The 57671-nt window shown below is 53.0% G+C and carries 44 protein-coding genes, 1 tRNA gene, 3 rRNA genes and 1 pseudogene (1 of these 49 running past the window's edge); 21 read left to right on the forward strand and 28 right to left on the reverse strand.

Going from position 1 to position 57671, the window contains the following annotated elements; translation table 11 throughout:
- The 3 genes from rbsB to rbsR form a co-directional block, all read left to right on the forward strand.
- On the forward strand, window positions 1–783 hold the 3' portion of the coding sequence (gene rbsB / locus LK04_RS19115) for a ribose ABC transporter substrate-binding protein RbsB (RefSeq protein ID WP_039332952.1). It extends 93 nt beyond the left edge of the window; the window shows 783 of its 876 coding nt (coding positions 94–876); the start codon falls outside the window, past its left edge; its stop codon occupies window positions 781–783.
- 65 nt (window positions 784–848) lie between these two features.
- Window positions 849–1778: a ribokinase gene (gene rbsK, locus LK04_RS19120; protein WP_039332951.1), complete on the forward strand. Its 930-nt coding sequence runs from the start codon at window positions 849–851 to the stop codon at window positions 1776–1778.
- Window positions 1779–1791: 13 nt separating this feature from the next.
- Window positions 1792–2775, forward strand: a complete 984-nt coding sequence (rbsR, locus tag LK04_RS19125) for a ribose operon transcriptional repressor RbsR (RefSeq protein ID WP_039332949.1) — start codon at window positions 1792–1794, stop codon at window positions 2773–2775.
- Here the strand turns inward: rbsR and mdtD are convergent.
- Complete coding sequence (gene mdtD, locus LK04_RS19130; protein ID WP_039332948.1) at window positions 2772–4175, reverse strand: multidrug transporter subunit MdtD; 1404 nt, start codon at window positions 4173–4175, stop codon at window positions 2772–2774. The two genes, rbsR and mdtD, sit on opposite strands and share 4 nt — an antisense overlap.
- A 555-nt stretch (window positions 4176–4730) precedes the next feature.
- On the opposite strand from mdtD, the gene LK04_RS19135 reads away from it, so the two are divergent.
- The 4 genes from LK04_RS19135 to rrf all read left to right on the forward strand — a co-directional run bounded on the left by LK04_RS19135 (window position 4731) and on the right by rrf (window position 9896).
- A 16S ribosomal RNA gene (locus tag LK04_RS19135) occupies window positions 4731–6270 on the forward strand.
- A gap of 87 nt (window positions 6271–6357) precedes the next feature.
- A tRNA-Glu gene (locus LK04_RS19140) sits at window positions 6358–6433 on the forward strand.
- A gap of 214 nt (window positions 6434–6647) precedes the next feature.
- Window positions 6648–9553 (forward strand): 23S ribosomal RNA (locus LK04_RS19145).
- Between the two features lie 227 nt (window positions 9554–9780).
- Window positions 9781–9896: ribosomal RNA gene (gene rrf / locus LK04_RS19150) — 5S ribosomal RNA — on the forward strand.
- The 16S, 23S and 5S rRNA genes sit together here with 1 tRNA gene alongside, the layout of an rRNA operon.
- Window positions 9897–9980: 84 nt before the next feature.
- Here rrf and mobB read toward each other — a convergent pair.
- Window positions 9981–10487, reverse strand: a complete 507-nt coding sequence (gene mobB / locus LK04_RS19155) for a molybdopterin-guanine dinucleotide biosynthesis protein MobB (RefSeq protein ID WP_039328033.1) — start codon at window positions 10485–10487, stop codon at window positions 9981–9983.
- The gene (gene mobA, locus LK04_RS19160; RefSeq protein WP_039328036.1) at window positions 10484–11059 is read right to left on the reverse strand and encodes a molybdenum cofactor guanylyltransferase MobA; all 576 of its coding nucleotides are present in this window, start codon (window positions 11057–11059) and stop codon (window positions 10484–10486) included. The genes mobB and mobA overlap by 4 nt, the downstream gene beginning before the upstream one ends.
- Window positions 11060–11130: 71 nt before the next feature.
- Here mobA and LK04_RS19165 point away from each other — a divergent pair, with 71 nt between their 5' ends.
- The 4 genes from LK04_RS19165 to polA all read left to right on the forward strand — a co-directional run bounded on the left by LK04_RS19165 (window position 11131) and on the right by polA (window position 16251).
- Window positions 11131–11406, forward strand: a complete 276-nt coding sequence (locus tag LK04_RS19165) for a YihD family protein (protein ID WP_039328039.1) — start codon at window positions 11131–11133, stop codon at window positions 11404–11406.
- A gap of 46 nt (window positions 11407–11452) precedes the next feature.
- Window positions 11453–12439 (forward strand): serine/threonine protein kinase, encoded by a 987-nt coding sequence (locus tag LK04_RS19170; RefSeq protein WP_039328041.1) that lies wholly within the window; start codon window positions 11453–11455, stop codon window positions 12437–12439.
- Window positions 12440–12465: 26 nt separating this feature from the next.
- Window positions 12466–13095: a thiol:disulfide interchange protein DsbA gene (gene dsbA, locus LK04_RS19175; RefSeq protein WP_038644001.1), complete on the forward strand. Its 630-nt coding sequence runs from the start codon at window positions 12466–12468 to the stop codon at window positions 13093–13095.
- 366 nt (window positions 13096–13461) lie between these two features.
- The gene (polA, locus tag LK04_RS19180; protein ID WP_039328048.1) at window positions 13462–16251 is read left to right on the forward strand and encodes a DNA polymerase I; all 2790 of its coding nucleotides are present in this window, start codon (window positions 13462–13464) and stop codon (window positions 16249–16251) included.
- Between the two features lie 409 nt (window positions 16252–16660).
- Here polA and yihA read toward each other — a convergent pair whose 3' ends face one another.
- Window positions 16661–17302: a ribosome biogenesis GTP-binding protein YihA/YsxC gene (gene yihA, locus LK04_RS19185; protein WP_039328050.1), complete on the reverse strand. Its 642-nt coding sequence runs from the start codon at window positions 17300–17302 to the stop codon at window positions 16661–16663.
- A 554-nt stretch (window positions 17303–17856) separates the two neighbouring features.
- On the opposite strand from yihA, the gene yihI reads away from it, so the two are divergent.
- Both yihI and hemN read left to right on the forward strand, forming a co-directional pair.
- Window positions 17857–18378: a Der GTPase-activating protein YihI gene (gene yihI / locus LK04_RS19190; protein WP_039328053.1), complete on the forward strand. Its 522-nt coding sequence runs from the start codon at window positions 17857–17859 to the stop codon at window positions 18376–18378.
- A 236-nt stretch (window positions 18379–18614) separates the two neighbouring features.
- On the forward strand, window positions 18615–19988 hold the full coding sequence (hemN, locus tag LK04_RS19195) for an oxygen-independent coproporphyrinogen III oxidase (RefSeq protein ID WP_039328057.1): 1374 nt from the start codon (window positions 18615–18617) through the stop codon (window positions 19986–19988).
- A 49-nt stretch (window positions 19989–20037) separates the two neighbouring features.
- On the opposite strand, the gene glnG is transcribed toward hemN, so the two are convergent.
- The 3 genes from glnG to glnA all read right to left on the reverse strand — a co-directional run bounded on the left by glnG (window position 20038) and on the right by glnA (window position 24099).
- Complete coding sequence (gene glnG / locus LK04_RS19200) at window positions 20038–21447, reverse strand: nitrogen regulation protein NR(I) (RefSeq protein ID WP_039328060.1); 1410 nt, start codon at window positions 21445–21447, stop codon at window positions 20038–20040.
- 7 nt (window positions 21448–21454) lie between these two features.
- Window positions 21455–22504 (reverse strand): nitrogen regulation protein NR(II), encoded by a 1050-nt coding sequence (glnL, locus tag LK04_RS19205; protein ID WP_039328063.1) that lies wholly within the window; start codon window positions 22502–22504, stop codon window positions 21455–21457.
- A gap of 185 nt (window positions 22505–22689) precedes the next feature.
- Window positions 22690–24099, reverse strand: coding sequence for a glutamate--ammonia ligase (glnA, locus tag LK04_RS19210; RefSeq protein ID WP_007885243.1), 1410 nt, complete (start codon window positions 24097–24099; stop codon window positions 22690–22692).
- Window positions 24100–24538: 439 nt separating this feature from the next.
- Here glnA and typA point away from each other — a divergent pair, with 439 nt between their 5' ends.
- The 5 genes from typA (at window position 24539) to fabY (ending at window position 29454) form a co-directional block, all read left to right on the forward strand.
- Window positions 24539–26359 carry a ribosome-dependent GTPase TypA gene (gene typA / locus LK04_RS19215; protein WP_039328069.1) on the forward strand — a complete coding sequence of 607 codons (1821 nt, stop codon included), beginning with the start codon at window positions 24539–24541 and terminating at the stop codon, window positions 26357–26359.
- Between the two features lie 184 nt (window positions 26360–26543).
- On the forward strand, window positions 26544–27140 hold the full coding sequence (yihX, locus tag LK04_RS19220) for a glucose-1-phosphatase (protein WP_039328071.1): 597 nt from the start codon (window positions 26544–26546) through the stop codon (window positions 27138–27140).
- Between the two features lie 3 nt (window positions 27141–27143).
- Window positions 27144–28013 (forward strand): virulence factor BrkB family protein, encoded by an 870-nt coding sequence (locus LK04_RS19225; RefSeq protein WP_418903624.1) that lies wholly within the window; start codon window positions 27144–27146, stop codon window positions 28011–28013.
- Entirely contained in the window at window positions 28010–28447 is a 438-nt protein-coding gene (dtd, locus tag LK04_RS19230) for a D-aminoacyl-tRNA deacylase (protein ID WP_039328077.1), read from the forward strand. The genes LK04_RS19225 and dtd overlap by 4 nt, the downstream gene beginning before the upstream one ends.
- A 59-nt stretch (window positions 28448–28506) precedes the next feature.
- Window positions 28507–29454 carry a fatty acid biosynthesis protein FabY gene (gene fabY, locus LK04_RS19235; RefSeq protein WP_039328080.1) on the forward strand — a complete coding sequence of 316 codons (948 nt, stop codon included), beginning with the start codon at window positions 28507–28509 and terminating at the stop codon, window positions 29452–29454.
- A 103-nt stretch (window positions 29455–29557) separates the two neighbouring features.
- On the opposite strand, the gene LK04_RS19240 is transcribed toward fabY, so the two are convergent.
- From LK04_RS19240 to LK04_RS19250, 3 genes are all read right to left on the reverse strand, one after another.
- Window positions 29558–31237: an AsmA family protein gene (locus LK04_RS19240; protein ID WP_039328306.1), complete on the reverse strand. Its 1680-nt coding sequence runs from the start codon at window positions 31235–31237 to the stop codon at window positions 29558–29560.
- 122 nt (window positions 31238–31359) lie between these two features.
- Window positions 31360–32736, reverse strand: coding sequence for a nucleobase:cation symporter-2 family protein (locus LK04_RS19245; RefSeq protein WP_039328082.1), 1377 nt, complete (start codon window positions 32734–32736; stop codon window positions 31360–31362).
- 92 nt (window positions 32737–32828) lie between these two features.
- Window positions 32829–33764 carry a quinone oxidoreductase family protein gene (locus LK04_RS19250; protein ID WP_039328085.1) on the reverse strand — a complete coding sequence of 312 codons (936 nt, stop codon included), beginning with the start codon at window positions 33762–33764 and terminating at the stop codon, window positions 32829–32831.
- Between the two features lie 62 nt (window positions 33765–33826).
- On the opposite strand from LK04_RS19250, the gene LK04_RS19255 reads away from it, so the two are divergent.
- Entirely contained in the window at window positions 33827–34303 is a 477-nt protein-coding gene (locus LK04_RS19255) for a MarR family winged helix-turn-helix transcriptional regulator (RefSeq protein WP_039328088.1), read from the forward strand.
- Window positions 34304–34317: 14 nt separating this feature from the next.
- On the opposite strand, the gene recG is transcribed toward LK04_RS19255, so the two are convergent.
- Genes recG through gmk form a run of 5 tightly spaced genes read right to left on the reverse strand, consistent with a single transcriptional unit; the run spans window position 34318 to window position 40176 of the window.
- The gene (recG, locus tag LK04_RS19260) at window positions 34318–36396 is read right to left on the reverse strand and encodes an ATP-dependent DNA helicase RecG (protein WP_039328092.1); all 2079 of its coding nucleotides are present in this window, start codon (window positions 36394–36396) and stop codon (window positions 34318–34320) included.
- The gene (gene trmH, locus LK04_RS19265) at window positions 36393–37088 is read right to left on the reverse strand and encodes a tRNA (guanosine(18)-2'-O)-methyltransferase TrmH (protein ID WP_039328096.1); all 696 of its coding nucleotides are present in this window, start codon (window positions 37086–37088) and stop codon (window positions 36393–36395) included. The genes recG and trmH overlap by 4 nt, the downstream gene beginning before the upstream one ends.
- Window positions 37089–37090: 2 nt before the next feature.
- On the reverse strand, window positions 37091–39199 hold the full coding sequence (gene spoT, locus LK04_RS19270) for a bifunctional GTP diphosphokinase/guanosine-3',5'-bis pyrophosphate 3'-pyrophosphohydrolase (RefSeq protein WP_039328100.1): 2109 nt from the start codon (window positions 39197–39199) through the stop codon (window positions 37091–37093).
- A gap of 20 nt (window positions 39200–39219) precedes the next feature.
- Window positions 39220–39495 carry a DNA-directed RNA polymerase subunit omega gene (gene rpoZ, locus LK04_RS19275; RefSeq protein ID WP_034823855.1) on the reverse strand — a complete coding sequence of 92 codons (276 nt, stop codon included), beginning with the start codon at window positions 39493–39495 and terminating at the stop codon, window positions 39220–39222.
- Between the two features lie 57 nt (window positions 39496–39552).
- Complete coding sequence (gene gmk, locus LK04_RS19280; RefSeq protein ID WP_039328105.1) at window positions 39553–40176, reverse strand: guanylate kinase; 624 nt, start codon at window positions 40174–40176, stop codon at window positions 39553–39555.
- Between the two features lie 239 nt (window positions 40177–40415).
- Here gmk and ligB point away from each other — a divergent pair.
- Window positions 40416–42158: pseudogene (gene ligB / locus LK04_RS19285) on the forward strand (NAD-dependent DNA ligase LigB); the annotation flags it as partial.
- Here ligB and LK04_RS20905 read toward each other — a convergent pair.
- The 12 genes from LK04_RS20905 to LK04_RS19340 all read right to left on the reverse strand — a co-directional run bounded on the left by LK04_RS20905 (window position 42099) and on the right by LK04_RS19340 (window position 55781).
- Window positions 42099–42716: a trimeric intracellular cation channel family protein gene (locus LK04_RS20905; protein WP_071885761.1), complete on the reverse strand. Its 618-nt coding sequence runs from the start codon at window positions 42714–42716 to the stop codon at window positions 42099–42101. The pseudogene ligB and the gene LK04_RS20905 overlap by 60 nt on opposite strands.
- 296 nt (window positions 42717–43012) lie before the next feature.
- Window positions 43013–43657 carry an oligosaccharide flippase family protein gene (locus tag LK04_RS19290; RefSeq protein ID WP_039328108.1) on the reverse strand — a complete coding sequence of 215 codons (645 nt, stop codon included), beginning with the start codon at window positions 43655–43657 and terminating at the stop codon, window positions 43013–43015.
- Window positions 43658–43847: 190 nt separating this feature from the next.
- Window positions 43848–44114 carry a hypothetical protein gene (locus tag LK04_RS19295; RefSeq protein WP_039328111.1) on the reverse strand — a complete coding sequence of 89 codons (267 nt, stop codon included), beginning with the start codon at window positions 44112–44114 and terminating at the stop codon, window positions 43848–43850.
- Between the two features lie 438 nt (window positions 44115–44552).
- Window positions 44553–44948 carry a hypothetical protein gene (locus LK04_RS19300; protein WP_039328114.1) on the reverse strand — a complete coding sequence of 132 codons (396 nt, stop codon included), beginning with the start codon at window positions 44946–44948 and terminating at the stop codon, window positions 44553–44555.
- 168 nt (window positions 44949–45116) lie between these two features.
- The gene (locus LK04_RS19305; protein ID WP_039328117.1) at window positions 45117–46262 is read right to left on the reverse strand and encodes an alanine racemase; all 1146 of its coding nucleotides are present in this window, start codon (window positions 46260–46262) and stop codon (window positions 45117–45119) included.
- A gap of 67 nt (window positions 46263–46329) precedes the next feature.
- Window positions 46330–47775 carry an efflux transporter outer membrane subunit gene (locus tag LK04_RS19310; protein ID WP_039328120.1) on the reverse strand — a complete coding sequence of 482 codons (1446 nt, stop codon included), beginning with the start codon at window positions 47773–47775 and terminating at the stop codon, window positions 46330–46332.
- A 138-nt stretch (window positions 47776–47913) separates the two neighbouring features.
- Window positions 47914–48837: a kdo(2)-lipid IV(A) palmitoleoyltransferase gene (gene lpxP / locus LK04_RS19315; protein WP_039328123.1), complete on the reverse strand. Its 924-nt coding sequence runs from the start codon at window positions 48835–48837 to the stop codon at window positions 47914–47916.
- Between the two features lie 404 nt (window positions 48838–49241).
- Window positions 49242–50531 (reverse strand): maltoporin, encoded by a 1290-nt coding sequence (locus LK04_RS19320; RefSeq protein ID WP_039328127.1) that lies wholly within the window; start codon window positions 50529–50531, stop codon window positions 49242–49244.
- 25 nt (window positions 50532–50556) lie between these two features.
- Entirely contained in the window at window positions 50557–52206 is a 1650-nt protein-coding gene (treC, locus tag LK04_RS19325; protein ID WP_039328130.1) for an alpha,alpha-phosphotrehalase, read from the reverse strand.
- Window positions 52190–53641, reverse strand: coding sequence for a PTS trehalose transporter subunit IIBC (gene treB, locus LK04_RS19330; RefSeq protein ID WP_081998048.1), 1452 nt, complete (start codon window positions 53639–53641; stop codon window positions 52190–52192). The genes treC and treB overlap by 17 nt, the downstream gene beginning before the upstream one ends.
- A gap of 196 nt (window positions 53642–53837) precedes the next feature.
- On the reverse strand, window positions 53838–54794 hold the full coding sequence (gene treR, locus LK04_RS19335) for a trehalose operon repressor TreR (RefSeq protein WP_039328132.1): 957 nt from the start codon (window positions 54792–54794) through the stop codon (window positions 53838–53840).
- A gap of 123 nt (window positions 54795–54917) precedes the next feature.
- Complete coding sequence (locus tag LK04_RS19340; RefSeq protein ID WP_039328135.1) at window positions 54918–55781, reverse strand: YicC/YloC family endoribonuclease; 864 nt, start codon at window positions 55779–55781, stop codon at window positions 54918–54920.
- A gap of 173 nt (window positions 55782–55954) precedes the next feature.
- Between LK04_RS19340 and LK04_RS19345 the strand changes: the two genes are divergently transcribed.
- Entirely contained in the window at window positions 55955–56398 is a 444-nt protein-coding gene (locus LK04_RS19345; RefSeq protein WP_039328138.1) for a DUF3574 domain-containing protein, read from the forward strand.
- A 42-nt stretch (window positions 56399–56440) separates the two neighbouring features.
- Here LK04_RS19345 and LK04_RS19350 read toward each other — a convergent pair whose 3' ends face one another.
- On the reverse strand, window positions 56441–57625 hold the full coding sequence (locus LK04_RS19350) for a NupC/NupG family nucleoside CNT transporter (RefSeq protein ID WP_039328314.1): 1185 nt from the start codon (window positions 57623–57625) through the stop codon (window positions 56441–56443).
- Between the last annotated feature and the right edge of the window lie 46 nt (window positions 57626–57671).

The raw sequence follows: 57671 nt of genomic DNA on the forward strand, positions 1-57671 counted from the left end.
CTGAATAATCCGTTCTTTGTGTCACTGAAAGATGGCGCACAGAAAGAAGCCGACAAACTGGGTTATAACCTGGTGGTGTTGGATTCACAGAACAACCCGGCAAAAGAGCTGGCGAACGTGCAGGATCTGACTGTGCGCGGCACCAAGCTGATGCTGATCAACCCAACGGACTCTGATGCCGTGGGTAACGCCGTGAAAATGGCAAACCAGGCGAACATTCCGGTGATCACCCTGGACCGTGTGGCTGCTCAAGGTACCGTGGTGAGCCACGTGGCGTCTGACAACCGCTTCGGCGGCAAAATGGCCGGTGACTTCATCGCGAAGAAACTGGGCGATGGCGCCAAAATCATCGAACTGCAGGGCATTGCCGGTACTTCCGCGGCGCGTGAGCGTGGTGAAGGTTTCAAACAGGCCGCTGATGCACACAAATTTAATATCCTGGCGAGCCAGCCTGCAGACTTCGACCGTACTAAAGGTCTGAACGTGATGCAGAACCTGCTGCAAGCGCATCCAGACGTGCAGGCGGTATTTGCGCAGAACGATGAGATGGCACTGGGCGCACTGCGTGCACTGCAGACCGCAGGTAAAACCGATGTGCTGGTGGTCGGCTTCGACGGCACCGCTGACGGTGTGAAAGCAGTAGAATCCGGTAAACTGACCGCTACTGTCGCGCAGATGCCTGATAAAATTGGCGTGATTGGCGTTGATACTGCAGATAAAGTGCTGAAAGGCGAGAAAGTGCAGGCGGTTAACCCAGTAGACCTGAAGCTGGTTACCAAATAAAAAAGCAAAGAAAAGCATGGCAACGCGCCACCTTCCCGGTGGCGCAATTTTCTGGATCAAACCCGATGAACACAAACGCAAAACTGGCGGTACTTGGCAGCATTAATGCTGACCACATCCTTAACCTCACCCATTTTCCTCGTCCCGGTGAAACGGTGATCGGAAAACAGTATCAGATTGCTTTTGGGGGGAAAGGGGCGAACCAGGCTGTGGCAGCCGGTCGTGCCGGTGCTGACATTGCTTTTATTGCCTGTGTTGGCGCTGATGATATCGGCGAACGTATCCGCCAGCAGTTGCAGCAGGACCGCATTGATACGGCACCGGTTGAAACCGTTGCCGATGAAGCCACCGGTGTGGCGATGATCTTCGTGAATGGCGAAGGTGAAAATAATATCGGCATCTATTCTGGTGCCAACGCAGCACTCACTCCAGAGTGTGTAGATCGTCATCAGCAGGTGATTGCCCAGGCAAAAGCGCTGTTGATGCAGCTGGAGTCTCCGCTGGAAAGCGTATTCGCAGCGGCAAAAATTGCGCGTGCCAACGCCACGCAGGTCATTTTGAATCCCGCACCGGCAACGCATTTGTCTGATGAGTTGCTGGCGTTGATTGACATCATTACACCGAATGAAACCGAGGCCGAAATTTTGACCGGTATCGCGGTGAAGAGTGATGAAGACGCGGCGCGTGCCGCGCAGGCGTTGCATGACAAAGGAATTCACACGGTACTGCTCACCTTGGGTCGCCGTGGTGTGTGGCTGAGTGAGCAAGGCAAGGGTGTACGCATTCCGGGCTTTAGCGTGCAGGCGATTGATACCATTGCCGCTGGCGATACCTTCAACGGTGCCTTTATTACCGCGCGTCTGGAAGGGGTTGCGATGCATGATGCAGTGCGTTTTGCCCATGCCGCTGCCGCCATTGCGGTAACGCGTCCGGGTGCGCAGCCCTCAGTGCCGTGGCGCACTGAGATCGATACCTTCCTGCAACAACAGGGTTAAGCCTTTGGCGACCATGAAAGATGTCGCCCGCCTGGCGGGCGTCTCTACCTCCACCGTTTCCCACGTCATTAATAACAATCGCTTTGTCAGCGAACAGGTGCGGGAAAAGGTCGAACAGGCGATTCGTGAACTGAACTACGCCCCGTCGGCACTGGCACGTAGCCTGAAGATCAATCAAACCCGCACCATTGGCATGCTTCTGACAGCCAGCAGTAACCCGTTCTACTCCGAAGTGGTACGCGGCGTGGAGAATAGCTGCTACGAACGCGGTTATAGCCTGATTCTGTGCAATACCGAAGGTGACGAGGAGCGTATGAATCGCAGCCTCGAAACGCTGATGCAAAAGCGCGTCGATGGCTTGCTGATGATGTGTACTGAAACGCATCTTCCCTCTGCCGAGATCCTCAATCGTTATCCCTCGGTACCGATGGTGATGATGGACTGGGCTCCGTTTGAAGGGCGTGGCGACATTATTCAGGACAATGCGCTGCTGGGAGGGGAACTGGCGACACAGCATCTTATCGATCGTGGCTACACGCGGATTGCCTGTATTGCTGGACCACAAGATAAAACCCCGGCGCGTTTGCGTCTGGAGGGTTTCCACAAAGCGATGGCCAGCAGTGGATTGCCGGTATTGCCGGGTTATGTGGTTGACGGTGATTTCGAGTTTCAGGGTGGTTTCAACGCGATGAATCAGTTACTGACATTAGATTCGCTGCCAGATGCAGTCTTCACCAGCAACGATGCCATGGCGGTGGGGGTTTACCATGCGCTATTTCAGGCGGGATTACGTGTGCCGCAAGATATTGCCGTGATGGGTTATGACAATATCGAACTGGCTCGTTATCTCACGCCACCGCTCAGCACCATTCATCAACCGAAAGATGAATTAGGCGAACTGGCGATTGATACGCTGATTCATCGCATGCGTGACCCCGACGCCAGCCAGCAAACGCTGGTATTGACGCCGGAGCTGGTGGATCGCGGTTCGGTTTAAGCGGTTTTCTTCTTTTTCTCGCGATTGGCAATCAGATTGCGGCCATCGCCAGGACGCAACATCAAGAAGGCAAACGCAGACAGCACCGTGATCACTCCCATAGTCAGGAAGGTGGCGTGGAATTGTTGCACGGTGGTGCTCTCAATATCCTGCCAGAAGCGCAGCACGGCGGCGCTCACGGCCACCCCAAAACTGATCGACACCTGTTGGGTCACTGCCAGCACGCTGTTTCCGCCGCTGGCATTCTCATCATTCAAGTCGGCCAACGTGATGGTATTCATCGCGGTGAACTGCGTCGACATCGCCATCCCCAGTACAAACAAAGCCGCCAGCAGCATCAATACACTCTCACCAGGCGTTTGCAGCGAGAAGCTGGCCACCAAAATCCCAATGATGATGGTGATGCCAACCAACGTTTTGCGATAGCCGAAACGACGTAACACTTGCGTCACGGTAGATTTGGCCAGCAGCGATCCAATTGCCGTCGGCCCCATCATGCAACCCGCTATAAGCGCGGGATAGCCAAAGCCGACCTGCAACATCAACGGCATCAGGAACGGAATACAACCGGTGCCGAGACGAGCCGCGATATTCCCGATGATGCCCACCGAGAAGGTGCGGGTTTTAAACATCGGCAAGTTAATGAGTGGTGCAGGGTGACGGCGCGCATGCACTATATAAAGAAGCAGTAACGCGACACCGGTCATCAGCACCAGCACAGCCTGCCACGGCGACACAATGCGTTCGCCGAAAAGCTCAATGCCGATAGATATCAGTACCAGGCCCAATCCAAACAGAATGAAGCCGCCAAAATCAAAGCGGCGCTTGGGCGTGGTGAAATCAGGCATGAACTTACGTGCATAGAAGATACCCGCGATACCAATGGGAATGTTGATGAGGAATATCCAGTGCCAGCTGGCGTACGTCACCAGCAAGCCACCCAGCATCGGTCCAAGAATCGGCCCCACCAATCCCGGCATAGTGACAAAATTGAGCACGGGCAGTAATTCACTGCGCGGATAAGCGCGTAATAGTGCCAGACGTGCCACTGGCATCATCATCGCGCCACCCACACCTTGTATCACGCGTGAGACAACCAACATGCTCAATGAGCCGGACAGGGCGCAGGCCAGCGAGCCTAAGGTAAACAGGGAAACCGCCACAATGAACACTTTACGCGTGCCAAAGCGATCGGCCAGCCAGCCGCTGACGGGGATCAGCATCGCCACCGTCAGCGTATAGCTGATAACGGCAGACTGCATAGCAAGGGGGGAACGTTCAAGGCTGGTGGCGATAGCAGGGAGCGCAGTATTCAGGATGGTGGCGTCGAGGGCTTGCATGAAAAACGCCATGGCGGCGATCCAGGGCAAGCCGGCCATACTGCGCGCGGAGCGAATCATTGAAAGTCCTTCTTTAATAATTTGTTCAGTCTGCAACAAAGAGAGCGGCGTTTAGCCAACAGAATAGCATTGCTGTTTAAGTCGGTGACGCTGATTTGTGCCGCCAAAGCGGCGCTTTTGACTGATTATTGATCGAGAAATGTCTGTTTTTAGCCTGTTCGTATAAAAAAGTAGCGCTCAGTCAATTTTTTGCAATAAACCCTTGTCAGCCAGAATTAACTCCCTATAATGCGCCACCACTGAGACGGCAAAGCGGCAACGCAGACGGCTCAGCAGGGAGTGAAGTGATTCACCCCGCCGGAGAAAAACGCTGAAAAAAGTGTTTGACTCTGAAGGAGGAAAGCGTAATATACGCCACCTCGCAACAGCAGCTTAAGGCGCTGATTGCACCGCTCTTTAACAATTTATCAGACAATCTGTGTGGGCACTCGCAGGATTGATATCAACGTCTCCGGACGTAAAAAATATCAAGTCTCACGAGTGAACACATAATGAAATTCATTATGACGTTTTACAGATGAGCATCGCTGAACTGGTTTCAGCAAATCAAACTTTAAATTGAAGAGTTTGATCATGGCTCAGATTGAACGCTGGCGGCAGGCCTAACACATGCAAGTCGAACGGTAGCACAGAGAGCTTGCTCTCGGGTGACGAGTGGCGGACGGGTGAGTAATGCCTGGGAAACTGCCCGATGGAGGGGGATAACTACTGGAAACGGTAGCTAATACCGCATAACGTCTTCGGACCAAAGTGGGGGACCTTCGGGCCTCACACCATCGGATGTGCCCAGGTGGGATTAGCTAGTAGGTGGGGTAATGGCTCACCTAGGCGACGATCCCTAGCTGGTCTGAGAGGATGACCAGCCACACTGGAACTGAGACACGGTCCAGACTCCTACGGGAGGCAGCAGTGGGGAATATTGCACAATGGGCGCAAGCCTGATGCAGCCATGCCGCGTGTATGAAGAAGGCCTTCGGGTTGTAAAGTACTTTCAGCGGGGAGGAAGGCGGTGAAGTTAATAGCTTCATCGATTGACGTTACCCGCAGAAGAAGCACCGGCTAACTCCGTGCCAGCAGCCGCGGTAATACGGAGGGTGCAAGCGTTAATCGGAATTACTGGGCGTAAAGCGCACGCAGGCGGTCTGTCAAGTCGGATGTGAAATCCCCGGGCTTAACCTGGGAACTGCATTCGAAACTGGCAGGCTAGAGTCTTGTAGAGGGGGGTAGAATTCCAGGTGTAGCGGTGAAATGCGTAGAGATCTGGAGGAATACCGGTGGCGAAGGCGGCCCCCTGGACAAAGACTGACGCTCAGGTGCGAAAGCGTGGGGAGCAAACAGGATTAGATACCCTGGTAGTCCACGCCGTAAACGATGTCGACTTGGAGGTTGTTCCCTTGAGGAGTGGCTTCCGGAGCTAACGCGTTAAGTCGACCGCCTGGGGAGTACGGCCGCAAGGTTAAAACTCAAATGAATTGACGGGGGCCCGCACAAGCGGTGGAGCATGTGGTTTAATTCGATGCAACGCGAAGAACCTTACCTACTCTTGACATCCAGAGAACTTAGCAGAGATGCTTTGGTGCCTTCGGGAACTCTGAGACAGGTGCTGCATGGCTGTCGTCAGCTCGTGTTGTGAAATGTTGGGTTAAGTCCCGCAACGAGCGCAACCCTTATCCTTTGTTGCCAGCGGTTCGGCCGGGAACTCAAAGGAGACTGCCAGTGATAAACTGGAGGAAGGTGGGGATGACGTCAAGTCATCATGGCCCTTACGAGTAGGGCTACACACGTGCTACAATGGCGCATACAAAGAGAAGCGACCTCGCGAGAGCAAGCGGACCTCATAAAGTGCGTCGTAGTCCGGATTGGAGTCTGCAACTCGACTCCATGAAGTCGGAATCGCTAGTAATCGTAGATCAGAATGCTACGGTGAATACGTTCCCGGGCCTTGTACACACCGCCCGTCACACCATGGGAGTGGGTTGCAAAAGAAGTAGGTAGCTTAACCTTCGGGAGGGCGCTTACCACTTTGTGATTCATGACTGGGGTGAAGTCGTAACAAGGTAACCGTAGGGGAACCTGCGGTTGGATCACCTCCTTACCTGAAGATACTTTCCCGCGAAGTGCTCACACAGATTGTCTGATAGAAAAGTAAAGAAGCAAAGCGTCTTACGAACGAGACTTTAGTGTCCCCTTCGTCTAGAGGCCTAGGACACCGCCCTTTCACGGCGGTAACAGGGGTTCGAATCCCCTAGGGGACGCCACTTGCTGGTATGTGAGTGAAAGTCGCCAACCAAACTATCTTAAAGATGACTTACGAGTCATGTTTAAGATATTGCTCTTTAACAATCCGGAACAAGCTGAAAATTGAAACGACGTGTCGGTTCATTTCTCCGTAATAAGAAATGAATGATGACATGTTCGAGTCTCTCAAATGCTTGCAGCTTGCATGCGTTGAAAAACGCCTGTGGGTTGTGAGGTTAAGCGACTAAGCGTACACGGTGGATGCCCTGGCAGTCAGAGGCGATGAAGGACGTGCTAATCTGCGTAAAGCGTCGGTAAGGTGATATGAACCGCTACAGCCGACGATGTCCGAATGGGGAAACCCGGTGCACTCTGTGCATCATCGTAACATGAATACATAGTGTTACGAGGCGAACCTGGGGAACTGAAACATCTAAGTACCCAGAGGAAAAGAAATCAACCGAGATTCCCCCAGTAGCGGCGAGCGAACGGGGAGCAGCCCAGAACCTGAATCAGCTGGTGTGTTAGTGGAAGCGTCTGGAAAGTCGCAGGGTACAGGGTGATACTCCCGTACACAAAAGCACACCTTCTGTGAGTTCGAAGAGTAGGGCGGGACACGTGGTATCCTGTCTGAATATGGGGGGACCATCCTCCAAGGCTAAATACTCCTGACTGACCGATAGTGAACCAGTACCGTGAGGGAAAGGCGAAAAGAACCCCGGCGAGGGGAGTGAAACAGAACCTGAAACCGTGTACGTACAAGCAGTGGGAGCCTACTTGTTAGGTGACTGCGTACCTTTTGTATAATGGGTCAGCGACTTATATTCTGTAGCAAGGTTAACCGTATAGGGGAGCCGCAGGGAAACCGAGTCTTAACTGGGCGTTAAGTTGCAGGGTATAGACCCGAAACCCGGTGATCTAGCCATGGGCAGGTTGAAGGTTGGGTAACACTAACTGGAGGACCGAACCGACTAATGTTGAAAAATTAGCGGATGACTTGTGGCTGGGGGTGAAAGGCCAATCAAACCGGGAGATAGCTGGTTCTCCCCGAAAGCTATTTAGGTAGCGCCTCGTGAACTCATCTTCGGGGGTAGAGCACTGTTTCGGCTAGGGGGCCATCCCGGCTTACCAACCCGATGCAAACTGCGAATACCGAAGAATGTTATCACGGGAGACACACGGCGGGTGCTAACGTCCGTCGTGAAGAGGGAAACAACCCAGACCGCCAGCTAAGGTCCCAAAGTCATGGTTAAGTGGGAAACGATGTGGGAAGGCACAGACAGCCAGGATGTTGGCTTAGAAGCAGCCATCATTTAAAGAAAGCGTAATAGCTCACTGGTCGAGTCGGCCTGCGCGGAAGATGTAACGGGGCTAAACCATGCACCGAAGCTGCGGCAGCGACGCTTAGGCGTTGTTGGGTAGGGGAGCGTTCTGTAAGCCGTTGAAGGTGGCCTGTGAGGGCTGCTGGAGGTATCAGAAGTGCGAATGCTGACATAAGTAACGATAAAGCGGGTGAAAAGCCCGCTCGCCGGAAGACCAAGGGTTCCTGTTCAACGTTAATCGGAGCAGGGTGAGTCGACCCCTAAGGCGAGGCTGAAAAGCGTAGTCGATGGGAAGCAGGTTAATATTCCTGCACTTGGTGTTACTGCGAAGGGGGGACGGAGAAGGCTAGGTTATCCGGGCGACGGTTGTCCCGGTTTAAGCATGTAGGCGGGAGTTTTAGGTAAATCCGGAACTCTTTTAACGCTGAGGTGTGATGACGAGTCACTACGGTGATGAAGTAACTGATGCCCTGCTTCCAGGAAAAGCCTCTAAGCTCCAGGTAACACGAAATCGTACCCCAAACCGACACAGGTGGTCAGGTAGAGAATACCAAGGCGCTTGAGAGAACTCGGGTGAAGGAACTAGGCAAAATGGTGCCGTAACTTCGGGAGAAGGCACGCTGTCGGTAGGTGAAGTCCCTCGCGGACGGAGCTGAAGGCAGTCGAAGATACCAGCTGGCTGCAACTGTTTATTAAAAACACAGCACTGTGCAAACACGAAAGTGGACGTATACGGTGTGACGCCTGCCCGGTGCCGGAAGGTTAATTGATGGGGTTATCCGCAAGGAGAAGCTCTTGATCGAAGCCCCGGTAAACGGCGGCCGTAACTATAACGGTCCTAAGGTAGCGAAATTCCTTGTCGGGTAAGTTCCGACCTGCACGAATGGCGTAATGATGGCCAGGCTGTCTCCACCCGAGACTCAGTGAAATTGAAATCGCTGTGAAGATGCAGTGTACCCGCGGCAAGACGGAAAGACCCCGTGAACCTTTACTATAGCTTGACACTGAACATTGAGCCTTGATGTGTAGGATAGGTGGGAGGCTTTGAAGCGTGGACGCCAGTCTGCGTGGAGCCATCCTTGAAATACCACCCTTTAATGTTTGATGTTCTAACGTAGACCCGTAATCCGGGTTGCGGACAGTGTCTGGTGGGTAGTTTGACTGGGGCGGTCTCCTCCCAAAGAGTAACGGAGGAGCACGAAGGTTGGCTAATCCTGGTCGGACATCAGGAGGTTAGTGCAATGGCATAAGCCAGCTTGACTGCGAGAGTGACGGCTCGAGCAGGTGCGAAAGCAGGTCATAGTGATCCGGTGGTTCTGAATGGAAGGGCCATCGCTCAACGGATAAAAGGTACTCCGGGGATAACAGGCTGATACCGCCCAAGAGTTCATATCGACGGCGGTGTTTGGCACCTCGATGTCGGCTCATCACATCCTGGGGCTGAAGTAGGTCCCAAGGGTACGGCTGTTCGCCGTTTAAAGTGGTACGCGAGCTGGGTTTAGAACGTCGTGAGACAGTTCGGTCCCTATCTGCCGTGGGCGCTGGAGAATTGAGGGGGGTTGCTCCTAGTACGAGAGGACCGGAGTGAACGCACCACTGGTGTTCGGGTTGTCATGCCAATGGCATTGCCCGGTAGCTAAGTGCGGAAAAGATAAGTGCTGAAAGCATCTAAGCACGAAACTTGCCCCAAGATGAGTTCTCCCTGGGCACTTGATGCCCCTGAAGGGACGTTGAAGACGACGACGTTGATAGGCCGGATGTGTAAGTGCAGCGATGCATTGAGCTAACCGGTACTAATGACCCGTGAGGCTTAACCTTACAACGCCAGAGGCGTTTTTGAAGAGACGCAAAGTAGATTTTCAGCTTAGTTCACCGGATTAAAGATTTAGTTTTGTTCTGCGGACATGAGTCCGAAGGATTTTGCGCTGAGGCAAGGCGGCAAGCGAGACGATGTGAAGGAGCATACATCAGTATGTGACTGAGCAGCACGAACGCAGCCAACGCAGCAGCAGTGCAAAAGACACAGGACAGAACACCAAGATTTGCCTGGCGGCTTTAGCGCGGTGGTCCCACCTGACCCCATGCCGAACTCAGAAGTGAAACGCCGTAGCGCCGATGGTAGTGTGGGGCCTCCCCATGCGAGAGTAGGGAACTGCCAGGCATCAAACAAGTGAAGAAGCCCTGAACGAAAGTTCAGGGCTTTTTTACGTCTAAAATTCAGCCACCTCATCCAAAAAATCTCTGTTTATTGGCCTCTTTTCAGCCACTCTTCAATAAAATCAGCCACCTTAACTGTCTGATTAATATCAAGGAGAGGAAGGTTGATTGCCAATTTCTCATCGCTTGCCACAGCAATCACGTATTCATCCAATAAATCGGTCACCCCACCTTTAACACCGTGCCGCCAGAGGGCAATTTTGGGCACCGGTTCGCCCTTAAAGCCTTCAACCAGCACCAAATCCAAGATTGAACTGTCCATTTTGGCCGCTAACGCCGTCAAATCTAACGGCTGATCCGGGGTTTCACACATCAAAGCCCAGCGTTGGTTACTGGCGACGATCACTTGGTCGGCACCCGCTTTTCGCAGCAAATAGCTGTCCTTTCCCGGTGTATCTATATCCATTTGATGGTGAGTGTGCTTGATTAACCCTGTACGGATGCCTCGTTCCTTTAGCAAAGGGATAACCTGCTGTAACAAGGTGGTTTTTCCTGTCCCGCACCATGCCACAACTGCCAGCAACGGCACGCTCATGACAGGTTCTCCTCATTCATCAAATCGTCCGGGGTATTGATGTTGCGAAACGCCGACTCAGGATCGGTAAATGTCACCGCATGGCCGCCGTGCTCCCGTAGGAACTGCATTAAACGTCGCTCACCGCGTAACAGCCAGGCTTCCAGATCATCGGCTAATGATCGATGAACCAGCGCTAATGCGGGATGATCGCGCTGCGTCGAACGTACCCAGACAGCGGGGGCATTGCCGCGCTGCTGCCATAAACGTGCGACGAAATCCTCTGGAAGCCAGGGCGTATCACAGGCGCAAAAGGCGACCCATTCGGTTTTGCTGTGCTGCAAACCACTCAGCATGCCAGCCAGAGGCCCTGGGAAATCAGACATAGAATCAGTAATCACCTGACAGCCGCTATGCTGATAACGATCAATGTTACGGTTCGCGCTTATCAACACAATATTGACCTGCGGCATGAATCGCTGCAGAACGTGTTGATAAAGCGGTTTGCCCTGCAGTTCCAGCAGCCCTTTATCTTGACCTCCCATACGGCTGCCTTGCCCACCGGCTAGGATCACGCCAGTCAATGCTGTCATTTTCGTCTCCTTAGTCATTCTGGACGATACTTGCATCACGGCAGCGTACCACCTGCGTAAAGGAATCAACGATGAAATATCACCGCCTTAATGAACTTCTCGAACTCCTGCAACCGGCATGGCAAAAGGAGTCGGATCTTAACCTGCTGGCATTTTTACAAAAATTGGCGCAGGAATCCGGTTTCAGTGGCCCATTAAGTGAATTAACCGATGATGTATTGATTTACCATCTCAAGATGCGTGATGCTGACAGCCATGCTGAAATTCCCGGACTGAAAAAGGATCACGAAGTGGACTTCAAAACTGCGCTATTACGTGCGCGCGGTGTGATTAAGGATGATGAGTAGTGTTATCCTTGCGCATGACTTGCAACGGTAACCTACAGACAAAATGATGAGCGAAGCTGCCTTTACTTTCCAGACGCTGGACCCTGATGTCATCCTCGATGCACTTTGGGATGCGGGTCTGCGTGTCGAATCAGGCCTAACCGCCCTCAATAGCTACGAGAACCGTGTTTATCAGTTCAGCGATGATGAAAAGCGTCGCTATGTGGCCAAGTTTTATCGTCCACAACGCTGGAGTGCGCAGCAGATTCATGAAGAGCATCAGTTCACACGGGATCTGCTGGCAGATGAAGTTCCGGTGGCAGCGCCATTGACGCTGCAAGGCAGCACGCTGAACCAGCATGCCGGATTTATGTTTGCCGTTTTCCCCAGTCTGGGAGGACGACAATATGAAACAGATAACGAAGAACAGATGGAGTGGGTGGGGCGTTTTCTGGGCCGCATCCATCAAACCGGTCGTCAGAGTCTGTTTCAGCAGCGCCCAACAATGGGTCTGGAAGAGTATGTGTTCCAGCCTCGTCGGGAACTGGAGCAAAGCACACTGGTGCCTGGTGCGCTGAAAGACGCACTGCTGAACGCCGTAGATAAACTCAGCAGCACGCTGCAGCAGTGTTGGCATAGCCAATGGCAACCTCTTCGGCTGCACGGTGACTGCCATCCGGGTAATATTCTATGGCGCGATGGCCCGATGTTTGTCGATCTGGATGACGCGCGTAACGGCCCGGCCGTGCAGGATTTATGGATGTTGGTGAATGGCGATCGTCAGGAGCAACTGATCCAATGGGACATTCTGCTGGAAGCTTATAATGAATTCAGTGACTTCGATTTACATGAATTGTCACTGATTGAGCCTTTACGCGCTATGCGCATGGTTTATTATTTGGCCTGGGTGGTACGCCGTTGGCAGGATCCCGCTTTTCCGCGCGCTTTCCCCTGGATGACCGATGAGGATTTCTGGCGCCGACAGATTGCACTATTTATCGAGCAGGAGAGGCTGTTACACCAACCCCCGTTGCAGCTTAGCCCGCAATTTTAATGAAGTACTCAGGAGATTTTTTCACGATGAAAAAGATTATGTTTGCGCTGGTAGGATTAATGCTGGCATTTGGCGCTTCAGCCGCACAGTTTAACGACGGCAAACAGTTCGTTACGCTGCCAAAGCCGGTTGCGGGTGAACCGCAGGTGCTGGAGTTCTTCTCCTTCTTCTGCCCACACTGCTACCAGTTCGAACGTGTTTATCACGTGAGTGATGCAGTGAAAAAGAACCTGCCAGCTGACACCAAAGTGACGAAATATCACGTCGATTTCCTGGGTGGTGATTTCGGCCCAGTCGTCACGCAGGCTTGGGCTGTGGCGATGGCCTTAGGTGTGGAAAGCAAAGTCACTGCACCGATTTTTGATGGTATCCAGAAAACCCAAACCATCACTGATGCAGCAAGCCTGAAAGCGACTTTCATCCAGGCGGCGGGCATCTCTTCTGAAGATTATGATGCTGCATGGAACAGCTTTGCGGTAAAAGCATTGGTGGCGCAGCAGCAGAAAGCAGCCTCTGACCTGAACTTGCAAGGTGTGCCTGCGATCTTCGTTAACGGCAAATACATGGTCAACAATGGCGGCCTTGATACCAGCTCTATGGACAATTTCGTTGCTGATTATGCCAACGTAGTGAAGTTCCTGGTTGAGAAGAAGTAATCAAGCTTGATAAAACGTCGACAATGTCGGCGTTTTATCGCCATTATCACTGCGCAACACTCATACTCCTGTTAACCCTCCGCTTAATATCCACATGGACGATCACCTTTTTAAAAAGGTGTTGTGCATCACGGTAAGTTAATAACTCTTTGAATATAAGATGTTTTTATCAGTAAAATGATTGCAATTAACGTAAATAACAATACGTTATGATTTTTACGCACAAAGTTATCCACAACCCGATCCTTGCGATCCGCTCCGCGTAACCGCGAAAAAGATCCTGACTTCCCCGCACAGATTCAACATTCTTCTCTGGTTGTGGCATCCTTATAGCCCTCATTATCGCAACGAAGAAAATACGAACCTATGGCGCAAATTGCAGAAAACCCTCTGATTCTGGTAGACGGCTCCTCATATCTCTATCGGGCATATCATGCCTTTCCGCCGTTAACCAACAGTGCTGGCGAGCCAACAGGCGCCATGTATGGTGTGCTCAATATGCTGAAAAGCCTGTTGATGCAGTATCAGCCGAGCCACGTGGCTGTTGTCTTCGATGCGAAAGGCAAAACCTTCCGTGATGAGTTATTCGAGCACTACAAATCTCACCGTCCGCCCATGCCTGACGATCTGCGTGCACAGATTGAACCGCTGCATGAGATGGTTAAAGCAATGGGTTTGCCATTATTGGCCGTGACGGGCGTTGAGGCCGATGATGTTATCGGCACACTGGCGCAGGAAGCCGAGAAGCAAGGCCGTGCAGTGTTGATCAGTACCGGTGATAAAGACATGGCTCAGCTGGTCACGCCGGGCATCACGCTGATCAACACCATGACCAATACGGTGCTGGGTCCGGAAGAGGTTGAGCAGAAATATGGTGTTCCGCCGTCACTGATTATCGATTTCCTGGCCATGATGGGCGATAGCTCGGACAATATTCCCGGTGTGCCGGGCGTGGGAGAGAAGACGGCACAAGCACTGCTGCAAGGGTTAGGCGGCATGCAGTCGATTTACGACAATCTCGATAAAGTGGCCGATCTTTCGTTCCGTGGCGCGAAAACCATGGCGGCGAAGCTGGAGCAAAACCGTGAGGTGGCTTTCCTCTCTTATCAGCTGGCGACGATTAAGACCGACGTTGAGCTGGAGCTGGGCTGTGAGCAGCTCACGGTTAACGAGCCTGACGTCGAAGCGCTGCAAACTTTGTTTGGCCGTTACGAGTTCAAACGCTGGATCACCGATTTACAGGATGGCACCTGGCTTCAGGGTAAGAAGAGCAATACCCAGGCTCAGAAATCACTGGCAAGTGAACCTGTGGCCGCAGCCGCGGAAACAGCCAGCGTGCTGTCATCGGATGGCTACGTCACCATTCTTGATCAGGCGACCTTCGACGAGTGGCTGCAAAAGCTGAAAAATGCGGAGCTGTTTGCCTTCGATTTGGAAACCGATTCGCTGGATAACTGGAGCGCCAACATTATTGGTCTCTCCTTTGCGATCGCGCCGGGTGAAGCGGCTTATCTTCCGGTGGGCCATGACTATCTTGATGCACCAGACCAGCTGGACCGCACCGACGTCCTGAAACAGCTGAAACCGCTGCTTGAAGATGCCAAAGCCGCGAAAGTGGGGCAAAACCTCAAGTACGACCGCGGCGTGCTCAAGAATTACGACATTGAGCTGAAAGGCATTAAATTCGACACCATGCTGGAGTCTTACTGTCTGAACAGCGTTGGCGGTAAACATGATATGGACAGCCTGGCGGCGCGCTGGTTGAACCACAAAACCGTGACCTTTGAAGAGATTGCCGGAAAAGGCAAAAATCAGCTGACCTTCAACCAGATTGCGATTGAGCAGGCCGCTCACTACGCCGCAGAAGACGCCGATGTCACGCTGCAGCTGCACATGCAAATGTGGCCAAAGCTGGAGCAGGAAGCGGGGCCGAAGCAGGTGTTTACCGACATTGAAATGCCGCTGGTTACGGTGATTTCTCGTGTTGAGCGTAACGGCGTGTTGATCGATCAAAACATTCTGGCGAAGCACTCGCAGGAGCTGACTACCCGTTTGGCTGAGCTTGAGCTGAAGGCTCACGAATTAGCCGGTGAGCCGTTTAATCTCTCTTCTACCAAACAGCTGCAAACCATTCTGTTTGAAAAGCAGGGCATTAAACCCACCAAGAAAACGCCGGGCGGTGCCCCATCAACCAGTGAAGAAGTGCTGGCTGAGCTGGCTCTCGACTATCCGCTGCCAAAAGTGATTCTGGAGCACCGTGGTCTGTCGAAGCTCAAGTCGACCTACACCGATAAATTGCCACTGATGATCAATCCGAAAACCGGTCGCGTCCATACCTCTTATCATCAGGCAGTTACCGCAACCGGGCGTCTCTCTTCGACCGATCCGAACCTGCAAAATATCCCGGTGCGTAATGATGAAGGTCGTCGTATTCGCCAGGCGTTTATAGCGGGTGCGGATAAGCGCATTGTGGCGGCTGACTACTCGCAAATTGAACTGCGTATTATGGCGCACCTGTCACAGGATAAAGGCTTGCTGGATGCCTTTGCGCAGGGAGAAGACATTCACCGTGCCACGGCGTCAGAAGTGTTTGGTGTGGCGCTGAGTAAGGTGTCAGGGGAGCAGCGTCGCAGTGCCAAAGCGATTAACTTTGGTTTGATCTATGGCATGAGCGCATTTGGTTTATCGCGTCAGCTGAATATCGGTGCCGGCGAAGCGAAGAAGTATATGGATCTCTATTTCGAACGTTATCCGGGCGTGCTGCGCTATATGGAAGAGACGCGTGCGCAAGCTGCGGAGAAGGGCTACGTTGAAACCCTTGAGGGCCGCCGTCTGTGGCTGCCGGACATCAATTCCAGCAACGCCATTCGTCGTAAAGCGGCTGAGCGTGCGGCGATTAATGCCCCGATGCAAGGCACGGCAGCAGATATCATTAAACGCGCGATGATTGCTGTGGATGGGTGGTTACAACAGCAGAATGATGATGCAGTGCAGATGATCATGCAGGTACACGATGAATTGGTGTTCGAGATCCGCAATGATGCGGTTGAGAGTGCCAGTGCGACGATCCGTCAACTGATGGAGAGCAGCATGAAGTTGGATGTACCGCTGCAGGTTGAAGTCGGAACGGGTGATAACTGGGATCAGGCACACTAACAGGTGAATGTTGGCGGCATCTCGGTGCCGCTGACATCATCATAAGAAAAAAGTTTGATTAATCGGTTCAGCAAACCCGCAAAGCCGCTTGTAAAATGCACGTTGGGTAACTGCTTATCCCCTAAGCATTTTTTTAGTAATTAAACTACATGCCTTAAGCCAAAGTGTGACGAACCTGGTAAAAAAGATGTCGGATCCTGAAACTTAACAACAAAAAACCCTTTGTCGGTCAGGAAAAATCAGGTAAAGTTCATCGCGTAGGGTACAGAGGTAAGATGTTCTATCTTTCAGACCTTTTACTTCACGTAATCGGATTTGGCTGAATATTTAGCCGCCCCAGTCATTTATGACTGGGGCGTTTTTTATTGGGCTTTTTCTGAAAAGCGGGCTGAAAAACCCGCTGGAGAGATTAGGCGGAGGGTGCTTCGCTATCGCCTTCCTGCGCCGGTTCCAGTTCTGCGAACCAGCTGTCCAGCTTTTGACGAACGATATCCACACCCAGCTTTTTCAACGATGAGAACATCTCGACCTGCACATCACCCATAAAGCCCAATGCAGCTTCACGCACCATCTTGAGCTGTGCTTTACGCGCGCCTGAGGCCAGCTTATCCGCTTTAGTTAACAGTACCAGCACCGGAATGCCACTCTGAACGGCCCACTCAATCATGTTCTGATCAAGGTCTTTCAATGGATGGCGGATATCCATCAGCACCACCAAGCCTTTCAGTGCCTGACGTTTCTGCAAATATTCAGACAGTGCGCGCTGCCACTTGCGCTTCATTTCTTCCGGTACTTCCGCGTAACCGTAACCTGGCAAGTCCACTAAGCGCTTACCATCAACCACTTCAAACAGGTTGATGAGCTGGGTACGGCCAGGCGTTTTACTGGTACGTGCCAGACCTTTCTGATTGGTCAGGGTGTTCAGTGCGCTGGATTTGCCCGCATTAGAGCGCCCGGCAAAGGCGACTTCAATGCCCGCATCCGCCGGCAAATGGCGAATATCCGGGGCGCTGAGCATAAAATGGGTCATGTGATAGTTCAAAGCAGACAAAGTAAAACTCCAGCAGAGTGATTCGGCAATTGGGCTGATTATACCTGTTATGGCGCAAAAGTGCCCGATGGCGTCTTAACGCGCTATTTTGTAAGAGATCAACGATTGTTACTGCCAGTCATTACCGCTTAATGGAATGTTCACATTAAGACTTGTTGTTAATAATCATGGTGTTAATGGAATCATGAAAAAGACCGCTCTAAATAAGAGACAAGTCTCACTTGTTCATTTTACTGATTGGTCTACATTGAGTGTCAGTGCACGGCAGCACCTATCAGGATGATGCGCTCAGGAGTGTCGGGGAAGACCAAGAGCATGGCAGGAAGTGATTCAGGCACGAGTCAGACAAGGAAAAGGAATACTCGCAGGAGCGATGGGGCGAAGGAGCAACCGGGACGTGGTGAGCCGTAAAGGATTGATACCGTAATTCCTTCATGAGAAGGTGCGAAATAAGGCGATAGCATAGGCTATCGCCTTTTTTCTTTGCCCGCTTTCTGCTAGATTTCGCCGCAATTCTATACTGAATTCACTTAGCATCACTGAGACCGGACACCATGAAGCAACCTGCATCAGCCCCGCGTGGCAAACCTGCTGCAAAAGCCAAGCGCAAATCGCGTGAAGAACTCAACCAGGAAGCGCGCGACCGTAAACGCGATAAAAAACACAGTGGCCACAAATCTGGCAGCCGTGCCAATCCGGAAGTGCAAGCCGCAAATAAAGGCCAGGGTAAAAAAAGCCAGGACCCACGCGTAGGCAGCAAAAAGCCGATTGCGCTGGTGGCCGACGGTAAAACTCAGCCAGAGAAGAAACCCGCCGCGCAACCCAAGCCGAAAGCGGAAAAAGTGCGTTTAACGCCGCAGGAAGAGCTGGCCAAGCTGGAAAACGATGAGCGTCTGGATACGCTGCTGGATCGTCTTGAAAATGGCGAGACGCTGAGCGGCGAAGATCAGGCCTGGCTGGACCAAACCTTAGACCGCATCGACGAGCTGATGGAAACTCTGGGCATTGCCTTGGATGACGAAGCGGAAGATGAGCAGGCAGAAGAAGATATGATGCGCCTGTTGAAGGGCAACTAAGGCACTTTTTGATCGGCATGCGTGTTACCGCATGCCGCGCTAAACAGGTATTCGCTTATGCTTTGGCCTGGATCAATTTTAGCGCTGCTACTGACATGTTATCTGCTGTGGTTATTGTTTAAACTACGCCGCCTGTCGCGTCTGAAGTCGCGTATACGCCGGCGTTCGGCTCACCGCTTCATCCACTCTTCTGCTACGCGACCCTCTCTCAGACGACGTCACCGTAAGGAGTGAGCATGTCATCGCAGCAGATTGAATGGGATCAGCGCCTGATTGAAAAATACAATTACGCAGGCCCGCGCTACACCTCTTATCCCACCGCGTTGGAGTTTAATGAAAACTTCGGCGAGGCGGCATTTCAGCAAGCCGTTGAACGCTATCCTGAGCGATCTCTGTCACTGTATGTGCACATCCCGTTCTGCCATCGTCTGTGCTATTTCTGCGGTTGCAATAAGATCGTCACGCGCCAGTTGCACAAGGCAGACCGCTATCTTGATGTGTTGGAACAGGAAATCCGTCAGCGAGCCCCGCTTTTTGCTGGTCGTCGCGTAACCCAATTACACTGGGGCGGCGGCACGCCAACCTTTCTTAACCCGGCACAGGTGAGCCGGCTGGTGGCGCTATTACGCAGCCATTTTGACATTGCGGATGATGTTGAAATGTCGATCGAGGTCGATCCACGTGAAATTGAACTGGAGATGATCGATCATCTGCGTGCCGAGGGGTTTAACCGACTGAGCATGGGCGTGCAGGACTTCAACAAAGCCGTGCAGGAGCGTGTTAACCGCGTTCAGGATGAAGAGACCATCTTTGCCCTGGTCGAGCGTGCTCGGGCGCAGGGGTTCCGTTCCGTGAGTCTCGATTTGATCTACGGCCTGCCGTTGCAAACGCCAGAGAGCTTTGCTTTTACCTTGCAGCGGGTAATCGCACTCAATCCCGACCGCCTTAGCGTGTTTAACTATGCGCATATGCCCACCCTGTTCGCGGCGCAACGTAAGATCAAAGATGATGAACTGCCCAGTGCCGCCCAGAAGTTGCTGATTCTGCAGCAAACTATCGCAACCTTAACCCGCGCGGGCTACCAATTCATTGGGATGGATCACTTTGCCAAGCCAGATGATGAGCTGGCTGTGGCACAGCGTGCCGGTGTGCTTCATCGCAACTTCCAGGGTTACACCACCCAGGGAGAGAGCGATCTGCTCGGTTTCGGGGTGTCGGCGATCAGTATGCTGGGTGACGGCTATGCGCAGAACCAGAAAGATTTGAAGGCGTATTATCGCGACGTTGAGCAGCGTGGCAATGCCTTGTGGCGCGGCCTGACGTTAAGCGATGATGATTGCCTGCGCCGCGATGTGATCAAAGCGCTGATCTGTAATTTCTCTCTGGATTTTTCTGCCATTGAGGCGCAATGGCCAATCGATTTTGACGACTATTTCGCAGAGGATTTAGCGCTGCTTGCGCCGTTAATCGCCGATGGCTTGCTGGAACAGCAGGGGCGCTGCCTGCAGGTAACGGGGATTGGACGTTTGCTGATTCGCAATATCTGCATGTGCTTTGATCGTTACCTGCGCCAGAAAGCCCGTCTGCAGCAATTTTCACGTGTGATATAAAAACAAAAGGCGGCCTGAAGGCCGCCTGCGGTTGCACTAAGCTGCAATCTTACTCCATACCCAGTTCTTTCAATTTACGCGTCAGCGTATTTCGACCCCAACCGAGTAACCGTGCGGCTTCCTGCTTGTGCCCCTGAGTGTGGCGCAGTGCGGTGGTGAGCAGCGTACGCTCCATTTCCGGCTGAGCTTCAGAGAGCAGGTTTTGATGACCGGAACGCAGCGCGCGGTCCGCCCATTGTGCCAGCAGTGTTGCCCAGCTATCCGGCAGAGATTGCACTGGACTATCTGGCGTGCTCGACTCAAACAGTTCCGGCGGCAGGTCCTGAATCAACACTTCCTGGCCCGCAGCCATTACGGTTAACCAACGGCAGGTGTTCTCCAGCTGGCGCACGTTACCGGACCAATGCAGACGCGTCAGTGCGGTTTCCGTCTCCTGGTGCAGAATTTTCGCTTCCACACCCAACTCACGCGCAGCCACCTGCAGGAAGTAGCGCGCCAGACGAGGGATGTCTTCACGACGCTCGCGCAGTGGCGGCAGATGGACACGGATCACGTTGAGACGGTGGAACAAGTCTTCACGGAACTTGCCTTCTTGCACGCGCAGTTCAAGGTTTTGGTGGGTTGCCGCGATGATACGCACGTCCACTTTCACCGGCGCATAGCCGCCCACGCGATAGAACTGGCCATCAGCCAAAACGCGTAACAAGCGGGTCTGCACATCGAGCGGCATATCACCGATTTCATCGAGGAATAGCGTACCGCCATCAGCTTGCTCAAAGCGACCCTGACGAATCTGGTTTGCCCCGGTAAAGGCACCTTTCTCGTGTCCGAACAGCTCGGATTCGATCAGGTCTTTAGGAATGGCAGCCATATTCAGCGCGATAAACGGTGATTTAGCCCGCGGACTATGACGATGCAGCGCATGCGCCACCAACTCTTTACCGGTACCTGATTCGCCGTTAATCAGCACACTGATCGACGAGCGCGACAAGCGGCCAATTATACGGAACACATCCTGCATCGCTGGCGCTTCGCCAATGATATCGGTAGTGGGGCCGCTCACCGGCTGATTGCGCGGCTGCTGCTGCTCCTGATAATGGCTAATCGCACGTTCAACCAGTGCCACCGCCTCATCGATATCAAACGGTTTTGGCAGGTAATCAAACGCACCCTGCTGATAGGCGCTCACTGCGGCATCCAAATCCGAATGCGCGGTCATGATGATCACCGGCAGCATAGGATGACGCTGTTTAATTTGTTTCAGCAACGCCAGCCCATCCATGCCCGGCATGCGAATATCTGATAACAATACATCTGGGGTTTTACTTGAGAGTGCATCCAGCACCTCATTGGCGCTGTCAAATGTTGCGCAGCTCAAACCGGCTCCAGTGAGCGCACGTTCAAGCACCCAGCGGATGGAGCTATCGTCATCGACGATCCAGACTATCCCTCGTTGCATAGAAACCTCACTGGCGAATAGGCAGGTAGACCGAGAATTCGGTGTGTCCTGGCCAACTGTTAAATTCTATTTTTCCTGAATGCTGATCGATCAGACTGCGGGCGATGGAGAGACCTAAACCCGTGCCCCCTTCGCGTCCGCTGACCATCGGATAGAACAGCGTATCTTGTAGCTGGGCAGGTATGCCTGGGCCATCATCTTCAATATCAATGCGTGCCACTAAGCGATAACGTGTGCCGTGCAGCGTCAGTTGGAAAGCAGTGCGCGTGCGGATGACGATAGTGCCGCCTTCCTCACCCAGCGCTTGCAGGGCATTACGCACTACATTAAGCAGCACCTGCTCAATCTGGTCAGGGTCATGCGGCAGTTCTGGCAGGCTGGGGTCGTAATCACGCACCAGCGAGACATTGTCCGGTAACTCCATTGAGACCAGGTTGACCACGCGCTCGGCCACCTGATGAATGCTTTGTGTTACGTGCATACCCGGCTGTTGTGGCCCGAGTAAGCGATCGACCAGATTGCGCAGGCGGTCCGCCTGTTCAATGATGATCCGGGTATATTCATGCAGCGACGGATCGGGCAGGGCACGGGTTAATAATTGTGCCGCGCCGCGTAATCCACCCAGCGGGTTTTTAATTTCATGTGCCAGTCCGCGCACTAAATCGCGGGCTGCGACCTGCTGTGCATGTTGCAACTGTTCCTGGCTCAGGCGACGTTGATTATCCATCGGCGCCATTTCCAGCAAAATAAGGCCATCGGGCAGTCGTTGCGCCGTCAGCGACATAATGTGCGCCCGGCCATCAACCACCAAAGTGACTTCGCTGTCGGTAAAGCCCTGGCCTGCTCCAAGACTCTCGCTCATCACCTCAATATTCAGCGAAAAATAGCCGGTTAATTCCGGTAATGGCGTGCCGAACAATTTGCGTGAGCTTTGCGCCAGTAATTGCTGAGCTGCCGGGTTGGCATAATGGATAACCAGATCGTTATCGACCAGCAAAATACTGTTGATTAGAGAGTTGAGTATCTGCCCCGCGTCGGGCAGCGTGCCAGTAGCCATACAGCGTTCCTCTGCACTAAGTTAGTGCATTATAGCCTTTTAGGACGGAAATCTGTCTTTGAAACGGTATTTGCGCGGAGAAAAAAGCCCATCCGGAGATGGGCCAAAGTTTCCACGGCAATATAAAAAGTTTTCAGACTCTGTGCGCCGCCAAAAAAGCGGCGCATGAAGCCGAATTTTTTAAATTAAACGCTGTAGTACAGTTCGAACTCAACTGGGTGCGGAGTCATGCGCACACGGTCAACTTCTGGCTTACGCAGTTCAATGTACGCATCGATAGCGTCATCAGTGAACACGCCGCCACGGGTCAGGAACTCGCGGTCTTCGTTCAGTGCGTTCAGTGCTTCTTCCAGAGAACCTGCAACTTTTGGAATCTCAGCTTCTTCTTCCGGAGGCAGGTCATACAGGTTTTTGTCCATGGCATCGCCAGGGTGGATCTTGTTGATAACACCATCAAGACCCGCCATCAGCAGTGCAGTGAACGCCAGGTATGGGTTAGCCGCTGGATCCGGGAAGCGCGCTTCGATACGACGAGCTTTCGGGCTTGCAACCACTGGAATACGGATAGAAGCAGAACGGTTACGGGCAGAGTAAGCCAGCATAACAGGTGCTTCGTAGCCTGGGACCAGACGCTTGTATGAGTTAGTGGTTGGGTTCGCCAGGGCGTTGATCGCTTTAGCGTGCTTGATGATACCGCCGATGTAGAACAGAGCAGTTTCAGACAGGCCGCCGTACTTGTCGCCAGAGAACAGGTTCACGCCGCCTTTTGACAGGGACATGTGGCAGTGCATACCAGAACCGTTATCGCCGAACATTGGCTTAGGCATGAAGGTTGCAGTTTTGCCGTACGCGTGAGCAACGTTGTGCACCACGTATTTGTAGATCTGAATTTCGTCAGCTTTTTTGGTCATGGTGTTGAAGCGGGTTGCCACTTCGTTCTGACCAGCAGTTGCTACTTCGTGGTGGTGAGCTTCAACCACCAGACCCATCTGCTCCATGGTCAGACACATAGCAGAACGGATGTCCTGAGCTGAGTCGACTGGTGGAACTGGGAAGTAACCGCCTTTCAGACCTGGACGGTGACCTTTGTTGCCGCCTTCGTACTCTTTACCAGTGTTCCATGCAGCTTCGATATCGTCGATAGCAACGTGTGAACCTGAGGTAGATGAACCGAAACGAATGTCATCGAACAGGAAGAACTCTGGCTCTGGTCCAAACAGCACGGTATCCGCGATGCCTGAAGAACGCAGGAACTCTTCTGCACGCTTAGCAATGGAGCGTGGGTCACGGTCGTAGCCCTGCAGTGTGCCTGGCTCGAGGATGTCGCAACGAATGATCAGGGTAGAGTCTTCGAAGAACGGATCCATCACCGCAGTGGTCGCATCCGGCATCAGCACCATGTCTGATTCGTTAATGCCTTTCCAGCCGCCGATGGATGAGCCATCGAACATTTTGCCTTCTTCGAAGAAGTCAGCGTTAACCTGGTGCGCAGGGATAGTAACGTGCTGTTCTTTACCTTTGGTATCGGTAAAACGCAGGTCAACAAACTTAACTTCGTGTTCGTTCATCATCGAGAGAACGTGTTCAGCGGACATACTCAACTCTCCTGGAAATGGTCATTATCGTCATGGTGAGAGAACTTCGTTGCCTGGAATGTGTCACGACTTCTGACCATTACCTAACCAAGATCTCGGCAAGCTCTTTCAACCGTTTTATAACTGTCGTTTTCGCTTAAAAGATATAAAGCGAATTCTGTGCCAACTTTATTACAATGGTGAAAATGGCGCTGTGGCGCGCTCTTTGGTGAGTCGACCACTGCACCAGTATGGATGATGCGCACTAATTTGGTGCTCAATGGATGAAATTGCGCACCAAAAAGGTGCAAAACACCATCACAGTGCAGATTAATGCACCGTTATTGGTGCTAAAAAACAGCACTATGAGAAACTTTAAGTGAATACTGTGATCATGTTCAGTCTTTCGCTTAATCCGTGTACAATACCGCGTTATTTCTATAATGCCTGAGGCAAAGCTGTGATCGAAAATTTGCGTAACATCGCCATTATCGCGCACGTTGACCATGGTAAGACCACCCTGGTTGACAAACTCTTACAACAGTCCGGTACTTTTGATGCCCGTACCGAAGCGACTGAGCGCGTAATGGACTCCAACGATTTGGAGAAAGAGCGTGGGATTACCATCCTCGCAAAAAACACCGCCATCAAATGGAACGACTACCGTATCAACATCGTTGATACCCCAGGACACGCCGACTTCGGTGGTGAAGTGGAGCGCGTTATGTCCATGGTGGATTCGGTGCTGCTGGTTGTAGATGCGATGGATGGCCCTATGCCGCAAACCCGCTTCGTAACCAAAAAAGCCTTTGCTCATGGTTTGAAGCCGATCGTAGTCATCAACAAAGTTGACCGTCCTGGCGCGCGTCCAGATTGGGTTGTTGATCAGGTCTTCGACCTGTTCGTTAACCTCGATGCGACCGACGAGCAGCTGGACTTCCCTATCATTTATGCTTCAGCGCTGAATGGTATCGCAGGTCTGGACCACAACGACATGGCTGACGACATGACCCCGCTGTACCAGGCGATTGTGGATCGTGTTTCTCCGCCACAGGTTGAAGTTGAAGCACCACTGCAGATGCAGATCTCGCAGCTGGACTACAACAACTACTTGGGTGTTATCGGCATTGGCCGCATCAAGCGCGGTAAAATCAAGCCGAACCAGCAAGTCACTATCATTGATAGCGAAGGCAAAACCCGTAACGGTAAAGTCGGTAAAGTACTGGGCCACCTGGGTCTGGAACGTATCGAAAGCGCCGAAGCTGAAGCTGGCGATATCATCGCGGTAACCGGTCTGGGCGAGCTGAACATCTCTGACACCATCTGTGATACGCAGAAGGTTGAAGCGTTGCCAGCCCTGAGCGTCGATGAACCAACCGTAACCATGTTCTTTAACGTCAACACCTCACCTTTCTGCGGTAAAGAAGGTAAGTACGTGACTTCGCGCCAGATCCTGGAGCGTCTGAACAAAGAGCTGGTGCACAACGTGGCACTGCGCGTTGAAGAAACCGAAGATTCAGATGCGTTCCGCGTTTCTGGTCGTGGTGAGCTGCACTTGTCTGTTCTGATCGAGAACATGCGTCGTGAAGGTTTCGAGCTGGCGGTATCCCGTCCGAAAGTTATCTTCCGTGAATTCGAAGGCCGTAAGCAAGAGCCATTCGAAAACGTGACCCTCGACATCGAAGAAACCCACCAGGGTTCTGTGATGCAAGCGATGGGTGAGCGTAAAGGCGACCTGAAAAACATGGATCCTGATGGTAAGGGCCGTGTACGTCTTGACTACATGATCCCAAGCCGTGGTCTGATTGGCTTCCGTAACGAATTCATGACCATGACTTCAGGTACCGGTCTGCTGTACTCCACCTTCAGCCACTACGACGATGTGCGTCCGGGTGAAGTGGGCCAGCGTCAGAACGGCGTGCTGATCTCAAACGGCCAGGGTAAAGCGGTAGCGTTCGCCCTGTTCAGCCTGCAGGATCGCGGTAAGCTGTTCCTGGGTCACGGTGCGGAAGTGTATGAAGGCCAGATCATCGGTATTCACAGCCGTTCAAACGACCTGACAGTTAACTGCCTGACCGGTAAGAAACTGACCAACATGCGTGCATCAGGTACTGATGAAGCGACCACTCTGGTTCCACCGCAGAAAATGACGCTGGAGCAGGCTATCGAGTTCATCGATGATGACGAACTGGTAGAAGTGACTCCGCAGTCAGTCCGTATTCGTAAACGTCACCTGACCGAGAACGACCGTAAGCGTGCGTCTCGCGGCGGTAAAGACTAAGCGAAACAGTCTGATATTTAAGCCCCGCATTGCGGGGCTTTTTTATGTCTGCAACCCGCTGAAATGCTCGCTTTCTGTACTTTGCACCGGCTTCCAAATCACGGATTTCCTCCTCATCGTACCTGTTCAGCTTCTCGTTTTACCGCTAGAGTGAATGATCCAGGGAACATAGAGGAGAGGCGTCATGCTGTACATTTTTGATTTAGGCAATGTGATTGTTGATATCGATTTTAACCGTGTGCTCGGCGTCTGGAGTGACCTGGGACGTGTGCCGCTGGCGACGCTGCAAAGTCGCTTCCGTATGGATGAAGCGTTTGAAAAACACGAACGGGGTGAAATCAGCGATCCTGAATTTGCGGCACGCATCTGTGACCAACTGGACATTGCACTGAGCTATCCGCAATTCACTGCAGGCTGGCAGGCAGTGTTTGTCGGTGTTCGCCCGGAAACGCTGGCGATCATGAACAGACTGCGCGCCAACGGCGAGCGCGTGGTGATCCTATCGAATACCAATCAGCTGCACTTTGAATTCTGGCCAACGCAATATCCGGAAGTGCAACAGGCTGCCGACCACGTCTATATGTCGCAGGACATGGGGATGCGTAAACCTGAGGCACGTATCTATCAAACTGTGCTGGAACATGAAGGTTACACGGCCGACCAGGCGGTGTTCTTCGATGATAACCAGGCAAATATTGATGCCGCGCGTGCGCTGGGTATTGAGAGCGTGCTGGTGGAAGATGACAAAACCGTACCAGCCTGGTTTGCGAGCCGTCTCTGAGTGGTGACGCGTAACCATCTGCGCCATTCGGCGCACGCGTTTTTTCTCTGGGTCAAACTGCTGTGGCGACGCGTAGATGAAGACAACATGACGACGCAGGCCGGAAATCTGGCCTACGTCTCATTACTGGCTTTAGTGCCGCTTATCGCCGTGGTGTTTGCCCTGTTTGCCGCCTTTCCGATGTTCAGAGACATCAGCGTCCAACTTAAACACTTCGTTTTCAGCAATTTCATGCCGGCAGCGGGTGACGTCATCCAGCGTTATCTCGATCAGTTTGTCGCGAATGTGAATAAGATGACGGCAGTGGGTACCGTGGGGTTGATCGTCACTGCCCTGCTGCTGATGCACTCCGTAGACAGCGCACTCAATACCATTTGGCGCAGTGATAAACAGCGCCCATTGGTCTATTCCTTTGCGGTGTACTGGATGATCCTGACGCTAGGCCCGTTACTGGCAGGGGCGAGTCTGGCCATCAGCTCTTATTTGTTGTCCCTGCGCTGGATTGATGTGACCGGCGTGAACAGCCTGATTGATCAGATCTTGCGTGTGTTTCCTTTATTGCTGGCCATCCTCGCTTTTTGGCTGTTGTACAGCATTGTCCCCACCCGGCGCGTGCCTGCCCGTGATGCATTGATCGGGGCGATTGTTGCGGGGCTGCTGTTTGAGTTGGGTAAAAAAGGCTTTGCGCTCTATGTTACGATGTTCCCTTCGTATCAATTAATTTACGGCGTACTGGCCGTCATCCCAATACTCTTTCTGTGGGTTTACTGGACCTGGTGTATTGTGTTGTTAGGTGCGGAAATAACCGTCACATTGGACGACTATCGCCAGCTGAAAAAGCAGGAACGCGAAAAAGAACGAGAGGATACATGATTGCTTTGATTCAGCGCGTCACTCGCGCGAGCGTCAGCGTCGAGGGCGCGACGGTGGGCGAAATTGGTGCGGGTTTGCTGGTGTTATTAGGTGTTGAGAAGGGCGACGACGAACAAAAGGCACAGCGTTTATCTGAGCGTGTGCTGGGTTATCGCATCTTTGGTGATGAGAACGACAAAATGAACCTTAACGTACAGCAGGCCGGTGGCAGCGTGCTGGTGGTTTCCCAATTCACCCTTGCCGCCGATACCAACAAAGGCATGCGCCCCTCTTTTTCAGGTGGCGCTGAACCGGCGGAAGCCGAGCGCCTCTATCACTATTTCAGCGACTGTTGCCGGGAACAGGGTGTGACCACGGCGAACGGTCGTTTTGCTGCCAACATGCAGGTTTCACTGGTTAACGATGGTCCAGTCACCTTCTGGTTGCAGGTGTGAGGTTTTCAGCCGAGCGGCCAGGGATTAGCCACGCAAGCTCCGAACGAGAGAATCACTTTATGTATCATCTTCGTGTGCCGCAAACAGCGGAAGAGCTGGATGTTTATTATCAGTTCCGCTGGGAAATGTTACGTAAACCGCTGCGTCAGCCGCAGGGCTCCGAACGTGATGCCTGGGATGCGCTGGCCCACCATCAAATGGTGGTGGACGAACAGGGCAACCCGGTTGCCGTCGGGCGTCTTTATATCAACGCCGAAAACGAAGCGGCGATCCGCTTTTTAGCCGTGCATCCTTCGGTGCAAGGGAAAGGTTTAGGCACGCTGGTGGCGATGACGCTGGAATCCGTTGCGCGTCAGGAAGGGGCGAAACGCGTCACCTGTAGCGCACGTGAAGATGCTGTAGAGTTCTTTGCGAAGCTGGGCTTCGTCAACCAGGGTGAAATCACCGCGCCTCAAACCACACCGGTGCGTCACTTCCTGATGATTAAACCGGTGGTCACGCTGGATGACATACTGCATCGCGCCGATTGGTGTGGGCAATTACAGCAGGCCTGGTATGAACACATCCCGCTCAGTGAAAAAATGGGGGTGCGCATTCTGCAATATACCGGGCAGAAGTTTGTCACCACCATGCCCGAAACGGGCAACCAAAACCCTCACCACACGCTGTTCGCCGGTAGCCTGTTCTCGCTGGCCACACTCACAGGGTGGGGGCTTATCTGGCTGCTGCTGCGCGAGCGTCACCTTGGCGGCACCATCATCCTGGCGGATGCGCATATTCGTTACAGCAAGCCCATCAGTGGCCGTCCGGGTGCGATTGCCGATCTCGGCTCATTGAGCGGCGATCTCGATCGTCTGGCGCGTGGCCGTAAAGCGCGTGTGCAGATGGAAGTGGAACTGTTTGGTGATGATGAGTTAGGTGCGGTGTTTGAAGGGGTGTATATCGTGCTCCCCGCCGATGCGGATGGTGCGTTAGAAGAGGGCGGTTCCGGCGCACGGATCAATTAATACGTTGTGTGTTCTGTTGCGGCGCAATTTATTGCGCATCTGGCAGCAACATCGTTGCTCCAGGTACGCGCGATAAATCGCGCCGCTACGGTTCTCTGAAAATTTACTGAACCTGCCCGCCTCGCATCGTCTGCTGCACCGATTGTGAATCAGTAGTCACGGACAAATTCCCCTCCACGCTCGGACGCAGCGGCGCATTAGCGCTCAGCGATCCCTTCAGTTGCAACAGCAGATTGCTGTTACCGCTGAGCGGCAAGGCTGGCCAGCCCCAGTTTTGCAACACATTGGCGGGCACCGCCTGGCCTTTTAGATTCAGCGTTAATGCACGCTGTGCATCCTGCCCGACGTTCGCGGTGCCTTCCAGCAAACCGCTGCCGTTAAAGGCACTCATTTCAGTGATCTGAACCTGTTGATCGTCAGCATTGAAAGTGATGGATGGATGGCGCAGATCGGTGCGGTTAAAGGTGGCTTCCGCCGCATTGAAACTCGCTTTGCCGCTCCAGACGCCCCACTGATGCTGGCGCGCCAGTAGAACGTTATCGGCACTGCCATCCAGCGCTGTCATCTGGAACGGGAAGGCGGGATTAATATCGATCACCAGATTGCGGTTTGCCGTCGCGTGTTTCAACAATACGCTGTCCAGCCAGGAGGGTAACGCCTGCTGCCAGCGATCGCGCCAGTTCTGTGGCAAGGTATATTCCAGCCCGGCAATCGCTAAGTCATCAAGCGTCAAACGCTTATCGCTGCGCGTCCAGGTGCCGTTAGCGCGGATCACCCCGTTTGCCCAGCGTGAACTGAACTGTGCCAACTCAATGCCTTGCGCTGAGAAATTGGCATTCACAATCGGGTCGTTCAGCTCAAAGCCGCCGTTGATAAAGTTACCGGCGTTCATCGACAGTGAGCCGCCATCGCTCTGCCAGTCATCACCGCGTAGCGTGATGTTCTTCAGGGTCAAATCGAGATCGGTCACCGCCCAATCCGGGCCTTGCAGTCGTGCATCCGTCATATCCAGCCGATTAATGCTAACGGAAGGCACATCACGTAACGGATTGAGGAAATCGCTCAGGTTTTGATGGGTCTGCAAACGGATATCGTTGAGGCGTAGCTGATCAATCTGCCAGTTGCCCTGGGCATCGCGCTCAGCGTTGCCGGTCATCGAACCGCGCGCGAGGTCCGCGCCAATGTTGGTGAGTACTAAACGCCGCTGATTAACGCTGCCTTGCAGCAGCACATTGTTGCCGGGCACGCCATTCAACGTCATGACGCCAGCACTCATCTGAAACTGAGCATCACTGCCCAACATGTCTGTCGGCGTCGGTTTCCACGGCACAATCCCACCGTTTACACGCTGAGCCATCATCGGCAGCGTGCTGTGTGGGCTATCAATGCGTACATTATTCAGCTGCAGGCGGTTAGCCTGGATCGGCAGCGTGGTATCCGGTGTTTGATTGGCAAGGTTGATTTCGCCATCGCGTACTTCAATGCTGTCAAAATGTAGCCAGTCGCTGAATTGCACCAGCGCCAGACCCAGATCGACGCGCTTGGCAACCAGCACCGCCGGTTGGCCATCATGGCCGAAGCTGAAGTCATCGAGGATGATGTGTGAAGGCGAAGAGAAGTTGTGCTCAATCTTGCTCAGCGACAGGTGCCAGGCGGTTTTATCGCTTACCCAACGGCTAAACCAGCCTGCGCCCCACTGGGTCTGCAGCATGACATACAGGACCACCAGCCCAAGCAGAATCAGCAGCAGTAAGGTAAGGAAAAACTTGCCTAAAAATTTCATCGCATCCATCCATCCCGATATTTATCCGGTAAGAGGTTGTTATGCCTGAATTACCGTTACAGCTCAACAGCCTGGATGTAAAAGCGGATAAATAACAGGCAGGCCGCAGCCTGCCGTACGGGTTACTTTTCTTGTGGAAAGACGAGGTTAAGTACGATTGCGGTGATACCACCCGCAGCGATACCCGATGACAGCAGGGTTTTCAGCCAGTCTGGCGCAAATTGCAGAATCAGCGGTTGCTGGGAAACACCCAGGCCCACGGCCAGTGACAGCGCGATAATCATGATAGCGCGGCGGTTCAGTGGCTCACGCGAAACAATACGCACACCGGAAGCCGCGATAGTGCCAAACATCACAATGGTGGCACCGCCGAGTACCGGTTCTGGAATATGCTGTACAAAGCCGCTGACTGCCGGGAACAAGCCGAGCACAATCAGCATCAACGCCACCACAAAACCCACGTAGCGGCTGGCAACACCGGTCAACTGGATCACCCCGTTGTTCTGACCAAAGCAGGAGTTCGGAAACGTATTGAACAATGCGGAAACAAAAGAGTTAAGCCCGTTGGCAAGCACGCCGCCTTTCAGGCGCTTCATGTATACCGGACCACTCACCGGTTGCTCTGAAACATCGGAGGTGGCGGTGATATCGCCAATGGTTTCCAGCGAGGTCACCATAAACACCAACATCAGAGGAATCAGCAGATTCCAGTCAAAACCCAGACCGTAATAGAGCGGGGTGGGTACGGCGACCAGCGCTTGGTTGGTGGGGGCGGTGATGGTGGGCAACATATCCAGCGCCCAGGCCAGTGCATAACCCACCGCCATAGCAATCACCAGAGATGCAACGCGCAGATAGGGATTGCGCTGGCGGTTAAGCAAAATAATCACCACCAAGACAGCACCGGCCAGCAGCAGGTTTTTCGGCGCGCCAAAAGTGTGATCGCTCATAGCCGCGAAGCCACCGCCAATCGAGGTCAGGCCAACCTGAATCAGCGACAGGCCGATAATCATCACCACGATACCCGACACCAGTGGCGTGATAATACGGCGCGCCAGGTGCAACACGCGTGACAGCACCATCTCGGTACAGGATGCCACCATCAGAGTGCCAAACAGTGCTGCCATCATGGTGGGCACATCCGCACCGCCATTCTTCAGCGCCATCCCGCCCATAATCAACGGGGTGACAAAGTTAAAGCTGGTGCCCTGAATCGACAGCAGGCCGGAACCCACCGGTCCCCAGGTTTTGATTTGCAGAATCGATGCCACGCCGGAAGCAAAGAGTGAGATGCTGATAATGTGCTGGGTATCCTGCGCCGGTAAACCCAGCGCCTGGCAGATCAGCAGTGCGGGCGTAATCACCGCGACAAACATCGCCAACAGATGCTGGCAGGCCGCAAACAGTGTTTGAGGCAAGGGCGGACGGTCTTCGAGGCGGTAAATCAGTTCACTTTTAGGCGTGGCTGGCTGGTGAGATTCAGCGGTATTGACGGACATGGTGGACGTTCTCAATAACAACAAAGGGGCGATTTTAAACGGTTGCGTTGTGAAAGCAATCGTTTGCAATGCCCCTTTGCAGTTGTATTGATTTAAAGCGTAAACACCGTGCGGCTGCGGCTATCATCTTCCTGCCATGCCTGCGCCACTTCACTTAGCGGGCGCATGTTAAAGGCAATGGAAAAATCGCTTTCTGCCGCTGCGTTGAGCATTTCACTGATACAGGCGATGAGTTCAGCATCAGAGACGCTACCCAAACCGCTACCCATCAGAGTCAGACCAGAAGAGCGTAACAATTTGCTGTGAAGCGAGATTTCCTGACCGCTCAGTGAGCCAATCTGGACGAAGCGCACCACTTTTTCACCCCCTGCCACCGCGGCTTGCATGATGTCGAGTGCACTCGGGCCCCACAGATAATCCAGCACCACATCAATGCCTTCCTTCATCAGGGCAGGAAGTGAGCCAGGCAGCTCATCCAGCGTCAGTGTGATATCGGCACCCTGCGTACGCAATTGGTCAAGCACTTCACGGTTGCGGCCGGTGGCGATAATTTTTCCAGCGCCGAGATGGCGGGCGATGCGCACGGCCAGTCCGCCCGAAGTGCCGGTGGCGCCATTAATCAACACCGTTTCCCCTGGCTGTAACTGAGCACGTCGCGTCAGCGCAGCCCATGATGACATGCCGGGGTTGGCGATGGCCGCTGCCAGTACCGGATCCAGCGTGGCGGGCAGTGGAACGATGGCGGCGGCAGGCACTAAGGTTCTCTCCGCCATGCTGCCCCAGGGCGCATTAAAGGCGAGGAAGTAGACCGGGTCGCCGTTACTCAATGTGCCCGTGCCATCAATGCCGGCAATAAAGGGATAGTGTGAACCCGCGCTGTAGTGCTTACCCGCCGCACGTGCTTTTGCCAGTTGGCTGATGGCCGAGGCTTTGACTGACACGACAACCTGTTCTGCGTCAGCCTGTGGCTCCGGAAAATCACCGTATATCGGCAGGATACCCGCCGCAGAAACGATCGCTGCTTTCATGTTTTCACCTTAAATTAATATGTGTAATATGCACACATTAGTTCTGCCTCGGGATAACGTCAATGAAAAGTGTGCAAAATACACATAATAGTGCGGAGTTTGATGATCTGCATAACGCGCTGCTGATGATTGTGGGTACGTTCAACCGACCTCAGCGTGATGAGTTGCTGATTAAAGAGTCCAATATTCAACTCGACCGCGCGCTGTTTCCACTGCTGATACAGATTGGCCGTTTCGGTCCTATTGGTGTGGTCGAACTGGCGGAGCGCGCAGGGCGTGATTACACCACCGTAAGCCGTCAGGTGGCGAAGCTAGAGGAGCTAGGACTGGCGCAACGGCAAAAAAATGCCAAAGACAAACGGGTGAATGAAGCGGTGATTACCCCGGCAGGCAAGGCAATGACCGATAAAATCGATACTGCACGCGCGCAGATTTATCAGAATTTGTTTGCCAGTTGGCCGCATGATGAACGCGCCGAACTGGCGCGTCTGTTGCAGAAGTTTGTCGGTGATTTTATGGCGATCGATCGCAACCCGTAAGACCGCGTCAGCATTTATGCGTTGCTGTAACGCTCGGTCTCCGGCAACCAGCGCTCAATGAGTGCTTGAGCCTGCTCGGGGTAATGCTGGTGGATATGGCGAGCCACACGCTGAACTTCGGGGATCATGCCCTGATCGCGCAACAGATCAGCGACTTTAAACTCTGCGTTCCCGGTCTGACGCGTGCCCAGCAGTTCACCCGGGCCGCGAATCTCAAGGTCATGTTGCGCAATCACGAAGCCATCATTGCTGTCGCGCAGCACCTGCAAACGCTTTTGTGCCGTTTTGCTCAGCGGCGCTTTATACAGCAGCACGCAATGCGAGGCGACAGCACCACGGCCAACGCGTCCTCGCAGCTGATGCAACTGTGCCAGGCCCAGTCGCTCTGGGTTTTCGATGATCATCAGGCTGGCATTGGGAACATCTACACCAACTTCGATCACCGTGGTGGCCACCAGCAGTTGAATGTCGTTGGCTTTGAATGCGGCCATCACGGCCTGCTTCTCTGCGGGTTTCATGCGACCGTGCACCAGCCCAACCTGCAAACCGGGTAGGGCGGCTTTCAACTCTTCCCATGTCGCTTCTGCTGCTTGCGCTTCCAGTACGTCTGACTCTTCGATTAATGTACAGACCCAGTAAGCCTGACGACCTTCGTGACACGCATTTTTGACACGCTCAATAATATCGCCACGGCGGCTATCAGGAATCGCCACCGTTGTGACCGGCGTACGGCCAGGGGGCAATTCGTCGATGGTTGAGGTATCCAGATCGGCATAAGCGGTCATCGCTAGCGTGCGGGGAATCGGGGTTGCGGTCATGATCAGCTGATGCGGATGGAAACCTTGCTCTTCGCCTTTTTCCCACAGTGCCAGACGCTGGTGGACGCCAAAGCGGTGCTGTTCATCAATGATCACCAGCGCCATGCCGTTAAATTTCACCTGCTCCTGGAATAGAGCATGGGTGCCAACCACCATCGCCACCTGACCACTGGCAATGGCTTCCTGCTGAGCTTCACGCGCTTTGCCTTTCTGTTTACCGGCCAGCCAGCCTACTTCAATGCCCAGCGGTGCAAACCACTGGCGGAAGTTGTTGGCATGCTGCTCGGCCAGCAGTTCGGTGGGCGCCATGAGCGCCACTTGCTTGCCATGCGCGATCACATTCAGCGCCGCCAGTGCGGCAACCAGGGTCTTTCCGGAGCCAACATCGCCCTGTACCAGGCGCATCATCGGGAAGTCATTGGCCAAATCGCGCTCTATCTCCTCAACCACCCGCTTCTGTGCGCCCGTCGGTGAGAAGGGCAGCGCAGCCAGCAATTGATCAACCAGATGATGTCTGGCGGGCATTGGCAATGCGTGATGGCGCTGCGCACCGGCGCGTACGGCCAGCATGCTGAGATTGTGCGCCAGTAGCTCTTCGAGAATTAAGCGTTTCTGGGCCGGATGGCGGCCGGTTTCCAGCTCGCTGAGCGGTAAATCAGGTGGGGGGCGATGCAGTGTGCGCAGCGCATCTGGCAAACTCATCAAGCCGCCACTCAGTTCCGACGGCAACAGTTCGGCAATCGGGCAGGTTTCCAGCAACGTCAGTGCCTGATCGGTCAGATTGCGCAGTGTTGCCTGGCGAATCCCTTCGGTGGTGGGATAGACCGGCGTCAGCGTCTCTTGCAGCTCTACGCCGCCTTGTTCGCCCTGCACGCGATACTCGGGATGAATGATCTCTGCGCCGCGTTGGCCGCGTTTGATTTCACCATACGCGGTGACGCGACGGCCAGGAGCGAGGCTGTTTTTCATTCCGGCATTGAAGTTGAAGAAGCGCATGGTCAGCACGCCGCTGCCATCGCTGATCTGGCACACCAGCATACGGCGACGGCCAAAGGTGATGTCGCTGTGCAGCACTTCGCCTTCCACCGTGGCCCAAACGCCCGGTAGCAGGTTATTAATTTTGTAGAGTTGGGTGCGATCTTCGTAGCGCAGCGGCAGATGCAGCAGCAAATCCTGAATGGTAAACAGACTGAGTTTAGCCAGTTTACCCGCCTGACTGGCGCCGACGCCGGTCAGGGTACTGAGCGGGATGGCATCCAGCAGACGGCCTTTCATTTTTTACCCGTCGCTTGCATGGTGGCCCACCAACTGGCATCGGCTTCCACCTCGCCCTGGACGTTAATGTGCGGATACGGCAGGCCTTTCTGCTTCGCAACGCGTGCCAGCACCGGATAGCCGCCTTCAAACAGCAAACGCTGCTGTTCGTCTTCATCCAGCAGGCTGTATTGACGCTGGTACATACCGGCATTTTGTCGCTGGCGTTGGGCTTCATACAGGATGAGCGCAGAGGCGACAGACACATTCAGTGATTGCACCATGCCAACCATAGGAACAATGATGTCTTGGTCGGCAAGCGCCAGCGCTTCAGCGGTAATCCCGGTTTTTTCCTGGCCCATCAGAATGCAGGTCGGCTTGGTGTAATCGACTTCGCGAAAATCCACGGCATTTGCCGACAGGTTGGTCGCCAGCACTTGCATGCCCTGACCTTTCAGATGACGAACCGCTTCGGCGATGTGGCGATGAGTCTGGACTTTTACCCAGCTATTGCTGCCTGCAGAGGCTGATACCATGGTGCGCATACGCACGCTGGGCCATACGGCGTGAACTTCATGGATGCCAACAGCATCGGCGGTACGAATCACCGCTGAGACGTTATGTGGCTTATGGACCTGTTCCATGCAGACCGTGAGATCGTGCTGGCGCATGGCCAGCATCTCCTGGATACGAGCAAAGCGTTGAGCGTTCATGCCTAATTACGGTTTCGGTGAACTTTAATCACATCCGGCATCACGCGAATCTTGCGCATAATGTTGGCCAGATGGACGCGATCGTTGGCAGTGAGGCGGATAAAGGCGCTGTAAACACGGCCATCACGTTCTTCAGTGCTCAGACTTTGAATGTTGGAACTTGCGGTATTGATCGCTGCCGTCAGGTTAGCCAGCGCGCCCTGATGGTTGAACATGTCGACTTTGATTTCCGCGACAAATTCCTGATCGATATCCTTGTCCCACTCAACCGGCATGAACTTCTCTGGCTCTTTCTGATAGCCACGAATGTTGCGGCAGGATTCGTGGTGCACCACCAGACCTTTGCCGGGACTGACGTGAGCCACAATCGGATCGCCTGGAATCGGGCGGCAGCATTTAGCAAAGGTGATCAGTACACCATCTGCGCCTTTAATCGGCAGCTTTTTACGTTTGCTGTCTCTTGGCGCTTCTTCACTGCCGGATTGCAGCAGGTTTTTCGCCACCACCACGCTCATGGCATTGCCCAGCCCGATTTCCGCCAGCAGATCTTCAATACCCGCCAGCTTCATACGTTCCAGTTCGTGCTGAATATTTTCTGCCGGAATCTCGGCCAGCTTCTTACTGCCACCTAAGGCGTGACTTAACAGGCGTCGACCCAGGTTGACGGAGTCTTCACGTTTAAGGTTCTTCAACAGCTGACGAATCTTCGAACGCGCTCTGGAGCTGACAACAAAGTTGAGCCATGCCGCATTCGGACGGGCGCCCGGCGCGGTGATAATTTCTATGGTTTGGCCGCTGGTCAGCGATTGTGACAGCGGATAAGGCTGGCGATCGACGCGTGCGCCAACGCAGGCGTGACCAATATCGGTATGCACGGCATAGGCGAAATCCACCGGGGTGGCGCCCGCAGGCAGCTCGACAATGCGGCCTTCTGGCGTGAAGACGTAGATTTCATCCGGGAAGAGATCGGACTTCACGCTTTCGATAAATTCAAACGAACTACCGGCGCTCTGTTGCAGCTCCAGCAGGCTTTGCAGCCAGCGCTGAGCGCGGATCTGCGCGGTCGTGCCGTTTTCACCGGCTTCTTTATAAGCCCAGTGTGCCGCTACCCCCATCTCTGCCATCTGATCCATATCTTCGGTACGGATCTGCACTTCGACCGGCACGCCATGCGGGCCAATCATTGAGGTATGCAGGGATTGATAGCCGTTGGCCTTGGGAATAGCGATGTAATCTTTCACGCGTCCTGGACGCGGTTTGTACAGACTGTGCATCTGGCCGAGCACGCGATAACAGGTATCTAAATCTTTCACGATCACGCGGAAAGCATAGATATCCATGATGGAGTGGAATCGCTGCTCTTTCAGATGCATTTTGCGGTAGATCGAATAGAGATGCTTCTCGCGGCCACTGACGCGGCAGGGAATACCGGCTTCCTGTAAGCGGCCATCGATTTCAGAAAGAATCTTCTGAATCATCTCTTTACGGTTACCGCGCGCCGCTTTCACCACCTCTTTAATCACCCGGAAACGATTGGGATAGAGGGCTTCAAAGCCCAGCTCTTCCAGTTCTGTTTTCAGGTGATGAATACCGAGGCGGTGCGCCAGAGGGCTGTAAATCTCCAGCGTTTCCAGTGCAATACGACGCTTTTTATCCGGTCGCAATGCACCCAAGGTGCGCATATTATGCGTGCGGTCAGCCAGTTTGATCAGAATGACGCGGATGTCTTGCACCATCGCCATGATCATTTTGCGGAAGTTTTCAGCCTGGGCTTCTTTCTTGTCGCGGAACTTCAGCTTATCGAGCTTCGATACGCCTTCCACCAGTTCGGCAACGCTTTTGCCAAACAGCTGTTCCATATCCTGGTAGGTGGCGGGTGTATCTTCAATCACGTCATGCAGCAGCGCCGCCATCAGCGTTTCATGGTCGAGTTTCATCTCGGCCAGAATGCAGGCAACGGCAACAGGATGGGTGATGTAAGGTTCACCGCTGGAGCGTGTTTGACCCTCGTGGGCATCACGCGCAACAAGATAAGCTTGCTTGAGGCGCTTTATTTGCTCCTCAGGCAAGTATTTTTCAATCAGTTGATTGAGGCTTTCAAACAGATACAAGGTTGACCTGCAGAGTGCTGTTAACGACGACCTTCAGCGATAGCGGTAACGGCTTGTAACTCAGCGGCTTCCTGCTCTTGCTGTTCCTGACGATCACGTACATCCAGAATCTGGGTGGTGATCAAGCCTTCTTCGATTTCGCGCAGGGCGATAACGGTGGCTTTATCGTTCTCTTCTGGAACCAGCGGATCTTTGCCGCCTACCTGCATCTGACGTGCACGACGTGCAGCGACCAACACCAGGTCAAAACGGTTACCAATTTTCTCTACTGCGTCCTGAACGGTTACGCGTGCCATAGGTGTGCTACTCCACAGATGATGAAGAAATGACTGGGCATAATACTGAAAGTGACTTCAGACTGCCAATAGTTTGCTGATTAAAGCATCATGTCGCGATTTTTGGCGACTCATACGCAGACGTTCTGCGCGAATAATGTGTTTCAGATCGGTCAGCGCCAGATCGAAATCATCATTCACGATCAGATAATCGTATTCGGCATAGTGACTCATCTCCGCCACAGCTTGCGCCATGCGGCGGGCGATCACCTCTTCGCTGTCCTGACCACGGCCACGCAGGCGACGGTCCAGCTCTTCGGTCGACGGCGGCAAGACAAAAATGCTGCGTGCAGCCGGCATTTTTTGACGAATTTGCTGCGCGCCTTGCCAGTCGATATCCAGAAATACATCAACACCGGTTGCCAGCACGCGTTCAATTGCCGCGCGCGAGGTGCCGTAGTAATTGCCGAACACTTGCGCGTGTTCGAGGAAGTCATCGGCGGCAATCATGGCCTCGAATTCGGGCTTTGAGATGAAGAAGTAGTGTTCACCATGTGCTTCACCGGGACGCACGCCGCGGGTGGTGTGAGAAATAGACACCTGCGTATCGTACAGCGGCTGTGTCTTTAACAGCGCCTGAATCAGGCTGGATTTACCCGCGCCGCTAGGGGCGGAAACAATATAAAGCGTGCCTTGAGCCATGGTTATCTTGAATTGAGTAAAGAGCGGAGTCGATTTCCTGCACAGTATACACGGCTTAGGCTCGCCACGCAGCGTTTGCCGTTGGGCTAAGGCAATTCTTTTTCCGTGAGCCCGTTCCCGCTGCGGAAGTTGCGCGCTGTAACGGCGTTATAAAGCGTGCAAGTTGGCTTCCTGATGTTGAGTTTTACATTGGTGATCGACCCTGATGCGCACTCCAATAAGCAAAAAGGAGTGCATTCATGAAAGGTTGGTTGTTTCTATGCTGCGTGTTACTCAGTGCCGATGGCTGGGCTGACGCGCTTTGCCCCAACTGGTCGCCGGTTCGCGCCGATCAGGAGATCGTTCAGTTGCAAAGCCAGTTGCGTCACTGGGACGATGCCTACCATCGACAGGGCAAAAGCCTGGTGAGTGATGAGGATTACGACAGCCTGCAACAGCGTTTACAGCAGTGGCAGCGCTGCTTCACGGCTGACCGCTCGGGTTACGAAGCTCTGCTGACCACGAACGGGAGTACACTTCACCCGGTTGCCCACACCGGGGTGCGCAAACTGCGCGATAAGCTGGCCGTGGCGTACTGGATGCAGGATAAAGCGCCGCTGTGGATACAACCCAAAGTCGATGGTGTCGCGGTGACGTTGGTATATCGACGTGGGCAACTGGTTTCATTCATCAGTCGTGGAGATGGTCTGCGTGGCGAACAGTGGTTAGAGAAAGCCACACAGATTCCGGCCATCCCGCAGCATATCGATACCGATCGAGAAGAAGTGGTACTGCAAGGCGAGCTGTTCCTGCAGATGACCGATCATCAGCAGGCGCGGGATGGCGGCAAAAATGCGCGTGCTCAAGTCGCGGGCGCCATGATGCGGCGGGACGCTTCTACGCTACTGAGTCGGCTCGGTCTGTTTGTCTGGGCATGGCCTGATGGACCTGTGCAAATGAGTGAGCGGTTGGCGCAACTCTCCCGTTGGGGATTCGGTTTATCGCACCGCTGGAGTCGGCAAATTAATAATGAGGAAGAGGCCGCCGCGTGGCGTGAACGCTGGTTTCGTGAGCCATTGCCGTTTGTGACCGATGGCGTGGTGATGCATCTGTCACCGTCGAGTGCCGGACGTGACTGGCAGCCCGGCCAAAGTAGCTGGTCGGCTGCATGGAAATATCAGCCAGCAGAGGTGAGCAGTGAAGTGCTATCCGTGGATTTTAACGTCGGACGTACAGGCAAAATTGCGGTGATACTCAACGTGATCCCGGTTCAACTGGATGACAAAACGGTGCGCCGGGTCAATATCGGTTCTGTGCGTCGCTGGCGCGAACGGGATGTGATTGCCGGCGATCAGGTGGCACTGGCGCTGGCTGGCCAAGGCATTCCGCGTCTGGAGCGCGTAATCTGGCGCGTGACGCAACGTGATTACCCCACAGCGCCGTTGCCGGATGACTTCGATGCGCAGACATGCCTGCATTTTAGCCCCCCATGTCGGCTGCAATTTTTATCTCGCCTGAGTTGGCTCAGCGAGAAATCTGTGTTGAATATCCCCGGCGTCCAGCGCAGCAACTGGCAACGTTTACTCACTAGCGGCGCGATAACGCATCTTTTCTCCTGGCTGACACTCACCCCTGAGCAAATCGCCCAGGCCAGCGGCCTCTCCACTGAGCGTGCGCAGCAGTTCTGGCAGCGCTTCCATCTCACCCGTCAGCAACCTCTGCGGCGCTGGGTCAATGCGTTAGGCATACCTTTACCGCGTGCGGCTTTGCAGGCTTTGCCTGATTCACAGTGGTCACAAGTGATGGCGCGATCGGTCGAGGAGTGGCAGCAGTTGCCTGGCGTTGGCAGTGTGTTGGCGCATCGCATCGTCTCCCTGTTGCAGCATGACGATGTCCGACAGTTGATTGATTTTTTGCAGCAGCAGGATATTCCTGCTGCGCACTCAGTGCTCGGGATGAGGATAGTTGAAGATCGGCAAGCCCAGGCGGAAACGCAGCGCCAGCAAACGGGCGATGAATCCGAACAACAGGGTGATGATGACCACCGCCTCATTCGGCAGAGGGGTTTTCAGCAACAGGATGTAGAGCCAACCTGAGGCGAAAGCGATACCGGCATACAACTCTTTCTGGAACACCAAAGGGATGCGGTTGCAGAACATATCACGCAGCACACCGCCAAATACGCCGGTGATCACGGCAGCAATCGCCGCAATGATCGGGGCATGCCCCGAATCCAGCGCTACCTGTGCGCCAATGATAGAAAACACCACCAGGCCCAGTGCATCCAAAACCAGGAACACTTTACGCAAATGATTCATCAGCGGTGCAACAAAGGTGGTCACCACTGCAGCCGCTGCCACGATCATGATGTATTCCGGGTTTTTCACCCAGCTAAGTGGATAGTGGCCTAGCAGGATATCACGCACCGATCCTCCGCCAATGGCGGTAACGGAGGCAATGATGATGACGCCAAACAAATCCATTTTACGACGCCCTGCGGCCAGCGCACCTGTCATGGCTTCGGCGGTAATCCCAATAATATAGAGAACGGTTAATAACATAGAGCACCCCAGATGATTGGCGGCCAGCCTAAAGATTTCCCAGCGTACAGACCACTGAGTTTTTCTAAAAAGAGGTTATCGGATTAGCCACTTTGATGGCGAACATGCTAACAGGCTTAACCGGCGGGATAAATTGGCGATGCGATGTCAGTTCGCATAAAAAAAAGTGATGTGAAGTATGGGGGAGGATACGGCTGAACGCCTTGCGGGTCTGAAAAAGAAAAAAGCGTGCTGGCGACCAGCACGCGAATGCATCTTCTCAGATGCCCAGAGCCCACCATACAGACTTGTTGTTATTATCCGTTTCTTGCACGCACATTGGCGAAACTTTTCAGGCTAAAACGGTATTCCGGCTGGAACCAGGAGCGGCCGTAGTAGCAGTAGACCAGCATTCTGATGGATACCATCGCGAGGTAGCCCCAGATAGCGCACAGCACTGAAGGTGTTAACCACACGGTAAACAACGTGACACCTAACCCAACCAGCACCGAGGACGTTTCGGTGAAAGCGATGCGCGAAAATTGTTTTTCCCGCTGTAATATAGCGCGATAATGTTGACCTTGCGGAATAATAATAAATATAACCGAAATCATTTCCAGCATAATGGCCATTTCCGGCTGATTCATTATGCGGCTGTACAGGTCGCTGCCAATAAACAGGACGGCAAATATCACCATTCCGCTTAATACATTCCCCCAATACAGAATGGAAAGTTCGCTATTATTCAGGTTTTTATTTCTAATCACTGCGTTGCCAAATCCGCGATCGGCCAGTGTATCAATGACCAATAACATCACAATAGCAATAGCGAGCAGGTCTAACTCGTTTGCCTGAAGTATTTGTGCCAGAAGTGAAAGCTGTAAAACACCAATGCCGACGATTTTAATGGATGACAAAATTGACCATTTGGCGCTGGCCAAATTCTTTTCTCTTATCGTCATACTCTGCTCGTTATGGTACATGTACCAGTGCAATTGAGGGTTCACCCGGGCTGAGCCCAGAGTACAGATTATACCCAAAATAATTCGAATTGCGGCAAGTGGGTGAATCCCCAGGAGCTTACATCAGTAAGTGACTGGGGTGCGCACACGCAGCCAACGCAACTGCGGTTCGAAGTATGACGGATATACATCAATGCAGCGTTTCCTGGCGTAGCCCTGAGATACCTTTCAGGGATTGCCATGTTAAGATGCATTCAATTAAATGATGCTCTGAATTTAAAAATATAACCCTGGTGTGTAATTTTTTAATTGTCTCAGCGGTATCTCCCCCAGTCAGGAGGAAATCCGCAAGATCGTTATAAAATCCCTTTACGTTATTATATTCCCCGGCCAGCATCCTCCTGGCAATCTCAACAAATTCTTTTTCTGATAACAAAGGATAGGTTGAGCGATCCATATTGTTTCCCTGCTGTTGTTATTATCGTGTATTGCTGTGTGTGAATGAGTTATACCGTGTTTTAATTAAATTAACACCATAAGAAAACTCCTATAAATAAACTTCATAAATAAATGGTTTCAGATTTTGCATCTGAATAGATAAGGCGATCGATTTACTATTTATTAGTCTTTGTCGACAGTTTGCGACAATGACAAGTCAGTGGAATGGACGAAAATATAAAAACATCGATAAATCAGAGTGCGTCAGCGGACATATGGGCTACCTCACCAGGAATTTTCCTGGTAAGGAGACTTTAGCCAGACTTGTGAATAGTGAAAAAACCCGCTTAAAAAATCGTACAACTGTTAAATACTGCTGCGTAAAAAAAAGAAATTTTCTTATTGGTTGATTCCAACGCAAGTTAAAGCCATGGCAAAAATTAATAATATATTGATTCTAATGGGTTAAAAGATGAAGAAGTTGATCCAGATCGCGCTTTACCCAGGCAACATCCTGCGCGAATTTCTCATCAGACATCAGCGGTTGACGATAAACCACCATCACAATTTCCGCCCCTTGCTCGTTGGCTATCACCCGCATGGGCATGTAAATCTCTTTGCCGGTACCGGTATCAATCCAGTGATCCATAACCCCAAAAGGGTTGTGGGGCGTGAAGCGGATTTTTACCGTCCCTTCGGGACCTTTCGCTCGCCAGTAGCTTCCTTCCTGGGTCAGGGTGCTGGCGCTGAGTCCGCTAGCCCATTTGGCAAAGCATTCCGGCTTCCAGATGGTTTCATATAAATCTAACCAGTGACGAGGAATGGTTAGCGTGACTGTCTGAGATGGCAGCATGGAACCTCCTGTTGAGCAGATAACGCCGGTTTGACGCGGCAACAACGTGCAAGGCTGCGTTCAACAAGGCCCTGCAACATTTTGTACCTTAACTGAAGGTAAGCGGGCTGGAAATGGCCCGCTCATGGAAGTGTGGCGTCACAGAGGTTTCAGGGGGAAATGCGATGATCAGATAAACTTGCCGCGCCCTTGAATATCGAGGGTCTCTGCACTGCCATCTGGTTGGCGCAGGACAAAATCATCGGACTGTGCCACGACTGCGCAGCTGTGATTAGGGAAGATGCGCAGAAGAGAACCTAATGCGGGTGCCCGATCGTCGTACTGTAAAAAGCCGTGTTCTTCCGACAGCTTCAGCACTTCATACTGGTTACCCTGCTCATCAACGGCAATACCGAAGCCGCTGGCATTGGTGCCGTGTGGGCCTTTGTCCGAGCTGAGCATTTTCGAACCGGCATCGATAATCGCGTAGTGCGGATTGACCGCCACCACCCGCGTGACCACGCTGAGTGCCAAGGCATCGGGTTCACATAAACCCAGGCGGAGGGCGGTGAGATCCAACAACGCATAGTTCCCCGGGCGAATTTCGTCACTGCCTTCGGTGACCGGTGCAGCTAAAGCCGTTGGCGTGGAGCCCACTGAAATCGGGCAAGGCGTTATGCCCGCCGTGTTAAGCCGCTGCTGTACGTCGCGCATCAATGCCATTTCCTGCAGTGCCACATTGGCGATGGCTGCAGCATTGCCCGCGCCGTATGCATGGCCCGCATGAGACACCAGGCCGGCAAAAAAGATACCCGCATTCTGGATCTGTTGAGCCAGTGTGGCGGCTGCGTCACTGTGCGGATCGATCCCCACACGATGCAAACCGACATCGACTTTAATCGCGATAGCGACATCGCCAGTTGGCTGGCGCTGGCAGGCATCCACTATGGCCGCCACACCCGCTGTGCAGTCTGCGATAAAGGTAATACGTGCCTGATGCTGGCGGGCAACGGCCAGCATCTCGGTCAATGTGTCGGCATGGACCACGGGATACGCCAGCAACAGATCACGCTCGCCGCCGAGGATAAAAGCGATACCTTCACTTGGTTTTGACACGGTAATGCCGCGCGCGCCCAACTTGCGTTGTTGCTCAGCAATCCAGACACTTTTATGCGTTTTGATGTGCGGACGCAGTGCCACACCAGCGGCATCCGCTTTTTGCTGCATAAGTTGCAGATTGCGTTGCAGGCGTGCTGCATCAATTTCGAGGTAAGGAGTGAGTCGGTCAGCGATAAGCGGCCGTAACCAGCCAGCGTTAGCATTCAGTTCCATCATGATAGTCCGCGGGTTATTCCAGATGCGGACTATCATTCATCAATGCGTGGCCGAATGCCAGCCGCGCTTATCCCTGCGCAGCAGGGGTGCCATTCTGGAAGCCACCCCCCAGATCTTCAATTAGCACCACTGCCAGATTGATCTGCTGTGCCTGTAACGCCACCAGTTTCTGGTCGGATTCAATCAGCTGGTTTTGGATGGTAAGCACATCCAGATAAGGTCGCAGACCTGCCGTGTATTCACGATTCAAATCATCCCATGCGCTGTGAATCAACTGATTGGCGCTCTGCTGCTGAGCCAACTGCTCCTGAATCGATTGCAACTGTGTGATGGTATCGCTGATGTTGCCGAGTGAACCGATCAATAATTTATTGTACTGCGCGACCGCAAGGTCCCAGTTGGCATCACTCTCCGCCAGATCGGCGCGGCGCTTGCCAGCGTCAAAGATGGGCAGGGAGAGGCTGGGCCCCACATTGAAGAAGCGACTCGGCGCTCCAAAGAACGCATCGCCAAGCAGTGAACGCGTACCCGCCTCTGCCACCAGGTTGATGTTGGGATAAAACTCTGTTTTGGTTGCGGCGATCTGCTTCGAGGCCGCTTCCACACGCCAGCGTGCCGCGACGACATCCGGACGGCGTCCCAGCAACTCGGCGGGAATGTTGTTCGGCAGTGTTGCCGCGATCGGAACCGCCATCCTGGCGGGTTTCAGCTGGTGCCAGTAGTCTGGCCCTTTACCAATCAGTGTTGAGAGTTGAATTCCGGCATCGGTTACGTTCTGCTGGGCTTCGGTCAGGCTGGCTTCTGCGGTTTTCTGCTGTGAAAGTGCCTGCTTATATTGATAGTCAGAGGTTAAACCCGCGCTGACATACTGCTGCTGGATTTTAGCAATCCCCTTAGAGCGATCGGCGTTCTGCTTTGCCAGTTCAGCGTTTGACCAGGCCAGATTGAGGTTGTTCCAGGCGCGCGTCACGTTGGCGGCGAGCGTGAGCTGGCTGGCCTGGCGATCAAGCTCGCTGGCGCGCGCCTGTCCCAGTGCGGCTTCAGCGGCATCTTTCTTACCGCCCCACAAATCGAAGGTGTAGCTCATGCCAATATTGGCGGTGCGCAGCGTGCTGTAGCTCTTGCCCTGTAGCAGCGGGTCATCCACTTTCGCCACGCGAGAACGGGTAATACCGGCATTCAGGTCAACGTCAGGATAACGTTCAGCATCAGCAGCAATCACCTGTGCATTGGCTTTATCAGCCTGCGCGTTGACGACCTGTAAATCAGGGCTGGAGGTCATGGCATCAGCGATCAATCGATTGAGCTGCGCATCGTTAAAGTTTTGCCACCACGCTGTTTTTGGCCAGTTTGCCGCACTGAAATGTGCATCTTTCAATGATTGGTTGGCCTGCAGTGAGTTGGCATCAAGCAGCGTGTTATACGTGTGTAAGCCATGCGGGTTGGCACAACCGGCCAGCAAGGCGCTGGCAATGGCAAGCGCGAGCAGTTTGGATCTAAATTGCAGAGTCATGTGTTTGGTCAGAATAGGAGAGAGCAGACCATTACATGAGTCTGTGCAAATTTTGACAAACTTGTTTTTCGTTAAGAATGGTTGGCAAATGTGAGCGGCAGGAAGGCGCAGCAGGTGGGAACCTGCTGCAACAAGAGATTAGATGTAAAGCGATGCCTCACCCGGTGGGCGAGTTTTAAAGCGACGGTGCAGCCACAAATACTGCTCTGGCGCACGCAGGATCTCTTTCTCAATCACTTTATTCATATAAGCCGCCGCAGCCGCTTCATCTTCATAAGGATAGTTTTGCAGCTCTGGCTGAATAATCAGCTGATAGCCGCTCTTGTCGCTATTACGGATCAGCACAATGGTCAGCATGGCCGGTTTCGCCAAACGCGACAACACGAAAGTGCCGTTGGTGGTAGCCGCTTTCTCAACGGCAAACAACGGAGCGAATACGCTGCCTTTCGGGCCGTAATCCTGATCCGGTGCGAACCAAACCGCTTCGCCCTGTTTCAGCGCCTGCACCATGCCACGTAGATCGCGACGATCGATCATCGCCTTGTTCGATCGCATACGGCCTTTGGTTTGCGCCCACTCCATCGCCTGATTATTGTGCGGGCGATACATCGCCATCATCGGCTGGCACAAGCCCGTAATACGTCCACCTAATTCCAGCGACATAAAATGCACGCCAATCGCCATCACACCGCGATGATTTTGTTGTGCATTCTGCAGGTTGTGCAGACCTTCAACGTGAAAATAGCGGCGCACGCGCGCATCGGACCAGAACCAGGCGATACCGGTTTCCGCCAATGCCATGCCCAGCGACTCAAAATTGCCTGCGATCAACACCTCTTTGTCTTCCTCATTAATATGTGGGAAGCAAAGTTCAATGTTGCGACGCGTAATGCGCTCACGACGCTTCAGAAAGTGGCGTGACAGCTTGCCGGCAGAGGCGCCAAGCCGTATCAAAATGGGATAAGGGAGTTGCACCAGCAGCCAGAGTACACCCAGACCAAACCAGGTAAACCAGTAGCGGGGATGCAAAAGTTTGGAACAGAACTGCCCGTTTTTCTTCATAGCGCCTTCAGGGAAAGAGTGAATGTATCGCGCAAAGAAGGGTGTCCATGAATTCCTGGCGGTACGACTGTGCTAATTACGACCAGTAGATTAGCAAATAGTGCCTTCAAAGAAACGTAATCTCTGCAATCTTCAGGATTGAGGGGTTTGATTGAGGAGGGAACTATGCGGCAAAAATTAAGCTAAGTGATCTTTTTTTATCATTAATAACATGAGGTTGTTTTCATGTTGTGTCGTCAGTGACTCTCTCCACAATCGTGGATTTGGTCAAAAAATATCATACAAAAATACGCATCCTTTCAAATGCCTTACATTGCGTAATTTAAAAAATCGGCTAGCGTTGCGAAATCAGGTCGTGAGCGACAGAAATCCTGCGCAAGCTGAGTGCCTGCGCAGGGACAGTGTTACCACCAGGCTTCTATCTGTGCGCCAAACGCCACTTCGCTACCTGCTCCTCTGCTGAAGGTTTTAGCTGGCGAATCGCGCAGGGCGATATTTTTGCGCCAGGCACTCTCGCTGGCGTCCGCATAGCCCCATTTCTCATTCCATTTGGCATAAGTGGTGTATAGCCGAAGTGCAGGGCGTGACCAGATGCTTTCACCCGCCTGCCATTGCTGGGCCAGTGTAACCTTATACTGCTGATTCTTTTCGCTGATTTGCTGTGATTTGACCCGGTCATAGCCCAACTCAACCAGGGTGCTCATGATCGGTGTCCATTTATACATCGGGCGGATGCCAGCACTGTACCAGGTGGTGCCGTTATGGTTTTCCCGATCGATATTCTGGTAAAGCCCGACATACATCAGGCTCCATTTATCATTGATATCGATAGCGCCATGGTTGATGAGTCGAAGCATATGACCGTTATTGTCCACGCTGGCCCCTTCTGGGCGCCCGGTGGTGATTGATGTCATCGCATCGGTCGCATACTGCACCGCAAATTTGTTAAATCCGCCTTCTAACGATTGCGTATGCTGTGCCGTGGCCATCCATCCCCGGGATGAAGCCCCCTCTGCGAGTGAGAACCCTTTTTGCACTTGCGCACGTCCGTAGTCGACACCGAACTCCAACTGGCCATTGCGGTTGGTATCGATCTCCGCAAGGCGTACATCAACGGTGTCATTAATGGTGGGCTGCCACTTCATCTGGTTTTCAATAAATCCCCATGATCCGCCTGCTTCGGTATTGCGCGTCACCGCTAACGAGAGTTTGCCCAAAGGGGTGTTGATATGTTCTAACCCAACGCCTGGACCAGAGATATCCCAATAGTAAAAATCAATCATATGCACATCATGGCGCTGATAGAGGCGTTTACCTGCCCATAATGTTGACCCTGGTAAGGCATCGATAATGTTTTTTCCCTGAACATTGGCTTCACGAAAATTGGGTGTGACGCTCTCGACATCATTCTGTTGAGAGACGGCATAAGCCAGATTGGTATCGAGATAAAAGCGCTGATCGTTCTCTTCCCATAAAGACTGGCCTAGCTTGAGTTCCGCATAGGTTTCGCATTCATTACCCAGCCGGTAGACTCCGTTGGCGCCAGTGGTGCGGGCGCACTTCTGCTCACCGCCTTTACTACTCCAGCCGATGCCAGACCGCGCGTAACCGCCGAAATCGACCGCCAGTGCGGGGTCCGCAATAATGCATCCCAGAAGGGGAATGAGGCGTAGGGATTTTCCTGGTTTTTTCATTGTTATATCCTTTTATTTCATTGTTTTATTTAGGGTTGAGGTAAAGGCATTCGTAGGGGCGCAGCGTGTTTTTACACGCAGACGGCGGGTAATTACCGAGCAATACATCGCCAGATAACAGTTCGCTATCGACCTCCAGATGGGTAGGACTGAGATTGGCGATCACCTTGAGTGTCGGATGGCCGAATGCGTTGCGGGTGTAGCACCACAAGGAGGGATCGGTGGGCCGTAAATCACGGTAATCCCCGGCGGTGATCACGGGTTGAGTTTTGCGTAACTGGATTAGCCGTTGATAGAGGTAAAAAACGGAGTCGGGGTCGGCCAACGCCTGCTCCACGTTGACTTGCGCTACGTTATCGCAAAATGAAATCCAGGGCGTGGCGCGGGAAAATCCGCCATGAAGTGACGCATCCCACTGCATAGGCGTGCGGCCATTGTCTCGCGACTTACTGGCGAGGATCGGCATCAGCTTGTGCTCATCCCCACCCTGAGATTGCTGCGCAGTGAAAAGATTGAGCGTCTCAACATCACGGTACTGTGAGATGTCGCTAAACCCTGGATTGGTCATACCGATCTCTTCACCCTGGTAAATGAAGGGCGTGCCTTGCATGCCGTGCAGAATCATGGCCAGCATTTTGGCGGAGCAGGTACGCCACTCACCGTCATGACCGTAGCGAGAAACGATGCGTGGCTGATCGTGATTACACCAAAACAGGGCATTCCAGGCATGGCCATGCATGCCTTGCTGCCACTGGTTAAAAATCGCTTTCAGCGCGATAAAATCAGGTGGAGTGAGACTCCATTTTTCACCATTGAGGTAATCCACTTTCAAGTGGTGAAAATTGAAGGTCATGGATAATTCGCTGCCATCCAGTGCAGCGTACTGACGGCAGTGTTCAAGCGACGTAGAGGACATTTCACCCACCGTCATCAGTTGCTGGGGCTGGAAAACGTCACGGCTAAATTCGCGTAAATAGTGGTGGATGTGTGGGCCATCGGTATAGAAACGTCGCCCGTCACCGTGGGAGTCATCAGGGAAATCAGCGTGTTTAGAGACTAAGTTGACGACATCAAGCCGCAGACCATCTACGCCGAGGTCAGCCCAAAACCGACAGATATCTTTTAAGGCTTCACGTACAGGCGGATGCTGCCAGTTTAAGTCAGCCTGCTGGGGGCTAAACAGATGCAAATAATAGTGCTGACTCTCCTCATGCCATTGCCAGGCGCTTCCACCAAATTTTGATTGCCAGTCATTAGGCGCAACCCCTTGAGATCCGCTGTGCCAGAGATAAAAATCCCGATAATCACTGTCTGGATTTTCTGCCTGCTTAAACCAAGGGTGTTGTGTGGAGGTGTGGTTAAACACCATATCCATTACCACGCGAATCCCCAATTGATGCGCGGCGTGGATCAGGCGTTTAAAGTCTTCTAACGTGCCGTAGAGCGGATCAATGTTGCAGTAGTCGGCAACGTCATAACCGTTGTCGACCTGCGGTGAAACATAAACAGGAGTGAGCCAGATGGCATCCACGCCCAGGGTTTTCAGATACCCAAGTCGCTGAATGATGCCATTGATATCGCCAGTGCCACTGCCCGTGCTGTCCTGAAAACTTTTTGGGTAGATTTGATAAATCACCCCATTTTTCCACCAAGGGATCTCATTCAGCTGTGCCATAACCTGTTTCCTGATGACGTGCCGCAGCAGATTTTGACGAGTGGAATTTGTGTCGGTAGATGAGAGAAGTGAGCGCAACAGGCACCAGGATGGCAATTAACATCGCCAGTGCAAAAATGCCCCAGAACTGCGGTTTGATAGAAAGGATGCCAGGCAAGCCTCCCACGCCAATACCGTTGGCATTAACACCATACAGGCCGCATACCAGTGCAGCACAGGCCGATCCGATCATCGCGCAGAGCATGGGAAAACGGTATTTCAGGTTAATCCCGTACATCGCGGGTTCTGTCACGCCGAGGAAAGCGGAGATCGCCGCCGGCACCGAAATTTCGCGCTCTTTCTGCTTCTTGCTGATGAGAATGATCCCCAATACCGCGGATCCCTGCGCAATATTCGACAGGGCGATCAGCGGCCAGAGCGGAGTCCCGCCAGTGCTTTGCAGCATCTGCATATCAATCGCCAGTGTGGTCTGATGCACACCGGTGATCACCAGCGGTGCATAAAGAAAACCGAACAAGGTCGCACCGATTGGCGCGAACGCCCCTGACATAACGCTTTTCACGCCCCACGCCACAGCATCACCTAACATACGACCGAAAGGACCGATAAGCGCGTGGGCAAGGAAAACCGCGATGAGCAGTGTGGAGATCGGTACGATGACTAAATGCAGAAAATCAGGGATGGCCTTTTTGAAACGGTTTTCAATGAGTGCAAGGGCAAGACCCGCCAACATCGAGGGAATGACCTGAGCCTGATAACCGACTTTTTCAATGGTGAACCAACCGAGTGACCAGGTATCAGGGAGCTGCTGCCCCAGACCATAGGCGTTCATCAATTGCGGTGAGACAAGGGTGATGCCGAGCACGATGCCCAGTATCTCTGTGCCGCCCATTTTTTTGACCGTGGACCAGCACACCGCAACCGGCAGGAACATAAAGATGGCTTCGCCGGGCAACCAGAGCAGGTCATACAACGTTTGCCAGACCGGGGAGATTTGCGCCAGGGTTTTGCCATCGCTAAATGGGATATCACCGATGACATTGCGAAAGCCGAGAATTAAGCCACCGCTTATCAAAGCGGGCAACAGCGGAAAGAAAATCTCAGCAAAGTGGGAGATGGCACGCTCGAACACACTCATGTTGTTGCGTGCGGCAATCTTCACGGCTTCTTTGTTCTGTTTATCACCGCCGGTCAGGCGTAACAGCGTGCTGTAGTAATCGCCAACCTGGGTGCCAATAACGACCTGAAACTGGCCAGCATTGGTGAAACAACCTTTCACCATCTCCAGAGTTTCAATATTTGCCGGGGAAGCCAGTGAGGGATCATGCAAAACAAACCGCAATCGTGTAATGCAGTGACTCACACTCGCGATATTGTCTTTACCTCCCACATACTCAATTAAGCGTTCAACATCCTGTTGCGGGTTTGTGCTCATTTTTCTATGCCTTAAGCTGCAGAATTAACACCGCAGAAAGCCTTATTTACTTTCTACGCATCTGGCGCAGACATTACACAAAGCGTCGCTGCAATAATTGGGAACGTTCCCAATGGTGTGTGTTTCTTCACATAAAAAATGGGAACGTTCCCAAATCTGAGCCAGAGATCACATTGGTCATGGGTGACGGGTGCGGTTAATCCTGCGGATGCAGCGTGGGGGAGAGCAGATGTTGTTGAGGGTTTAAGTTGCCCGCGAGCTGAGAAATTAGCTGTCTGACAGCCACTTCCCCGCTGTTTTTATAACCGGGTTGTACAGAGAGGGTGAGGGGGAAGATGAACTCTAATAAGGCATTACTGCCCACACAGCCAACCTGTACATGGCTGATGGCATGCTGCTGCAGGTATTTCTGAACACCTAACGCAATCGTATCAGAAGCACAGATGACCGCTTGGGTATGGGGTTTCAACACCTGAGCGGTGAGATCAAAACCGCTCTGATAGCTAAGATCACCCAGCGCCATTGTCACTTCAATATGATGTTGCTGGCATTGCGTGAGGTAAGCCTCTGAACGCTGCTGGCCTGTGGTGGTATCGCTGGCTTCCACGCCAATATAGCTAATATGCCTGACATTTTTTTCAATAAGCTGAAGCATGAGGAGCTGGATCGCCCCGGCATTATCATATTCGACCGATGAGATTCCAGGCATACCCTGCGACACTAGCACGGTTTTGTGTTGCCATTGTTCAAGCACAGTTGGGCTTAACGTCGAGAAACCAAAAAGAATCAGACCATCGATGTTGCGCTTTTCCAGCAGTTGTAAATGTTCAGCGACCCGCTCCGTGCTGAATTGGCTTTCAAGAATGATTGGGTCATAACCCTGTTCATATAACAACGGCAGCATAGCGCGGACGGACTGTGTTTCTGCCGGAGAGTCCAGTCTGGAAACAATAATCGCGACGATTTTGTCACTGCCGCCTCGCATCGATCGCGCTGATTTTGACGGGCTGAAATTCTGATCCTGCACCACTTGAAGGACTTTGAGACGAGTCGCTTCGCTGACGCCCCCTTCATTATTGATCACGCGCGAGACGGTCGATTTACCGACGCCACTCAAACGGGCGATATCTTTTATGGTAAGACGGTTATGCATAGTTTCGCGTAGCGGTGTCAATTAAGGGGTTGGGGAGTGCAAGTGTACCCTTTTCACGTAAAGGCTTCAGCGCAAAGAGTAGGTCAAGCCCCCAGGTGCGGGACTTAACCTCGTCAAAGGATGTTACTCGATATTCTGGATCTGCTCGCGCATCTGCTCAATCAGTACTTTCAGCTCGATCGCTGAAGCAGTGATATCCGCATTGATTGACTTGGAAGCCAGCGTGTTCGACTCGCGGTTGAACTCTTGCATCATAAAGTCGAGGCGACGTCCCACGGCTTCTTTCTTCTTCAGAATGTTATAGGTTTCTTTCACGTGCGCATCGAGGCGATCCAACTCTTCTGCCACATCAACGCGCTGCGCCATCATCACCAGCTCTTGTTCAAGGCGATTGTTTTCCAGCTGTACTTCAGCTTCTTCCAGCTTTGTGATCAAACGCTCGCGCTGCCATTTCAATACATCCGGCATTTGCGCACGCACTTTACTCACTTCCTGAGAGACACCCTCCAGACGCTGTTCGATCAACGTTTTCAGCGCGTTGCCTTCGCTTTCGCGTGCCACGATAAAGTCATCGAGTGCACCATCCAGTGCCGCCAACAGCTCGGTATTGATGGCATCGAGATCCTGCTCTTGTGCTGACATCACACCCGGCCAGCGCAGGATATCCAACGGATTAATTGCGCCTTCATCGGTTTGCAGCTTCACCCAGTTGGCAGCACGCACCAGCTGTTTCGCCAGCGCTTCGTTGAGCTGCAGTTCGCCCTGCGCAGAAGGGTCGGCATCAAAGCGCAGGTTGCACTCGATTTTGCCGCGCGTCAGACGGTTGCGGATACGTTCGCGGATTACCGGCTCCAGGCCGCGAAATTGCTCGGGCAGACGGATGTACGTTTCCAGGTAACGCTGGTTCACCGAACGGAGTTCCCAGGCGGCGCTGCCCCAGTTGCCTTTGGCTTCGCGGCGGGCGTAAGCGGTCATGCTGCGGATCATAAGCTTGTACTCATTTTCAGGAATGTTCCCCGCATTATAGTGACGGTAGCCAAACCATGATAGGCGTATGCGTAATGAGCGTACCTCGTGGGCGACTTTCGGTGAAAAGGATGACGGATCAACCCTTCTCACCCTATGATGTTCTGTGTGATACCTAAAATTCTGAGGCTATGATGTTGAATAAATTGGCGATACCATTGGTACTTGTCCTCTCTCTGGCAGGATGCCAGGCACCCTCTACCTCCCATGAACAGATCCCACCAAATACCGCGCCGGTCGCCGTGTGTGGCTCGGGCGACATCATGATGCAAACCACCTTGTGGTTCGGTATGAACAAGCCTAAAGGTGGCACGGTGAGCAGCAGTGAATGGCAACAGTTTGTTGATAACGACGTGACGCCGCGCTTTAAAGACGGGCTTTCCGTGTATGACGGTAAAGGGCAATGGCTGGGCGAAGGGGGCAAACTGGCGCGTGAAAACAGTAAGGCTTTGATGCTGATTCATCAGCCTGACCGCTCAAGCTCAGAAAGCATCAACACATTACGTGACATCTATAAAAAGCGATTTGATCAGGAATCCGTGATGCGCGTCGATGCGCTGGTGTGCGTGGCGTTTTAGCGAAATGAGCAGGGCGCACCGTTTAAGCGCGCCCTGAAAACCTTAAATGAACAGGCCAGCAAACGCGGCGGACAGCAAGCTCACCAACGTTGAGCCATAAACCAGCTTCCAGCCAAAGCGCGACACAACGTTACCTTGTTTCTCGTTGAGCCCTTTAATCGCACCGGCCACAATCCCGATCGACGCAAAGTTGGCGAACGACACCAGGAATACCGACAAAATACCCAGCCCGCGTGGTGTCATCTCTGCTGCCACTTTTTTCAGCTCAATCATGGCAACAAATTCATTGGCGACCAGCTTAGTCGCCATGATGCTGGCGGCCTGCAGTGCATCGGCGGTCGGAATACCGATCAGCCACGCAAAGGGATAGAACACGTAGCCAAGTAACTGCTGGAAGCTGTAGCCAAACACGGCAGAGAACAGCGCATTGATGGCGGCAATCAGCGCGATAAAGCCAATCAGCATGGCTAAAATGATCATCGCCACTTTAAAGCCAGCCAGAATGTATTCCCCCAGCATTTCGAAGAAACTCTGGTCTTCATGCAGCTTATCCAACGCGATGTGTTCTTCATTTTCCGGGCGAGTAGGGTTGATGATCGACAAGATAACAAAGGTGCTGAACATATTGAGCAGCAGGGCGGCAACTACATATTTGGCATCAATCATCGACATGTAGGCGCCAACAATCGACAGTGAAACCGTCGACATCGCCGTCGCTGCCATGGTGTACATGCGACGTGCCGAGATATCGCCCAAGATACCTTTATAGGCGATGAAGTTCTCCGACTGACCCAGAATCAAGGTGCTGACGGCGTTGAAAGACTCCAGCTTGCCCATACCGTTGACTTTAGATAACAGAGTACCGACCACGCGGATCAGCAACGGCAGAATGCGCCAGTGTTGCAGAATACCAATCAGCGCGGAGATAAACACAATCGGGCAGAGTACGCCGAGGAAAATGAATGCCAGGCCCTGTTTTGCCATGTTGCCGAACACAAAATCGGTGCCTTGTGCAGCAAAGGTCAGTAAGGTCTCGAAAAAGCCGCCGACGGCGGTCACCACTGACTGGCCACCGGCCGAATGCAGGAAGAACCAGCCAAGCGCGGCCTCAACAATCAATAATTGAATAATAAAGCGCGGACGAATCTGTTTACGGTCATGGCTGACCAGCAGCGCAAGGGCAAAAATCACCCCCAGCGCCAGCAGGAAATGGAGTATCGCTGTCATCATTTGTCTTTTTATTTGAAGGAAAGGGCGCATTTAGCCACAGCTG

The sequence above is a fragment of the Pantoea vagans genome, assembly GCF_001506165.1.
Taxonomy (GTDB): domain Bacteria; phylum Pseudomonadota; class Gammaproteobacteria; order Enterobacterales; family Enterobacteriaceae; genus Pantoea; species Pantoea vagans_C.

Coding starts and splice junctions, on each gene's coding strand:
- rbsK (WP_039332951.1), top strand. CDS start 849: ATGAACACAAACGCAAAACTGGCGGTACTTGGCAGCATTAATGCTGAC.
- rbsR (WP_039332949.1), top strand. CDS start 1,792: ATGAAAGATGTCGCCCGCCTGGCGGGCGTCTCTACCTCCACCGTTTCC.
- mdtD (WP_039332948.1), bottom strand. CDS start 4,175: ATGATTCGCTCCGCGCGCAGTATGGCCGGCTTGCCCTGGATCGCCGCC.
- mobB (WP_039328033.1), bottom strand. CDS start 10,487: ATGAGCGTGCCGTTGCTGGCAGTTGTGGCATGGTGCGGGACAGGAAAA.
- mobA (WP_039328036.1), bottom strand. CDS start 11,059: ATGACAGCATTGACTGGCGTGATCCTAGCCGGTGGGCAAGGCAGCCGT.
- LK04_RS19165 (WP_039328039.1), top strand. CDS start 11,131: ATGAAATATCACCGCCTTAATGAACTTCTCGAACTCCTGCAACCGGCA.
- LK04_RS19170 (WP_039328041.1), top strand. CDS start 11,453: ATGAGCGAAGCTGCCTTTACTTTCCAGACGCTGGACCCTGATGTCATC.
- dsbA (WP_038644001.1), top strand. CDS start 12,466: ATGAAAAAGATTATGTTTGCGCTGGTAGGATTAATGCTGGCATTTGGC.
- polA (WP_039328048.1), top strand. CDS start 13,462: ATGGCGCAAATTGCAGAAAACCCTCTGATTCTGGTAGACGGCTCCTCA.
- yihI (WP_039328053.1), top strand. CDS start 17,857: ATGAAGCAACCTGCATCAGCCCCGCGTGGCAAACCTGCTGCAAAAGCC.
- hemN (WP_039328057.1), top strand. CDS start 18,615: ATGTCATCGCAGCAGATTGAATGGGATCAGCGCCTGATTGAAAAATAC.
- glnG (WP_039328060.1), bottom strand. CDS start 21,447: ATGCAACGAGGGATAGTCTGGATCGTCGATGACGATAGCTCCATCCGC.
- glnL (WP_039328063.1), bottom strand. CDS start 22,504: ATGGCTACTGGCACGCTGCCCGACGCGGGGCAGATACTCAACTCTCTA.
- glnA (WP_007885243.1), bottom strand. CDS start 24,099: ATGTCCGCTGAACACGTTCTCTCGATGATGAACGAACACGAAGTTAAG.
- yihX (WP_039328071.1), top strand. CDS start 26,544: ATGCTGTACATTTTTGATTTAGGCAATGTGATTGTTGATATCGATTTT.
- dtd (WP_039328077.1), top strand. CDS start 28,010: ATGATTGCTTTGATTCAGCGCGTCACTCGCGCGAGCGTCAGCGTCGAG.
- fabY (WP_039328080.1), top strand. CDS start 28,507: ATGTATCATCTTCGTGTGCCGCAAACAGCGGAAGAGCTGGATGTTTAT.
- LK04_RS19240 (WP_039328306.1), bottom strand. CDS start 31,237: ATGAAATTTTTAGGCAAGTTTTTCCTTACCTTACTGCTGCTGATTCTG.
- LK04_RS19245 (WP_039328082.1), bottom strand. CDS start 32,736: ATGTCCGTCAATACCGCTGAATCTCACCAGCCAGCCACGCCTAAAAGT.
- LK04_RS19250 (WP_039328085.1), bottom strand. CDS start 33,764: ATGAAAGCAGCGATCGTTTCTGCGGCGGGTATCCTGCCGATATACGGT.
- LK04_RS19255 (WP_039328088.1), top strand. CDS start 33,827: ATGAAAAGTGTGCAAAATACACATAATAGTGCGGAGTTTGATGATCTG.
- recG (WP_039328092.1), bottom strand. CDS start 36,396: ATGAAAGGCCGTCTGCTGGATGCCATCCCGCTCAGTACCCTGACCGGC.
- trmH (WP_039328096.1), bottom strand. CDS start 37,088: ATGAACGCTCAACGCTTTGCTCGTATCCAGGAGATGCTGGCCATGCGC.
- rpoZ (WP_034823855.1), bottom strand. CDS start 39,495: ATGGCACGCGTAACCGTTCAGGACGCAGTAGAGAAAATTGGTAACCGT.
- gmk (WP_039328105.1), bottom strand. CDS start 40,176: ATGGCTCAAGGCACGCTTTATATTGTTTCCGCCCCTAGCGGCGCGGGT.
- LK04_RS20905 (WP_071885761.1), bottom strand. CDS start 42,716: ATGTTATTAACCGTTCTCTATATTATTGGGATTACCGCCGAAGCCATG.
- LK04_RS19290 (WP_039328108.1), bottom strand. CDS start 43,657: ATGACGATAAGAGAAAAGAATTTGGCCAGCGCCAAATGGTCAATTTTG.
- LK04_RS19295 (WP_039328111.1), bottom strand. CDS start 44,114: ATGGATCGCTCAACCTATCCTTTGTTATCAGAAAAAGAATTTGTTGAG.
- LK04_RS19300 (WP_039328114.1), bottom strand. CDS start 44,948: ATGCTGCCATCTCAGACAGTCACGCTAACCATTCCTCGTCACTGGTTA.
- LK04_RS19305 (WP_039328117.1), bottom strand. CDS start 46,262: ATGATGGAACTGAATGCTAACGCTGGCTGGTTACGGCCGCTTATCGCT.
- LK04_RS19310 (WP_039328120.1), bottom strand. CDS start 47,775: ATGACTCTGCAATTTAGATCCAAACTGCTCGCGCTTGCCATTGCCAGC.
- lpxP (WP_039328123.1), bottom strand. CDS start 48,837: ATGAAGAAAAACGGGCAGTTCTGTTCCAAACTTTTGCATCCCCGCTAC.
- LK04_RS19320 (WP_039328127.1), bottom strand. CDS start 50,531: ATGAAAAAACCAGGAAAATCCCTACGCCTCATTCCCCTTCTGGGATGC.
- treC (WP_039328130.1), bottom strand. CDS start 52,206: ATGGCACAGCTGAATGAGATCCCTTGGTGGAAAAATGGGGTGATTTAT.
- treB (WP_081998048.1), bottom strand. CDS start 53,641: ATGAGCACAAACCCGCAACAGGATGTTGAACGCTTAATTGAGTATGTG.
- treR (WP_039328132.1), bottom strand. CDS start 54,794: ATGCATAACCGTCTTACCATAAAAGATATCGCCCGTTTGAGTGGCGTC.
- LK04_RS19340 (WP_039328135.1), bottom strand. CDS start 55,781: ATGATCCGCAGCATGACCGCTTACGCCCGCCGCGAAGCCAAAGGCAAC.
- LK04_RS19345 (WP_039328138.1), top strand. CDS start 55,955: ATGTTGAATAAATTGGCGATACCATTGGTACTTGTCCTCTCTCTGGCA.
- LK04_RS19350 (WP_039328314.1), bottom strand. CDS start 57,625: ATGACAGCGATACTCCATTTCCTGCTGGCGCTGGGGGTGATTTTTGCC.